The organism is Rhodoferax sp. (assembly GCF_044236835.1).
In the GTDB taxonomy this organism is placed as follows: Bacteria; Pseudomonadota; Gammaproteobacteria; order Burkholderiales; family Burkholderiaceae_C; genus Allorhodoferax.
In genome coordinates this window covers 1-56,585 of sequence record NZ_JBIIGC010000001.1, presented here as the reverse complement: position 1 = coordinate 56,585, position 56,585 = coordinate 1, and the positions used below count along the sequence as shown (strand labels likewise).

The following is a 56,585-nucleotide window of genomic DNA, read 5'->3' as shown; positions in this document are numbered from 1 at the left end:
CCGAAATCGACAACCTGTTTCGCACCATCCGCCAGCTCAAAACCGAGGGCGTAGGCATCGTCTACATCTCCCACAAGATGGACGAAATTGCGCGCATTGCCGACCGCATTACCGTGATGCGCGACGGCCGCACCATCGACACGGTGCCCGCCAGCACCCCCATGGCGCAGGTGATTGCGATGATGGTGGGGCGGCCTCTGGAGGCCACCGAAAAAACCATTCCCGACACCGCAGCCAACCCCGTCGTTTTGCAGGCGCGCAAGCTCTGCCGTGGCCGTGCCATCCGCGATGTGAGCTTCAGCGTGCGCCGGGGCGAGATAGTGGGTTTTGCCGGCCTGATGGGCGCAGGCCGCACCGAGGTGGCGCGGGCCGTCTTTGGCGCAGACCCGATCGACTCCGGCGAGGTGCTGCTGCACGGCAAGCCGCTGCGGCTTCGCTCACCGCAAGACGCGGTGCAAGCCGGCCTGGGCTACCTGTCCGAAGACCGCAAACACTTTGGTTTGGCCACTGGCATGGATGTGGCCGCCAACATCACCCTGCCCAGCCTGCAGCGCTGGTTGCGCTGGGGCCTGGTGCTGAACGAGCCCGCCATCCGTCGGATCTCGCAAGAGATGGTGGACACCTTGCGTATCAAGACCCCTTCTATCCACCAAACCACCAAGCTCCTGTCGGGGGGCAACCAGCAAAAAGTGGTCATCGCCAAGTGGCTGGTGCAAAACTGCGATGTGCTGATCTTTGACGAGCCCACCCGTGGCATCGACGTGGGTGCCAAGGCAGAGATTTACCAGCTACTCAAAGACCTGGCAGCGCAAGGACGCGCCATCGTGGTCATCTCCTCCGAGTTGCCTGAGGTGCTGGCAGTGAGCCACCGCATTGTGGTGATGTGCGAAGGCCGCATCACCGGCGAACTGCGCGCTGACGAGGCCACCCAGGAGACCCTGATGGCCTTGGCCACCCGCCGCGAAGCGGCCCTCAGCGACTCCGCCAGCCCGCCAAGCACTGCCTCGGCGACCCTGCACTAAGTTCACCCCACCACACCCTGCCCTGCCCGCTCAACGCCGCACCACCATGCCCACCACGCCCCCCAAGCCCAGCTGGATGCAACGCCTCACCGGTGCCCAGGCTCGCCAAAAGCTGCTGGCCTTTGCCAGCCTCTTGGTCCTCATCGCTGTGTTCAGCGCGCTCAAGCCAGATGCCTTCATGACGCGCGACAACATCATCGGCATCCTGCAAAGCACCACCGTCATCGGGGTGCTGGCCATTGCCAGTACCTTCATCATCATCACCTCGGGCATCGATCTCTCGGTGGGCGTGTTGATGACCTTCTGTGCGGTGATGGCCGGCGTGTTTCTGGTCAACCTGGGCATGCCGCTGCCGCTGGGCATCGTCTGCGCCCTGGCCATGGGCGCGCTCTCGGGCTGTCTGTCAGGGCTGGCCATCACCCGGCTGGGGGTACCGCCCTTCATTGCCACGCTGGGCATGATGATGTTACTCAAAGGCCTGTCGCTCATCATCACGGATGCCCGTCCGATTTACTTCAGCGACGTCGAAGGCTTTGACCAAATCGCACTGGGTTCGTGGATCGGCGAGATCTTCCCCGCGCTGCCCATTCCCAACGGCGTGCTCATCATGTTTGTGGTGGCCATCGTGTGCGCGCTAGTGCTCAACAAAACCGCGCTGGGCCGCTACACCTTTGCGCTGGGCAGCAACGAAGAGGCGGTGCGGCTCTCGGGGGTGAATGTGGCGCGCTGGAAGGTCATCATCTACAGCTTCAGCGGCGCCATATGCGGTGTGGCGGGGCTCTTGATTGCCTCGCGCCTGAACTCGGCCCAACCGGCCCTGGGCCAAGGCTACGAACTGGATGCCATCGCCGCCGTGGTGATTGGCGGCACCTCGCTCAGCGGCGGGGTCGGCACGATTTTGGGAACGGTGATTGGTGCGTTCATCATGAGCGTGCTGATCAATGGCCTGCGCATCATGTCGGTGGCCCAAGAGTGGCAGATGGTGCTGACCGGGCTGATCATCATCTTGGCGGTCTACACCGACAACCTGCGCCGCAATAAAAAGTAAGGAGTACCGCCAACGACCACCGATGACCACCCACCAGCTTTCCCACCGCGCCGTGTGCGCACCTTCACCGTGTAGCAGCTTCAATTTTTTTCAACAGGAGACAACCATGAACATGAGAAGAAATCTGCTGGCCCTCACCGCCAGCCTCGCCCTGGCTGGTTTTGCCAGCGTCGCAAGCGCCCAGGAAATCTACATCCCGCTGGTATCCAAAGGCTTCCAGCACCAGTTTTGGCAAGCCGTGAAGCAAGGCGCTGACCAGGCTGGCAAGGACTTCAAGGTCAAGGTCACTTTCGAAGGCCCCGAGACCGAGCAACAGGTCGACAAGCAAATCGACATGCTCTCCGCTGCATTGGCCAAAAAGCCGTCCGCCATCGGTTTTGCCGCGCTCGACAGCAAGGCTGCCATTCCATTGCTCAGAAAAGCCCAAGCCGCCAAGATCCCGGTGATCGCCTTTGACTCGGGCGTGGCCAGCGACATCGTGCTGACGACCGCGCAGACCGACAGCAAGGCCGCCGCCGCCCTGGCAGCCGACATGATGGCCAAGCAAATCGGCGGCGAAGGCGAAGTGGCGGTGATCGGGCACGACCAGACCAGCACCACCGGCACCGACCGGCGCGATGGCTTTGTCAACCAGATCAAGGCCAAGTACCCCAAGATCAAGGTGGTGGACATCCAGTACGGCGGTGGCGACCACCTGAAGTCGGCTGAAATTGCCAAGACGCTGATGCAAGCGCACCCCAAGCTCAAAGGCATATTTGGCACCAACGAAGGCTCGGCCATCGGTGCGGGCAAGGGCATGAAGGAAGCCAAGAAAACCGGCGTGGTCATCATCGGCTTTGACTCGGGCAAGGCGCAAAAAGACATGATCAACGACGGCACCATTGCCGGCGCCATCACCCAAAACCCGGTGGGCATTGGCTACAAAACCGTGGAAGCTGCGGTGAAGGCGCTCAAGGGCGAGAAGCTGCCCAAGATCATCGACACCGGCTTTTACTACTACGACAAGAGCAACATGAAGGACCCCAAGATCGCAGCGGTTCTTTACGATTGATGCTCCCTGGGTTCTGCTGTGTGGGCGCGCCGCGCTGGCACAGCAGAACCCTTTTTTTGTCTGCGTTTCACCTGAGGACACCATCTTGAAACTACTACGCTACGGACTGCGCGGCCAGGAACGGCCCGGCGTGCTCGATGCGGCGGGGCGCGTGCGCGACCTCTCTGGCGTCATTGACGATATCGGTGGCTCCGCGCTGCTACCCGAGAGCCTGGCGCGTTTGCGTAGCCTCAACATCGAAGCCCTGCCGCTGGTGGTGGGCACGCCGCAAAAGGACCTGCGCCTGGGCGCCTGCGTGGGCAACATCGGCAAGTTCATCTGCATCGGGCTCAATTACTCCGACCACGCCGCCGAGAGCGGTATGGCGGTGCCACCGGAACCGGTGGTGTTCAACAAATGGACCAGCGCGGTGGTTGGCCCCGACGACGCGGTGGAAATTCCGCGCGGCTCGCAAAAAACCGACTGGGAAGTGGAGCTGGGCGTGGTCATCGGCAAAGGCGGGCGCTACATCGACGAGGTTGATGCGCTCTCGCATGTGGCGGGCTACTGCGTGGTCAACGATGTATCCGAGCGCGAATTCCAAATCGAGCGCAGCGGCACCTGGGACAAGGGCAAGGGCTGCGACACCTTTGGTCCCATCGGCCCCTGGCTGGTCACCGCCGACGAGGTGCCCAACCCGCAGGCCCTGGGCATGTGGCTGGAGGTGGACGGCAAGCGCTACCAGAACGGCAACACCGCCACCATGGTCTACCAGGTCGCCTTCTTGGTGAGCTACCTCAGCCGCTTCATGAGCCTGCAAAGCGGCGATGTCATTTCCACTGGCACGCCACCGGGCGTGGGCATGGGACAAAAGCCGCCGACCTACCTGCGCGCGGGCCAGACTATGCGCCTGGGCATCGACGGCCTGGGCATCCAAACGCAAACCACGGTACAGGCCTGAGCCATGGCAAAAATCACTTCTCTGCGCGTGGTGGACGTGCGCTTTCCGACCTCGCAGCACCTCGACGGCTCGGACGCGATGAACCCCGACCCGGACTACTCCGCCGCCTACGTCATCCTCGGCACCGACGCCCCCGGTCTGGAAGGGCACGGCCTGACCTTCACCATCGGCCGTGGCAACGAAATATGCTGTGCCGCCATCGAAGCCCTGCGCCCGCTGGTGGTGGGCCTGGACATGGATTGGGTGGCCGCCGACATGGGGCGCTTTTGGCGCCACATTACCTCCGACAGCCAGTTGCGCTGGATCGGGCCGGACAAGGGCGCCATCCATTTGGCGACCGGCGCGGTGGTCAATGCGGTGTGGGACCTGTGGGCCAAACAAGAGGGTGTGCCGGTGTGGAAGCTGGTGTCGCGCATGTCGCCCGAGGAAATCGTGCGGCTCATCGACTTCCGCTACATCACCGACTGCATCACCCCCGCGGAAGCACTGGCCCTGCTGCAAAAGCAAGCCGTGGGCAAAGAGGCGCGCTGGGCCACGCTGGAACGCGAAGGTTACCCCTGCTACACCACCTCGGCGGGCTGGTTGGGCTACGGTGACGAGAAGCTGCGCCGCCTGTGCCAAGAGGCGGTGGACGCGGGTTTCAACCACGTCAAGATGAAGGTGGGCCGCGACAAGGCCGACGACATCCGCCGCCTGACCATCGCACGCGAAGTGCTCGGACCACAGCGCCAATTGATGATCGACGCCAACCAGGTCTGGGAGGTGGACCAAGCGGTGCAGTGGGTCAACGACCTGGCATTTTGCAAACCCTGGTTCATCGAAGAACCCACCAGCCCGGACGACATCGAGGGCCACCGCACCATCCGCCAAGGCATTGCGCCAGTGAAGGTGGCCACCGGTGAGATGTGCCAAAACCGCATCATCTTCAAGCAGCTCATCATGCGCGGCGCCATCGACGTGGTGCAGATCGACGCCTGCCGGCTCGGTGGCGTCAACGAGATTCTGGCGGTGATGCTGATGGCCGCCAAGTACGGCTTGCCGGTGTGCCCGCATGCCGGTGGCGTGGGGCTGTGCGAGTATGTGCAGCACCTCTCGATGATCGACTACCTGTGTATCGCGGGCACCCGCGAAGGCCGGGTGATCGAGTACGTGGACCATTTGCACGAGCACTTTGTGGAACCCTGCGTCATTCGCAACGCGGCCTACATGCCGCCGCAAGCGCCTGGCTTTTCGATTGAGATGAAACCGCAATCGCTTGCGGACTACACCTTCCGGCCCCGATGAAAATCGACACCCACCAGCACTACTGGCACTACCAGCGCGCCGACTTCCCCTGGATCAGCGACGCCATGCCGGCGCTGCAGCGCGACTGCCTGCCCGCCGACTGCGCCAGCGCCATGCGGGCTGCGGGCGTCGACGCGGTGGTGGCGGTGCAGGCCCGGTGCACTGGGGATGAGACTGATTTTTTGCTGCGGGTGGCGCAGCAACATCCGACGGTGGTCGGCGTGGTGGGCTGGGCCGACCTGCGCGATGCGCAGTTGCCCGCGCGGCTGGCGCAGTGGCGTACCCATGAGGCCTTCAAAGGCCTGCGCCACATCCTGCAAGACGAGCCCGATGCCGCCGCTTGGGTTGCTGATGCGCAGGTGCAGCGCGGATTGCGCGCGGTACAGCAGCACGGCCTGGTGTACGACGTGCTGGTGTTCGACCACCAGCTCGGCGCTGCGCAGGCGCTGTGTGCACGGCACGACGCGCACTGGCTGGTGTTGGACCATGTGGGCAAGCCCGCGTTGCGCAACTGGGCGCACGACGGCGACGCCGCAACGCGCTGGCGAGCCCAACTCGCTGCGGTGGCCGCCCTGCCCCATGTGGTGTGCAAACTCTCGGGCTTGGTCACCGAAACCGACTGGCCAAACCAGCAATCCGTGTCGACCGGCGATGCACAAAACATCTGGGCTTGCTTTGACCACGCGCTGGCGGTGTTCGGGCCAGAGCGACTGATGTACGGCTCGGACTGGCCAGTGTGCCAACTCGCGGCAGGCTACGACACGGTGCATGGCCTGGCTGCCACCTGGGCACAGCAGTCGCTTTCCGTCCAAGAGCAAGCGGCGTTTTGGAGCGGCAACGCGCAGCGCTACTACGGCCTGACACTGCCCAGCGCCGCTGCCTGAGACGCAACAGGAAACTCCCATGGACCTGCATCTGAACAACAAGGTGATCATCGTGACTGGCGGTGCCAGCGGCATTGGCGCGGCCGTGTCGCTGACCCTGGCGCACGAGGGCGCCATTCCCGTGGTCTTTGGCAAAAGCCCCATGCCGGCCGACTTTGCGGCGCAACTGCAAGCGAAGTTGAATGCGCATGGTCAGCTTCAAGCGCATGGGCTTCCTCAGGCGCAGGCACCAGCGGCGCAGCAACTGTTTGTGCAGATCGAACTCTCCGATGCGCAGGCCTGCCAGACAGCGGTCGCTCAGGTGTTGGCCCAATTCGGTCGCATTGACGGGCTCGTGAACAACGCCGGTATCAACGACGGCGTCGGCCTGGATGCCGGGCGCGATGCCTTTGTGGCGTCGCTGGAGCGCAACCTCATCCACTACTACACCATGGCGCATTTGTGCGTGCCGCACCTCAAGGCCAGCAAGGGCAGCATCGTCAACGTGTCGTCCAAAACGGCGCTCACCGGCCAGGGCAATACCAGTGGCTACTGTGCTTCCAAGGGCGCGCAGCTCTCGCTCACCCGCGAGTGGGCCGCCGCACTGCGCGACGATGGCGTGCGGGTCAACGCGGTCATTCCCGCCGAGGTAATGACGCCGCTGTACGCACGCTGGATCGCGGGCTTTGACCACCCGGAGGAAAAGCTGGCCGCCATCACCGCAAAAATTCCGCTGGGCAAGCGCATGACCAGCGCCGAGGAGATTGCGAACATGTGCGTGTTCTTGCTCTCCGACGCGTCGTCCCACACCACCGGGCAATGGGTGTTTGTGGACGGCGGCTACACCCACCTGGACCGGGCGTTGACCTGAGATGCGCTACGCCCTCGCCCTGGACCTGGTAGACGACGCGCAGCGCATTGCGGACTACGAAAAGGCCCACGAAACCATCTGGCCCGCGGTGCGCGACCACCTGTTTTCCAACGGCGTCATCGCCATGGAAATCTACCGCCTGGGCACCCGCCTGTTCATGGTGATGGACACCGACGACGCCATCTACAGCCCCGAAGCCATGGCCCGGGCAGACGCCACCAACCCTGCCATTGCTGAATGGGAAGCGCTGATGTGGACCTACCAGGTTCCTACGCCGTGGACGCCTGCGGGGACCAAATGGACAGCACTGCGCAAGATTTTTTCGTTGGACTCGCAGCGCTGACAACGGCCGCAACGGCGTGAGCGGCCTGCACCGCTTTGGCAGATCCGGGCCATTCGATGGGTTACTACAGAGTTACACAACAAGTCCGAAGCAGATGCCGTGACAAATGGCACGAAAGTGCAACCGCCCACCTGCATTGTTCAGCTACGTGTAATCTACATTGCCCTTGGCGTTTGCGGTCAGGGCCGTACAACGCTTGCTGACCGAACGTACACCGGCCTTTGGCTTCCAACCCAGGAGTTTCGAAAATGAATAAGTGGTTTGTTTCTCTCTTTGTTTCACTTGCCGCGCTGATGTCCGCCACCACGGCCAGTGCCAATGAATTTGCCACGCTGCGCGCGGACATGACCGCCGCACGTGAGTCCCTGGTGACTATGCTGACCAACAAGGACAAACGTGGTGCGGACCACCAAAAAGTCGTGAAAGACACCGCCGATGCAGCAACAGCACGTCTGTCCAAAATGAAAGCACCTGCAGGCAAGGAAGCCCAGTTCAAAGAGCTGGTGGAAACCTGGGCTGCCTTCAAGAAAACCCGCGAAGACGAACTGGTGCCTGCCATCCTGGCCGGCAAGGATGCAGAAGCCCGAAAAATTGCAGGTGGCATCCAAAAGGACCGATATACCAAATGCCAGGAACTGCTGAGCGCGCTGGGCGGTTGAGTTAGCAGTGCTTCATAAGCACTGCGGCAAACACAGGGAGTGAGTATGTACAAGGGTGGGCGGCTCCAATTGCGGTTTGGGGCCCGCATTGCACTTGCCTTCGGTGCGGTATTGGCCGTCATCGTGGTGTTGGTGGGTGCAACGCAGCTGAGCCTGCGCATGGTGGCCTCCAACACGGACGATATGCGACGGGCCCTCCAGTCACAGGCTCTTGCCTCCGAGGTGCACTTGCTGGCAAAAGACAACGCCATCGCCAGCATGGTGGTGGTGTTGTCTCCCAGCCCCGATCAGCAAAAACGGCTGGCAAAGGAAATCACCGACAGAGACGCGCGCATCGCCGACAGCCTGAAAGTGCTCCAAGATTCCATGCCGGAAGGCAGCGAACACGCCGAACTGATGGCGGAAGTACAAAAACGACGTACCAATGCCGTGTCGGGTGTGCAACGCATCGTGAAGTTGGTGTTGGACGACAAGCAGGCCGAAGCCGCGTTTGCTGCTGACGAAGAAATGATCCCCATGCTCAATCCGTTCCTCGCAGCATTGGGCAAGCTCGATGAAAGCAAAGCCGCTGAAGTGAGTGCGATTGACGCAGCAAATGGTGCCCTCATTGCACGCACGCTTGGGGTGGCGCTTGCCGCCGGGTTGGCGGCGGCATTGCTGGCACTTGTCGCCGGCCTGTGGTTGGCACGTAGCATCACCCGCCCCTTGAAAGATGCAGTGGCGGTCGCGGAACGTGTTGCCAAGGGCGATTTGAGTACCACGATCGCCGCATCGGGCACCGACGAGGTCGCCAGTCTGTTGCAGGCGCTCTCGCGCATGCAAGACAGCCTGGTGCGGGTGGTAGCGCAAGTCAGAAGCGGTGCGGAAAGCGTAGCCGCTTCCAGCGCTGAGATTGCGGCGGGCAACGCCAGCCTGGCACAACGAACCGAGTCCCAGGCCAGCGCAGTGGCCCAAACCGCAGCGTCCATGGACCAGCTCAGTGCGACAGTGCACGCCAGCGAAGAGAACGTGGCCGAGGCCAGCACACTGGCCACCGAGTCGTCCAGCGTGGCCGAGAAAGGCGGGCATGTGGTCAGCCAGGTCGTGGACACCATGCGTGAGATCAACGAATCGAGCAAACGTATTGCGGAAATCACCAGTGTGATCGACAGCATCGCTTTCCAAACCAACATCCTTGCGTTGAATGCCGCGGTGGAAGCTGCACGCGCGGGTGACCAAGGGCGTGGCTTTGCGGTGGTGGCCAGCGAAGTGCGCAGCCTGGCGCAGCGCAGCGCGTCTGCGGCGAACGAAATCCGCACACTGATTGCGGCCAGCGTGAAGCGGGTTGAAGCAGGTAGCGTGTTGGCCGACCGCGCAGGCAAAACCATGCGGGACGTGGTGACCACGAACCAACAGGTTTTTCAGATTGTTGGCGCTATCAGCGTAGCGGCCAAAGAGCAATCCGCAGGGGTCGGCCAAGTCGGCACAGCCATGACCGCGTTGGACGACAGCACCCAGCAAAACGCCGCGCTCGTGGAGCAAATGGCCGCGTCGTCTGAGAACCTCAAACAGCAGGCTGATGAGCTGGTGAACGTGGTGTCGGTTTTCAGGCTGGGCTGAAGCAAGCTACACAGCTGGTAATGCAGTGCAGGTAGTGCAGCTGCAATGGCTCTACTGACGTGACTTAGGTAACGCGTTTCGGCTGCGCAGGGGCGCCCCGCCCCTGTTGACCACCGCGACTGCCAACAGGCGGTCGGTCAACTCCGGCAGTGCCTTGTACTCTTGTGGCTTGACGCGCTGGGCGTCCTCAGGGCTCAGGCTTGGTTGCTGGTCACGACTCGAAACCGCCCTCACCCCACCGTCAACCGCACCCCGCTGGCCTTGTCAAACCAGTTGTTGTGCTTGGCGCTGACCGACAGCCCCACGCTCTGGCCAACCTTCAACTGGGTGTTGGCAGCAGTGCGCACGGTGATGGCGCCCACGCCGGTTTTGACGACGACGTAGGTATCGGCGCCGGTGGGTTCGACCAAGCTGACTTCGCCGCGCCAGGCGGCATCGTCGCTGAAGTGTATGTGTTCGGGGCGCTGGCCGAGGATGGCTTCTGCCACAGCGGGGCCGGGCAGGTCCAGGCTGCCGCCTTCGAATACAAAGCGGCCGGTGTCGCCCTGGCCTTCAATGCGGCCGGGGATGAAGTTCATGGTCGGTGAACCAATGAAGCCTGCCACGTAGGTATTGGCTGGTGTGCGGTAGATTTCATCGGGCGTGCCGATCTGCTGCAGCACACCGTCTTTCATCACCGCAATGCGGCTGCCCAGCGTCATGGCTTCGATCTGGTCGTGCGTCACATACACGCTGGTGATACCGCTGATCTGGTGCAGGCGTTTGATTTCGGCGCGCATCTCCACGCGCAGCTTGGCGTCCAGATTGGACAGCGGCTCGTCAAACAAAAACAGTTGCGGGTCACGCGCTAACGCACGCCCCATGGCGACGCGCTGGCGCTGGCCACCCGAGAGTTGGGCGGGGCGGCGGTCCAGCAAATGCGAAATTTGCAGCATGGCCGCCACTTCCTGGATGCGCTTGGCGCGTGCCTCTTTGGGCACCTTGCGCATCTCCAGCGCAAAGCCGATGTTGTCGGCCACTGACATCGTGGGGTACAGCGCGTAGCTTTGGAACACCATCGCAATATCGCGCTGCGCAGGTGCCACACCCACCACGCTTTTGCCGCCAATGCGCAGGTCGCCTTCAGTGGGGTCTTCCAGGCCGGCAATGATGTTGAGCAGGGTCGATTTGCCGCAGCCCGAAGGCCCCACCAGAATCAGGAACTCGCCGGGCGCAACGTCGATGTCGATGCGCTTCAAGACCTCGACCGTTTTGTCGCCCTTGCCAAATGCTTTGCGGATGCCCGCGATATGCAGTGAAGCTGCCATGGTGTTTATCCTTTCACAGCGCCGGCTGTGAGTCCTTTTACAAAATACTGGCCCGCCAGCACATACACCAGCATGGTGGGCAGGCCGGCGATCACGGCGGCGGCCATGTCGACGTTGTAGTTCTTCACAGTGCTGGAGGTGTTGACCATGTTGTTGAGGCCGACGGTCACAGGCTTGCTTTCGGCGCCGCTGAAGGCAACACCAAACAAGAAGTCATTCCAAATGTTGGTGAACTGCCAAATCAAGGTCACCATCAAAATGGGCGTCGACATGGGCACAACGATGCGCCAGAAAATGCGCCAGAAGCCCGCGCCATCCATGCGCGCGGCGTTGACCAGCTCGGTCGGGATGGCGGTGTAGTAGTTGCGGAAAAACAGTGTGGTACCGGCCAAACCTGCGATGCAGTGCACCAAAATCAGGCCGCCAACCGAGCTGGAGATGCCCAGAAAACCCAGCACCTGGCTCATCGGCAACAGCACCACCTGAAACGGCATGAACACGCCAAAGAGCATGAAGCCAAACAGGATCTCCGAGCCCTTGAACTTCCACATGCTCAGCACGTAGCCATTGATGGCCCCCCAAGCGGTGGAAATCAGTACCGCGGGCACAGCCATCACCACCGAGTTCAAAAAGTAGGGTTGCAGACCACGGCAGTCCACGCCGGTACATGCGGTGGACCAGGCCAGCCGCCAGGCTTCGAAGTTCAGGCTGTGGGGCAGGCTCAGCAAGTTGCCAGAGCGGATTTGCTCTGCGTCCTTGAACGAGGTTGCCAGCATCACATACAGCGGCGCGAGGAAGAAGAAGGCGGCGACCAGCAGCACGCCGTAAATCAGAAAGCGGGAGAGGTTTGGGTTCATGGCAGGCTCGGTGGCAAGGTGCGCAAGGTCGGTTCAGGCTCAGCGCTCATGCGGCTTGGCACGCAACTCGCTGTACAGATAGGGCACCACAATGGCCGCAACGGTGGCCAGCATCATGGTCGCGCTGGCTGCACCCAGGCCGATCTGGCCGCGGGTAAAGCTCATCACATACATGAAGGTGGCCGGCACGTCGGATGCGTAGCCGGGGCCGCCTGCGGTCAACGCCATGACCAGGTCAAAACTTTTGATTGAGAGGTGCGAGAGCACCAAGGTGGTGGAGAACACCACGGGGCGCAAGATCGGCAAAATCACGCGCCAGTAGATGCGCGGCAGCGAGGCGCCGTCCATTTGCGCGGCCTTGATGATGCTGTCGTCAATGCCACGCAAGCCGGCCAGCGACAAGGCCATGGCAAAGCCCGCAGACTGCCAGATGCCGGCAATCACCACGCAGTAAATGGCGGTGTCGGACTGCACCAACCAGTCGAACGAGAAGCTTGCCCAACCCAAGTCGTGCATCAGCTTCTCCAGCCCCAGGCTGGGATTCAAAATCCATTTCCAGGCAGTGCCGGTCACGATGAACGACAAGGCCATGGGGTACAGGTAGACGGTGCGCAAGACGCCTTCGAAGCGGATCTTCTGGTCCAGAAAAATCGCCAGACCCATGCCCAGCACCATGGAGCCACCCACGTACAGCACGCTGAAGATACCGAGGTTTTTGAGAGCGACCCACCAGCGGTCCATGGCCCACAAGGCAGCGTACTGGTCCAGCCCGACGAACTCGTCGTAATTGGGCAGCATGCGTGAGCCGGTCACCGACAGCACGCCATTCCAAATCATGAAGCCGTAGATGAAAGCAAAGCCCAGCACGAAGCCCGGCGCGATCACCAGCTTGGGGATGATTCTTTCCATGGATTGCATACGGGGTGCTCTGGTGTAGCCGAATGCACAACCCCAAGGCACAGGCCTGGGGTGCGTGCCAAAGCGAAGTAAAGGAGAGGACCAAAGGCCGGGGGACCGCAGCGGCGGCACGTCCCCCGAGCCTTTGGCGGCGAACCGAAACGCTTACTTGGTTGCAGCAGCCTTGGCGATGTTGGCCATGCCCGCGGCCACGGTGATCTTGTCATCGTTCCAGAACTGGCTCACAGCGTCCTTGATGGCGCCTTCCGCAGCGGGTTTGATGGCCATGCCGTGGGCCACTGAGGGCACCAGGCCGCCGGACTTGGCGGTGGACACGAAGTCCTTGGCCGAGGTCTTGGCGCAGTCATCAAACTTGGCCATGTCCATGTTCAGGCGCACCGGGATGGAGCCCTTGTTCAGGTTGAACACCTCTTGGAACTCGGTGCCCATGATCGAAGCTGCCAGATCGCTTTGGGCCTTTTGGGCACCAGCGTCTTTGAGCTTGAACATCGCGAACGAGTCCACGTTGAAGGTGTAGGCGTTGGCGGTGCCAGGCGCAGCAGCACAGACGTAGTCCTTGCCAGGCACCTTGCCAGCTGCGGCAAACTCGCCCTTGGCCCAGTCACCCATGAACTGGAAGGCAGCCTTTTCCTGAATCACCATGGCAGTGGCCAGGTTCCAGTCGCGGCCCGGGGCTGCAGGGTCGGTGTAGGACTTGATTTTGCGGAAGGTCTCCAGCGACTTCTTCATGGTGTCGCTGCCCAGCGCCTTGGGGTCCAGCTTGATCAGCGCGTCCGAGTAAAACTTGGCACCACCCACGCCCAACACCACCGACTCAAAGGTGGTGAAGTCTTGCCAGTTTTGGCCACCGTGGGCCACAGGGATCAGGCCGGCTTTCTTGACCTTTTCAGCAGCGGCAAAGAACTCGTCCCAGGTCTTGGGGGTAGAAGTCACACCGGCTTTTTTGAGCACCGCCGAGTTGGCCCACATCCAGTTGACGCGGTGCACATTGACCGGTGCTGCCACGTAGTTGCCCTTGTACTTCATCACATCGGCAACGACCTTGGGCAACAGGTTGTCCCATTGTTCTGCCTTGGCTGTGGCGTCCAGGTTGGCCAGTACGCCTTCAGAGGCCCACTCTTGGATGGCCGGTCCCTTGATTTGGGCAGCTGCGGGCGGGTTGCCCGAGACCACGCGGCTCTTGAGCACCGTCATCGCAGCGTCACCGCCGCCGCCAGCCACTGCGAAGTCTTTCCAGGTGTGGCCCTTGCTCTGCATGATTTTCTTGAGCTCGCCAACTGACTTGGCTTCGCCGCCCGACGTCCACCAGTGCAACACTTCTACCTCGCCAGCTTGGGCCGCGTTCATCGCAGCAGAACCTGCCAGCGCCATTGCCACCACGGTGGCGATCTTTGAGAGCTTCAACATCGTGTCTCCAGTAAGTTTTGTAGGCAGCCACTTGCGGCTGCACCGATACACCCATCCGGACGAACACCATGTTTGCCCGAATTAATTAATTTTTCATTAATTTTCGGGCCAGAGCCATTGGGGATTTCCCTAGACCGGCTCCCAAGCCTGACTGAGCTCGGAGCGAAACAGCGCATCGATCACGCGCATATTGCACACCGCATCGTCCAGGCCATACGGCAGTTGCAGCGCACCACGCACCACCTGCGAGAAGGCGTCGCCCTGCAGCGTGTACTGGTCAGATTCCGCCAGTTCCTCCTGCACCGCCGCGCGCCCACCGAGCACCTTGCCGTTGTCCAGATAGATGCGGGTGCTTTGGCCTTGCGGTGCGTTGAAGGGGATTTCAATCTCCAGCCGCTGCTGCGTGCCCACCAAATGCAGCCGCTGGTAGGGTGTGGTTTGGGTGGCCACTGTGAAGTCCAGTCGGCGACCGCCACCAAAGTCGACCAGGGCGCTGACCAGCCGGTCGGTTTTGAACTCCGGGTCGCGTTCAAACAGGCCCACCACCCGCTGCGGCTCAGCCTCAAAAAAGAAGCGCCCCGCCACGATGGCGTAGCAGCCAATGTCGTACAGCGCGCCACCGCCCGCATCCGGCAGGTTGCGGATGTTGTCAGCCTGCCGGTTGAAGTACGAAAAGAAAGCCTGCACCACCCGCAACTCGCCCAGGGCACCGCTGCGCAGCAGCGCGCGGGCGCGCAGCCACTGCGGGTGAAAGCGCACCATGAACGCTTCCATGATGTGGACTTGGCTGGCCACCTCGCGCAGTGTCAGCGCTTGCGCGGCATCCATGGCAAAGGGCTTTTCGCACAGCACATGCTTGCCCGCGCGGGCGGCAGCCAGCGTCCACTCCATGTGCATGTCGTTGGGCAGCGGGTTGTAGATCGCTTCGATCTCGGGGTCCGCCAACAAGGCTTCGTAGGAGCCATAGGCCTTGGCGATGCCCAACCGGTCAGCCACCGCACGGGCCTGGTCGAGCGAGCGCGAGGCAATGGCCACCACCTCGCTGTGCTGGCCCCGTTGCATGGCCGGGATGACCTTTTCCCAGCCGATCTTGGCGGTGCTCAGCACCCCCCACTTCACTTTGCCTTGCATGGACATGGCATTCACTCCGTCACCAGCGCCAGCGCGGCAAAGTCGCCCACGCGCTCACCTAGACCTGCGGGAACAATCTCCAAACCGTCGGTCAGCGCGGGCAGCTTGCCTGCCACAAATGCGCGCAATCGGGGCAACAAATCATCCTGGTTGTGCCAGAACACACTGCCACCGATGGCAATGCGCTGCAGGTCCAGGGTGGCTGCCATATTGAAGAGCGTGCGGCCCATCACTACGCAAAGCCCGTCTACGACTTCCAGTGCGGCAGGCTGCTGCGCCCGCGCTGCGGCAAAGAGTGCAGCCGAATCCTGAAAACCCAGCGCGCCAAAGCGGCGTGGAATTGCGTTGCCTGCCACCAGCGCCTCCACATCGCCCACCATGCCGCAGCCACACAGTGCGTCGTCGTTGTCGCTCACAAAGGTGTGGCCGGCGTGGCCAGCATTGCCGTTCTTGCCGCGCAGCACACGGCCGTCCACGCACAAGCCCATGCCGATGCCGGTGCTCCAGGTCACGTAGGCGCAGTGGGACTGGCCCTGCAGCGCGCCCCAGCGGCGCTCGGCCTCCAGGGCGCCCACGCCGTCGTTTTCCACCCGCACAATGGGAAAGGCGGCCTTCAAAGGCGCTTCCAAGAGCGCGGTGCGCCAATCGTTGGGCAGGCCGCGCGCCGCACCGGCCAAGCCACCACAGATGTTGGGTGCGGCCAGTTCCACCAATCCATCGCGAAGTACAAACGGCCCGCACGAAGCCACGCCCACGGCAGCGATGTGCTCCAAGCGCACGCCGGCTGCGGCACAGCTGGCGGCCACCATGCGGATAATTTGCGCTGCCAGCGCACCGTTTTCACCTTCTTTGGCGGTGGGCTCGGATACCTTGCCACGAATGCCCTGGGCATCGGCCACACTGACCGCCACTTTGGTGCCGCCAATATCTACACAGGCTACGGGTGCGCTGCCGGGCGGCAAGCGCGCCAACATGTCAAGAGAATCTTCGGTCATACAAAATCACCTATCGAAGGGGATGGTGTCAAGGAGGCGATGTGCCAGGGCTGCCACACGATGCACAAGCGGCGCAATCGGCACACTGGGCTCAACTGCGACCGTAGTCGTCTTGCAGCCGCACGATGTCATCTTCGCCCAGGTAGCTGCCAAACTGCACCTCCACGATTTCCACCACGCCATCGGTCAGGTTGGCCAGCCGGTGCACCTGACCCACGCCAATGTCGCAGTGCTGTCCCACGGCGAGGTCAAATACACGGTCGTCCAAGGTGATGCGGGCGGTGCCTTGGGTCACCACCCAGTGCTCGGCGCGCTGGCTGTGCTTTTGCAGACTGAGCTGCTGGCCCGGTGTCACTTGGATGCGTTTGATCTTGTTGCCAGCGACTTCGGACACCGTCTCGTACCAGCCCCAGGGGCGCTGGGTGCGTTCAATGGTTTCGGTGCGGGTGGAGGTGGGCGAGGTCGTAGGCGAGGTCATAAAACACAAGGTCGGTGTGCGAAAGCGCGATGCTAACCGTCAATCGCGCCCTGGGTTACTGGCACGTTACCGGTCGGCGTGGGCAGCCGCCGGTGTGCCGCCGCTGGTTGCAACCCCACCCTGTGTGCCAGCGGCCACCGGGTGAATCCAGTGCAAGTAGGTAGCAGCAGTCCAAGAAAACTCGGCACCGCCTAGACCGTTTCCGGTGAGCGGGTCGTAGTACTCGTGGAACCCTTGCTGGCGCAACAGCTCGGCGGAATCGAAGCGAATGCGCTCGGCCAAGGCAGTGTGGCCTCGATCGGCCAGGCCGGTGGCGATCAGCATGTTCATGTGTTGCCAAACCGGGCCGCGCCAGTAGCGCTTGGGCTCGAAGCCACCAAAGCTGCTGCGGGTGGACGGCAGTCCGTAGCGGGTTTCCATCAACCAATCGGCGATGGTGCTGGCGCAGTCTTGGTCGAAGCCCGCATAGGCAGCCAGCAGCCCAGCCGACGTGGGCACGTCTTGCAACTGGCCGGTGCGGCTGTCGCGCGAGACGTATTGACCCCAGCGCGCTGACCACAGGGCCTGCACCGCGTGGCGGGTGCGCTGCACGTGCATCTGCATTTCTTGGGCGGGCGCCTCCATGCCGAACTCGGTGCACAGCGCGGCCAGGTCGATGCTGGCGCGCTGCAGGATGCAAATGATGCCAATGTCGTTGACCCGGTACGGGCAACCGTTGAAGATGCGCACCGGATCGAAACCCACCTCGCTATTGAAGTCCATCAGCCGCACCACGCGGTCGTAAAACGCCTTGGGTGGGCGCATCGACGCGTCCACGTGGGTGAGGTCTTTGCGCACGTACGCGCGCTCGGTCGGCGGTACCGCGCGCAGAGGCTCGTCCCACGCGGGCGAGTTATCCATGCCGGTTTCCCAGGGGTGGGTGTTGACCACCAGACCACTGCCCTGCGGGTCGCGGCAGCGGTACCACCAGCGGTGGTGCGCCAGCACCTTGGGCAGCAGTACCGCCAAGCGCTCGCGGGCCATGGCCAGTTGCGGCGCGCAGGCGCTGTCGCGCGCCGCGGCCTGTTGCGCCGCCTGCCACATCCAGCGCAGCATGGTGGCGTGCAGGGGCGGCTGGCTGATGGTGCTGGTGCGCAGTGCCAGGCGGTCGGTGCCCCATTGGTCGGGGCCGGGAAAGTAGGTGTCGCTGTCTTGGTGGAAGGTGATCTGCGCCAGAAAACCATCGTTGGCACCACCAAAGTGGTCAGGCCCCCACTGGCCACGAAACAAGGTGTCGTACTCCTGCCAGGCGCGGTCGGGGTCAAAGGTCATCCAGCCCAGGGCGGTGATGCCAGCGTCCCAGTTCCATTGGAACGGGTACAGGCCATCGGTGGGCAAGGTGTAGCCACCACGGTCGTTGCGGCGCAAGGTGGCTCGGGCGGTGTGGGAGAGTTGTTCGTGGGTTTGCATGGGCTGACTGCGCGACTTAGGCGACGCGCTTTTTGTTGTGGTCGTACCAGCGCTCGGCACCGGGCTTGGCGCGCACCTGCAAGGGCTGCGCGGGCACCACCGTGGGCTGGGCTGCGGTGCTGATGCGCAGCAGTTCGGCGCCCGCCAGGGTGTTGATCTGCTGCGACGCGCCCAGCATCTCCACCACCTTGGCCTGCACCGGCAGTCCGCCCTGCGCCACCAGTTCCACCGATTCGGGCCGCAGGCCCAGGGTTAGGCCAGGCGCGGGCGGTGTGCATCCCAGCGCCTGCTGCACTGCGGCGTCGGTGATGAAGTTCATCGGCGGGTTGCCGATGAAGCCGCCGACAAACTGGTCGGCCGGTGTGTCGTACACCACTGGTGGGGTGTCGTACTGCACGATCTCGCCGCCGTTCATCACCGCGATGCGGTCGGCCAGGCTCATGGCCTCGGTCTGGTCGTGGGTGACGTAAATGGTGGTGGTTTGGATGTGGCGCAGCAAGCCCTTGAGTTCGCTGCGCATTTCCAGGCGCAAGAGCGCGTCCAAGTTACTCAGCGGCTCGTCCATCAGCAGCACATCGGGCTCCACTGCCAAGGCGCGGGCCACCGCCACCCGCTGGCGCTGGCCGCCGGAGAGTTGACCGGCATAACGCCCAAGCAGGTGCTCGATGTGCATCAGGCTGGCGGCGCGCTCGACTTGCTGGCGCACGCGCGCCTCAGGAGCCTTTTTCATGCGCAGGCCAAAGCCGATGTTCTCGCCAATCGTCATGTGCGGGAACACCGCGTAGTTCTGGAACACCATGGCGATGTTGCGCTCGCGCGGCGGCAGGCCGTTCATGCAGCGCTCGCCAATGAAGACGTCACCACTGGTTTGGGTTTCGAGCCCGGCAATGATGCGCATGAGAGTGGTCTTGCCGCAGCCTGAGGGCCCCAGCAGCACACAAAATTCCTGGTCGCGCACTTCGAGGCTGATGGACTTCAAAGCCTGGTGGCCCTTGAACTCCTTGCGGATGGATCGGATGGAGATGGCAGACATAGGTTTCCTCTAGGCCTTCAGCGGTTGCTGATGCCCCACATGGAGAACAGGTACTTGCGCACCACAAAGATGAACAGCATCGACGGCAGAATCAAAAAGAAGCCACCGGCAAAGCGAAAGTGCAGCGGGCTTTCTTCCAGGCTGGCAAACAAGAACGCAGTAAGGGTGCGGTTGTTGAGCGTAAGCACGCTGGCCGAGAACACCTCGTTCCACGAGATCACAAAGCTGAAGACCATGGTCGCCGCCATGCCAGGCAAGGCCAGCGGTAGCACCACTTTCAGGAACGCCTGCACCCGGTTGCAGCCCAGGGTCCAGGCGGCTTCTTCCAGCTCGCGCGGGATGCCCATGAAGAGGCTGGACGACACCAAAATGGAAAACGGCAGCGCCAGCGCGGTGTGCACCAGCGCCACGCCCAAGTGTGTGTCGTACAGGCCCACGCTGATGAAGCGGGTGACCAGGGGCAGCGCCAAAATGGCCAGCGGGAAGGCGCGCGTCATCACAATCAGCAAACGGTAGGCGGTCTGGCCTTTGAAGTCGTAGCGGGCCAGCGCGTAGCCCGCAGGCGCACCCAGCACCACGGCAAACACCATGGTGAGCGCGGCCACCACCACACTATTGAGAACCGACTGCCACACGCCCGCGTAGGTCACGAAAAAGCGCATGGTGTCCAGCGAAAACTCGGAGGGCCACAGGCTCTTGGGCCAGGCGCTCACCGCCTCGCGCGGCATGAAAGCGCTCAGGCCAATCAGCACAATAGGAATGAGCCAGCACACCGACACCAGGAGCGCCGAGGCAGTGACGAAACGGGAGGTGTTGCGCATGCTCAGGCCAGGGTTTCGCGGCGCACGCGCAAGACGCGCAGGTACACCAGGGTAGAGAGAATCGACACGCCCAAAATGAACAGCGCGTAGGCTGAGGCCACATGCGTGTTTTGGTAGGCGCCCTGCCAGTTGTAGGCCTCGCCCACCAGTACCGGCAGGTCGCGCCCGGCCAGCGCATACACCACCGCGAACACCTCAAAGGCCAGCACGGTGCGCAAAATCAAAGCGCTTTGCAGGCTGGGTTTGAGCAGGGGCAGCGTGATCTTGATGAAGCGGGTCCACGGCTTGGCACCGAACACCTCGGCGGCCTCGTTGTACTCCTTGGGGATCAGCTGCACGCCCGCGACCAAGATGACCAGCACGATGGAGGTGGCGCGCCAAATCTCGGCCAGGATCACGCAGACAAACAGCGCCACCGGGTTGTCGTAGCTCAGCCAGGCCACCGGTCCATCGACCAGCCCCAGCGCGTTGAGCACCGAGTTGAAATAGCCCCGGTCGGTGAAGATGGCCAGCCACGCCAGGCCCGCCGCCAAATCGCAGACGCCCAGCGGGATGGTCCAGATGTACAAAAAGCCCATGCGCCCCCACTCCAGCTTTTGCAGCATCATCGCCATGGACAGGGCGACGCAAATCTGCAGCGGCACGATGATGGCCACCAGAATCAGCGTGTTTTTGAGGGCGACCGAGAAGTTCAGGTCGCCCGTCATCTTGCTGAGGTACTGGGTGGTCCAGACGCCGTCGGGCGTGCGAAACGCCATCAACGCCGTCTCGGCCAACGGCCAGACAAACAGCACCAGCAAAAACGCCACGCTGGGCGCAATCAGCAGGTACGGTGTGCGGTTGGAGTCGGAGTGCATGGAGCGCGCTACACCTTAGTCCACAAAGCAGGGGCGGCCGTTGCTGGAGATATCGGGGGCCCAGCAAGGCGCACCGGTTTCCTGCACCAAGTCATTGAGCACCTTGCCCTGCTCGGCCAGCACGGTTTTGATGTCTTCCTTGCGCAGCACGATGCGGGTGAATGTGTCCACATACACCTTGTTGAACTCGCCACCCTTGGCGCCCAGGTGCACCGGCAACTGGCTGGCCACACGGTCCTTGGCAGCAAACACGGCATTCATGCCGTCCGATGCCAGTTGGATGCCGGGCGAAAGCTCACCCAGGTTGGCCTTGACCACCGGGAAGAAGCCGATCTCTTTCATGATCAAGGCCTGGGTGGCGGGCTTGGTCATGTGGTCGATCACACGCTCGGCGGCTGCACGGTCCGGGGCGTTCTTGGGGATGGCCATGCCCACCATCACCGGCATGAAGCCGCGGCCCTTGGCACCGGCAGGCGCGGGGAAGGCCACAAAGTCGGCAGGCTTTTCCATCAAGGTGGGCAGCAAGCGCGCGGTGTGGTCAAACGCCACCCACACTTCGCCGGTCTTGAGCGGCTCTTCCATGAAGCCGTAGCTGGTGGAGCGTGGGTTCACGTAGTTCCACAGCTCGCGCAGGCTGGCCCAACCCTTCTCGGCATCCGCGCCCTTGAAGGTGCGCACAATGCCGCCGGTGTGGCTGGGGTAGAACGAGGCTTGGAAGTAGCGGTGCATCAGCCCTTTGGGTCCGGCCGGAAAGCCAATCTTGGATTCGCCAGTGGCCGCTTTCATGGCCTTGCCCCAGGCGGTGAGCTGGTCGTAAGTCAGGGCATTGACGTTGGCGCCCTTGGGCAGGTACTGCAGCGCCTTTTTGTTGGCCACCATCTGGAAGGTGTTGGTCATCAGCGGGATGAAGCGCTGGTTTTTGCCACCGAACTTGCCCAGTGCCACGGCGGCAGGCGAAAACTCGCGGTTGGCTGAGAGTGTTTTGAGCAGGCCGTCCAGGTCCGACAAACCGCCAATTTGGTTGACTGGTGCCAGTTCGCCATCGAGCGCAATCGTGGCGTGCACCTTGCCCTGGGCGGCACCCAGCTCGGCCTTCATGCGGGTGAAGTAGGTGTTGCCGTCTTCGGGGATGAAGTTGACCGCATCCGGTGCGCCGTTGAGGATGATGGTGCGCACTTTGGCGGCCTCTTCGACGGGGCGCATCTGGGTGGACACGACGTTGGTTTGCGCTTGTGCCCAGCCGGCCAGGGCCAGGCAGCACAGCAGGGTGACAGACTTCAGTTTCATGGTGGTCTCCTCGTGGTAAGTCGGTGGGGTAAACGGTGTGCGCAGGTCAACAACAATCAGGGAGCGGGGCACACAGAAGCCCGCTCAATGAAATGGATGGGTTCGAGCCGGTTGAGGGTGGCAATGTCTTTGCCCGCCATCACGCCCAGCAGCATGTCGGCCAAGTGGCGGCCGTTGTCCACGATGGCGTGCTCGATGGTCGACAGCGGCGGCGACGCGTAGGCGCCAGCCTCGGTGTTGCCGTAGCCGGTCACGGCAATGTCTTTGCCAATCTGCAAACCGCGCGCGCGGCAGGCCGCCATGGCGCCCAGCGCCTGCGCGTCGGTGGCGCAGACCAAGGCCGTGGGTAGTGCAGACAGGGCGCCGCGCTGCAACACCGCCAAAGCCGCTTGCTCGCCCGCACTGGCGGTGACTTCGCAGTGCACATCCACGCAGTCGGACCCGGTGATGCCGGCGTCTAAACAGGCCCGCAAGAAGCCGCGCTTGCGCAAACCGGCGTAAGTCATGAAGTCCGGGCCATTGATCAGCGCCAGGCGCCGGTGGCCCAGCGCAATCAGGCGGCGCGTGGCCTGAAAAAACGCTTCTTCGTTGTCGGTGTCCAGCCAGGCGTGGGGCGCGTTGGACTCGGTGCGGCCATGGGTCACAAAGGGAACCCCGCGCTCTTGCAGCAGGGTCACCCGGGCATCGAAGCTGCGGGTGCGCGCCAAAATCACGCCGTCCACCAAGCGCCCGTCGATCAGCCGCTCCATTTCTTTGATCTCTCCGTCTCCAGCAGGCAGCGCCACCGACATCGCAAAGTAGCCCTGCTCGCGCAGCACCTCGGCCGCACCCGAGAGCAAGGCGGCAAAGGTGGAATCCAGAAAGTTGCCCGCGCGCACCGAGGTCATCAAGGCGATGGCGCCGGTGCGACCGGTGGCCAGGCGGTGCGCTACCGGGTGGGGCTGGTAGTTCATGGCCTTGGCGGCCTGCTCCACCCGCAGCCGGGTTTTGGCGCTGACATCGGCGTAGCCATTGAGCGCACGCGAGACCGTCGAGACCGACAGCCCGAGTGAGTTCGCCAACAACTGTATCGACATGAAAACCGCTCCAAAACCGCTTTTGTTAACGGTGATTGTGGTTACAAAAGCGGTTTTGTAATTCGGTAGTTACCCTGATTGCCGTGCTGAAAAGCGCGGCAAAGAAGGCGGTTTAAAGGCGGTGGCTGCGGTCGCCCTGGGCGAATCCGATGGCGTCAAAGGCCGCGCCCTTGACGAAACCAATCGCTTTGAAGAGTTCGCCCATCTCGTGCTCCATCAGCAGCTTTTGGGCGCACACGCGCTGCGGCAGAGGTGCGGCCTGCATGCGCTCTGCCAAACCGCAATTGATCAAAAAATGGGCTTGGCTGGTGTAGCCCAGCACCTCCAAGCCCGCGTCCTGCCCGGCCAGGGCAATGCCGGTGAAATTGACATGCGCGGTGATGTCTTTGCAGCCCACATCGGCCAAGGCATCGCCATCGGCCTGGTGCGCGCGATGGCACATGACCGTGCCCATATGGCGCTGGGGGTGGTAATACTCAGCCTCGGGAAAACCGTAGTCCAGAAAAAACAGTGCTCCGCGCTGCAGCCGCTCGGCCAGGGTCCGCACAAATGCCTCCGCCTGGGGGTGGATTTCGGTCAGGTAGTCGTGCTCGCCCTCCACCTCCAGCGGCGGGCGCAGCGCAGTGGGCCGGTCGGCCCACACAAAGCCCGGCGCGTGGGGGACCTGTACCACGCCGCGCTCGTGCCAGACGCCCCGCACGCGCGCCAGCAGTTGCACCGGCATCGCATCGAGCACCTCGTTGCCCACTACCACGCCATGCATTTCGGTCGGCAGCTCGGTCGCCCAATGCACCGTGTCTGCATAAGCGGCCAGCGTCTGGCGTTGGCGGTCCTTGAGGGTGCCTGACAAGTCCACGATGGTGTAGCGGTCTAAGCGCTGTCCCATGGCCGCCAAGGCATCGAGCAACTGCAAGGCCAGGGCGCCGGTGCCTGCTCCAAACTCCCATACCTCGCAGGTGTTGGTGGCTTGCAGAGCCTGCGCCACCTGCCGCGCTAGGACCTGGCCAAACAGCGGCGTGATTTCTGGTGCGGTGACAAAGTCGCTGCCCGCACTCTGGACGCTGCCGCTGGCAGCGGGGAGGTCTTGGGGCATGGGACCGATCTGGTTCGCGCCGCGACTGTAATAACCCATAGCCGGGGTGTACAAGGCCAGCGCCATGAAACGATCGAACCCGATCCAGCCACCAGCCTCGTCGATGGTGCGCGCAATGGCGTGCTCCAGCGTCGCGCCATCGCCGCCGTCAACCGCACACTCTGCGCCGTGCGGGGTCTTCGTTAAACTCGGTCGCCTTGCCATGTCGCGCTGGATTGTCCCCCAATGTCTGCCACCCCTTTGGTTCCCCACCCTGCCCCAAAACCGCACGCCCTGCCGCCGCACGGGGTGCCCACGGTGCTGGTCACTGGCGCGGCCAAACGGCTGGGGCGCAAGATCGCGCTCAAGCTGGCAGCCAACGGCTGGCGCGTCGGTGTGCATTACCGCGACTCGGTGGAAGAGGCGCGGCGCACCACGGCGGAGTGCGCGCAACTGACGCCGGGTGCGGCGGCGTTTCGATCCAACCTGGGCAACGAGACGGCGGTGCGCAACCTGGTGCCCACGGTGCTTACGGAGTTTGGTCACCTTGACGCGGTGGTCAACTGCGCCTCGACCTTCGAGCATGACACGGCAGCCACCTTCAGCTTCGAGGCGATGGAAAAACATATGCGCTCCAACGCAGGTGCCGCCATCCTGATCAGCCAGGCCCTGCACACCCACCTTGGCGTGCGTGCCAAGGCCGACCCGGATGTGCGCGGCGTGGTGGTCAATCTGCTGGATCAAAAGGTCTGGAACACCACGCCAGACTTTGTCAGCTACACCCTGTCCAAGGCAGCGCTGGATGCTGCCAACAGCATGTTGGCGCTGGCGCTGCAACCGCTGGTTCGGGTGGTAGGCATTGCACCCGACACCACCCTGACTGCGCCCATGCTCAAGGGCGAAACCTTGGCCCACCTGCAAGGCCGCATGCAAGGCCCACTGCCTGCGGGTGTCACCGCCTCCGCGCTGGATGCCTCAGCGGCGGTGCTGCTGGTGCTGCAAGACCCCAGCATCAGCGGCACCACCCTGCTGGTGCAAGACCCTCCCGGACACGCCGATGCGTAAGCAGGTGCTTGTCACCGGCGGCGCGCAGCGCCTGGGCGCCCTCCTGTGCCGCCAGTTCGCACAGGCTGGGTGGGAGGTTTGGTGCCACTACCAACGCTCTGGCGCGGCGGCGCAGCAACTGGTGCAAAGCCTGCGCGACCAGGGTGCCGTGGCGCACCCAGTGCAGGCTGATCTGGCGGTGGAAGCCGAACGCGCCGCCATGGTGGCGCACATCGTGGCGCAGGCCGGTACCCTGCACTGCCTTATCAACAACGCATCGTCATTTGAAGAGGACCGGGCCGACGCGTTCTCGGTGGAGTTAGTGCGCCAGCAGCTCGAAGTCAATTTGCTGGCACCGCTGGCACTCGCGCAGCACATGGCGCACCACGTGCCGCCCGACAGCCCGTCCGGCGCGTGCAGCGTGTTGCACCTGCTCGACCAAAAGGTGTTCAACCTCAACCCGGATTACTTCTCTTACACCGTCTCCAAACTCGCGCTGGAGCGCGCAGTGGCCCTGCAGGCGCAAGCGCTGGCACCGCGTATTCGGGTTTGCGGTGTGGCCCCCGGCTTGATGTTCTTGAGCGGCCCACAAAGCCAGGACAACTTTGACCGGGCCAGCCGCGTCAACCTGCTGCAAGCCGCCATCGACCCGGCCCAGGTGGCGGCCACCTGCGTCTTCCTGGCCAGCAACCCCTGCATCACCGGTACTACCGTGTCCGTCGACAATGGACAGCACCTGGTCCCACTCGCACGCGATGTGATGTTCGCGGTGGACGGACAGCACAAGGCAACACCATGACCCTCGACCCACTGACCCACCTCGCGTTGGAATGCCGGCGCATTTTTTTGCGGGACCATGTGGTGCTGGTACGCATCGGCGCCCACGACTTTGAGAAAACCCAGGCGCAGCGCGTGGTGTTCAACATAGAGCTGTTTGTGCCCTACGCCGCGTCCACACCGCAAGCTGACAAGCTGGCCGAGGTAGTGGACTACGACTTTGTGCGCACCGTCATCGCCCGGCGCGTGGCCACCGGCCATGTGGAACTGCAAGAGACCTTGTGCGACGACCTGGCAACCCAGCTGCTGGACCACCCACAAGTGCGCGCTGTGCGCCTGTCCAGCTGCAAACCCGATGTGTACCCGGACTGCGCCGGCGTGGGTGTGGAGGTATTTCGAATGAAAGACACGGCATGAACCCCAGCACCGGCAACCAGACCCTGACCCTCACCGGCTTGCGCTTCAACGCCAGCCTGGGCATTTTGGAATCAGAAAAAGTTGAGCCCCAGCCGATACAGGTCGATGCCGAGCTGTGTCTGGGTCGCCAGCCGCTGCTGCCACGGGATGACGAAATCAACCATGTGCTGGACTACCGCAAAGTGCGCCAGATCATCATCGACGAGTGCACCGCAGAGCATGTTAATTTGCTGGAAACCCTGATCGGTAAACTCAGCCACCGCCTGATGCAACTGCCCGGCGTGCTGGGTACGCGGATCAAAATTGCCAAGCTCGAAATTTTTGCGGACTGCGAAGTCGCCATCCGCATGGAAACCGGCCACTGGGGCGCGACCCAAGCGGCCCAAGGAGAGCAGCCATGAGCGCCGTCTGGATAGAAAGCGACAGCACGCCCGCAGCCGCCACCGCAACCCCCATCGCACCCGATGCTGCGCAGGCGGTGCTGCCGGCCAAGATCGAGCGCGAAACCCACAAGCTAGAGAAGCGCCTGTGCCGCCAAGTGGGCCAGGCCATCATGGACTTCAACATGATTGAAGAGGGCGACCGGGTGATGGTCTGCGTCTCGGGCGGCAAGGACAGTTACGGCATGCTCGACATCCTGCTCAAAATGCAGCAGCGCGCACCCATCCGCTTTGAGCTGATCGCGGTCAACCTCGACCAAAAGCAGCCGGGCTTTCCAGACCATGTCCTGCCCGAATACCTCAAGCAAGTGGGCGTGCCGTTTCACATTGAAACCCAAGACACCTACAGCATCGTCAAGAAGGTGATCCCCGAAGGCAAGACCATGTGCAGCCTGTGCAGCCGCTTGCGCCGTGGCATTTTGTACCGGGTGGCCGACGAGCTCAAGGTGACCAAAATCGCACTGGGCCACCACCGAGATGACATGCTGCAAACCTTCTTTTTGAATATGTTTTTCGGCGGCAAGCTCAAGGGCATGCCGCCCAAGCTGGTCAGTGACGACGGCGGCCATATCGTGATTCGCCCGCTGGCCTACGTGGCTGAGAAGGATTTGACGCGCTGGGCTGCCCACCGCGCTTTCCCCATCATTCCCTGCACTTTGTGTGGCAGCCAAGAGAACCTGCAACGCAAGCAGATTGGCAACATGCTGCGCGACTGGGAGAAAAAATACCCCGGTCGCATCGAGAGCATGTTCACCGCCTTGCAAAACGTGGTGCCCTCGCACCTGATGGACACGCAGCACTTTGACTTCAAAAACATCCGCACCACCGGGGTAGCCAACCCCGACGGCGACACCGCCTTCGATACCCCAGAGCTACCCACACCCAGCCTGGCTGGCATGCGGCTGGTGTCCCAGGACGAGTAGGGCGTGGTCAGCACCCGCATCATCGCGGTCCGCCATGGCGAGACCGACTGGAACGTGGCTACACGGCTACAAGGCCATACCGACATTGCACTCAATGCCAACGGCCAGTGGCAGGCGATCCAGGTGGCGCATGCGCTAGCCGACGAGGCAATAGACCGGGTGTACTCCAGCGACCTGTCGCGCGCGCGCAGCACCGCCCAAGCCATTGCCGACCACAACCGCCACCCCAGCGCGCGGGAAGTGCATGTGCACCCCGGTTTGCGCGAACGCGGCTTTGGCGTGTTCGAGGGCCACACCTACGAGGCCATTGCCATGCAGTGGCCCGAAGACTCGCTGCGCTGGAAGCGACGCGAACCCGACTTCGCGCCCAGCGGCGGCGAGAGCCCAGCGCAGCTCATGGCGCGGGTGCAACAGACTCTGGATGCATTGGCCGCGCCGCACCTAGGCGGACAGATTGCGCTGGTGGCGCACGGTGGCGTGCTAGACATGCTCTACCGCATAGCTACGCGCCAAACTGTGAGCGCACCGCGCAGCTGGGAGTTGGGCAATGCCGCGATCAATCGCTTGTTGTGGACGCCCGACGGACTGTCGTTGGTTGGCTGGGGCGATACGCGCCACCTGGAGACTGAAGGCATCCGGCCTGCCTGACGCGGGCCTCGCATCAGGCTTGGCTGACGCGGGCCTCGCGCTCGGCCTGCACCGTGTGTGCGATGTCGGCCTCCGACAAGCCCGCCGCTTGCAACGCAAACGACGAGAGCTGCAAACCCGCCTCCAGTGTTTCGGGAACCACCGCCGTGGCGCCTGCCGCCAACAGGTCGCGGGCATGCTGCTCGTCGCGCGAGCGTGCATAGATCGGCAAGGCGGGATAGGCCTCACGCGCAGCCTTCACCGTGTGCATGGCGGCTGCGGGATGGTCCATGGTGACCACCAGCGCAATGGCAGACTCTGCCCGCAGCTTGTGCAGCAGCTCGGGCCGGGCTGCATTGCCAAAAAGGACGGGGCGCCCCTGGTGCACCCCGTGGGCCACCACGCTGGCGTCGTGGTCCACGGCCACATACGGGATGTGCTGTTGGTGCAGCAGGTCGGCCATCAGCAGGCCCACCCGCCCGTGACCGGCAATGATGACGTGGCCGGCACGGTGGGAAGTGAGCAGCGCATTCCAGGCCGGCGCCGATGGAGAGTGATGCTCTAGGCGCTCGCCCAGGCGCCCACCGAGGTGCGCGCCCAGCTTGGCAAACAAAGGCGTGGCCATCAAGCTGAGGCTGACCACCAGCAGCATGAACTGCGCGACGTCGCCACCGAGCACGCCACTGACGGCAGCGGCGCCCACCACGATGAAGGCGAACTCACCGCCCTGCGCCAGCAGCATGCCGCCCTCCAGTGACTTGCCCCAGGGCAGACCGCCCAGCCGCAAAACCCCGGAGGTCACCGCGGTTTTCACCAGCATCAAACCCAGCACCGAAAGGGCAATCCACACCGGATCGCGCAGCACCTCGCGCGGGTCAATCGACATGCCCACCGACATGAAGAACAGGCCCATTAGCAGGCCCTTGAAGGGCTCGATGGTCAGCTCCACTTCGTGCCGGTACTCGGTTTCCGCCAGCAGCAAGCCCGCCAGAAACCCCCCCAGCGCCAGCGACAGGCCAGCCAACGCAGTGGCCGCCGCTGTGCTGAGCGCAATCAAGAGCGTGAGCGCCATAAACACCTCGGGCTGGTGCTGGCGCGCAAAGGTGCGAAACAGCAGCCGGATGGGTTTGCGCCCCAGAAAAAAGATCAGCAGCACCACACCCACCGACTTCAGCAGCGTCGCCCCGACCACGAAGGCCACGCTGTCGGCCGGGCGGTTGCCCAAGATGTCGACCAGGATCACCAGCGGCACCACCGCCAGATCCTGCAGCATCAGAATCGCAAACGTGGCCTGGCCCAGCGGTTTGGCCAAATTGCGTTGTTGCGTCAGCAGTTGCATCACCACCGCCGTGGACGACAAAGACAAAACCAGCCCCAGCACCAGCGCAACTGACGGCCCGTTGCCAAAGGCATAAGCCAGCGCACCCAGCACCAAGGCACACAGCAGCACCTGCGCCGTGCCGGCGATGAACACCCAGCGGCGCAAGGCCCACATGCGTGGCACCGAGAGCTCCAGCCCAATCAGAAACATCAAGAAAATCACGCCCAACTCGCCCAGCGCGGCCACACCGGGCCCTTTGGGAAACGTGAAGTTCTCCAGCCAAGGCCAGCGGTCCACCCACAGCGCAAAGCCATGCGGGCCGACGAGCACGCCGACCACCAAAAAGCCCAGCACCTGATTGAAGCGCAGCCGCTGCAGAAGCGGAATCAGGATGCCCGCCAGGGCCAGGAACAGCAAGGTTTCGCGCAGGTAAGGAATGGGGGCGTGTTCCACGAGACGCCCTCTAGCGTTGCGCCGTGACCGAGCTGCCAGCAGCCGCCAGCATGGTGCAGCCAATGGCCAGCCATTGCAGCGCGCTCAGATGCTCACCCAACAAGACCAAGCCCAACAAGGCGGCCACTGCAGGCTCCATGCTGATCATGATGCCAAACGCCTCTTTGGGCAGCCGCTTGAGAGCCACCATTTCCAGCGAGATCGGCACCGCGCTTGACACCGCAGCCACTGCCAAGCCAAACAGCAAAGGGTGTGGGTCCCACAGCGCAGTGCCCGCTTCCCACACCCCTATCGGCACCACCACGACCGCAGCCACTGCCAGGCCTAAAGCCACCGATTGGCCGGCGTGCAGGTGGTCCACCCGTTTGCCAAATACGATGTAGGCCGCCCAAAACATGGCAGCCGCCAGGGCGTAGGCCACGCCCACCGGGTCCAGCGCAGCGGCGGATCCGTGGATCGGCAGCAGCAGCCCCAGGCCCAGCACCGCCAACGCAAGCCAGACAAAGTCAATCCGTTTGCGTGAAGACCACAGCGCCACCGTCAGCGGCCCCGAAAACTCGATGGCCACGGCCACCCCGAAGGGGATGGTGCGCAGCGACATGTAGAACAGCAGGTTCATCAGCCCCAACGCGATGCCGTAGCGCACGATGGACAGCGCATCCTTGCGCGACAGCGCCCAGCGCCAAGGCCGCCACAAAGCGAGCAGGATCAGCGCCGAGAACCCCACCCGCAATGAGGTCGTACCCAATGCACCAATCACGGGAAAAAGCTGCTTGGCGTACGAGGTGCCAATGCCCAACGCGGTCACCGAGCCCAACACCGCCAGCAGCGGTACGGCGGTGGCTTGGGGGCTTGCGGCCATCACGCGCCTACAAGCCCAGCAGGTCGGAGCTGGCCTGCGGCGGCGCGACCCCCAGGTGCCGGTAGGCGGCCAGGGTGGCAATGCGCCCGCGCGGGGTACGTTGCAAAAAGCCCTGCTGGATCAGGTAGGGCTCGATCACATCCTCGATGGTTTCACGCTCTTCGCCGATGCTTGCGGCAATGTTGTCCAGCCCCACTGGGCCGCCATCGAAGCGGTGCACCACTGCCTCCAGCAGCTTGCGGTCCATCAGGTCAAAGCCCTGCGGGTCCACATCCAGCATGGCCAGCGCACGGTTGGCGATGTCTTGGGTGATGCTGCCGCTGCCCTTCACGTCGGCGTAATCGCGCACCCGGCGCAGCAGCCGGTTGGCAATGCGCGGCGTGCCGCGCGAGCGCCGTGCAATCTCAAAACCACCGTCCGGATCCATGGGCACCTGCAGCAAACCGGCGCTGCGGGTGACGATGCGCAGCAACTCCTCGGCGCTGTAAAACTCCAGCCGGGCGACGATGCCAAAGCGGTCGCGCAGCGGGTTGGTGAGCATGCCAGCGCGGGTGGTGGCACCGACCAGCGTGAAGGGTTGCAAGTCGAGCTTGATGGAGCGTGCCGCCGGGCCCTCGCCAATCATGATGTCGATCTTGTAGTCCTCCAATGCGGGGTACAGGATTTCTTCGACCACCGGGCTTAGGCGGTGGATTTCATCAATGAAGAGAACGTCGTTCTTTTCCAGGTTGGTCAAGAGCGCCGCGAGGTCTTTGGGCTTTTCCAGCACCGGCCCGCTGGTCTGGCGCAGGTTCACCCCCAGCTCGTGGGCGATGATGTGCGACAGCGTCGTTTTGCCCAAGCCCGGCGGGCCAAACAGCAGCACATGGTCCAGGGCTTCGCTGCGCATGCGCGCTGCGCCAATAAAGATCTCCAACTGCTCGCGCACCTTGGCCTGGCCTACGTATTCGTCCAGCAGCTTGGGGCGCAGTGCGCGCTCAATGGCCTCTTCTTGCGGCGAGTTGGGCACGCCAGACACCACCCGGGCGGGCGGCAAGGCAGAAAGGTCGTCGGTTTGAATGCTCAAGGGAAACAGGGTCCAAACAGGGCGCCGGGCGCGGGTGCCGGGCTCTGCGCACTATAGCGCGCTGCCCACGCGAAACTGCGGCTTGCACGCGGGGCCGAAGTGGGCGCGATAGAGCGGTACGCTCAAGTTGCAGGGCGGCCCAGCCGATACCATAGTGTTCGTCGCGGGGCTTGTGCCGTCCTGCGCGCTGTGCACCACCCCAACGCCGAAATCGCCATGAAGTTGTCCTCCACCTTGCTGCTGGCGCTTGCGCTGTTGGCACCGGCTGCGCATGCCAACGAAGCGGCAGCCAAGGCGCCTGCTGTCAAGGCCTCGGGTGCGTCGGCCACGCCCCAGTCACCTGCCGCCTTGGGCGACCAGGTCCGCGCAGCACTGGCGACCCGGGTGCTACCCAACAAGACCTTGACCTTGTCGGCCCCGAACCAGGGCGGCGCCAGACCCGCCCCATCTGGACCAGCCATTTCCGCACAGGCCACCGCGCCAGCGAGCTCGTCGGCCATTCCAACACCTGCGGTTTCCACGTTTGCCGGCGCCGCCTTCGCAGGCCAACGCAGCGGCAATGAGGGCCCCGCCAACGCAAGGTCCCCCGCGACCATGCGCGCTTCGGGGACCGACCTGTGCACCACAGGCAAGCGCCAGTCGCCGATTGCCATCGCCGATGGCGCGACCTTGCTGGGCCCGGCCGAAGCGTTGCAGTTCAGCTACTTGCCCAGCGCCGGTTCGGTGGTCAACACCGGCCAGACCATCCAGGTTGATGTGGAGGGCAGCAACACCTTGGTGGTACGCGGCTCGCGCTACCAACTGGTGGAGTTCTACTTTCGCACGCCTTCAGAGGCGCAAATCAACGGCAAGCACTACGCCATGTCCGCGCACTTGGTCCACAAAAACGAGGCGGGGCAGTTGGCTGTGGTGGCGGTGCTGCTAGAGCAGGGCGCCAGCAACCCGGTGGTGGACACGGTGTGGACGCACCTTCCCTTGGACACCCAGGACCGGGTGCGGGTACCGCCTGAGCAGCTCAAGCTCAGCGACCTGCTGCCGACCGACCAGCGCTACTACCAATACATCGGCTCGCTGACCACACCGCCGTGCACCGAAGGTGTGTTGTGGCTGGTGCTCAAATCGCCGGTGCAAATCAGTGCCGCGCAGTACACCTTGTTCACCCAACTGTTTCCCAACAACGCACGCCCATTGCAGCCGCGCAACGGTCGCCCGGTGCGCGAGGCTCAGTAAGGGGTACTGTGCAGCCGGCTGGGCCAGGCGCCTTTGGCCCTACTTGGCCAGCGCGCGCAGCGCGAGCTTGATGCCCTCGCTCACGCCCACATCGGTGGGCAGTGCTTTGAGGCTGGCCGCAGCTTCTTTGTCGCTGTAGCCCAGCGCCAGCAGGGCCTGCAAGATGTCGGCCTGCGCCGCGTCGACTGCGCCGGCAGACGCGCCGATGTCGGCGCCGATCTTGCCTTTGAGTTCCAGCAGCAGCCGCTCGGCGGTTTTCTTGCCGATGCCAGGCACCTTCATCAAGCGACCGACCTCTTGCAGCGTGACCGCTTGGGCCAAGTCGGCCACGCCCATGCCAGAGAGCACGGACAATGCAGTGCGCGGCCCCACGCCCGCGATTTTGATTAGCTCGCGAAACGCGGCGCGCTCGGCCGCCGAGCCAAAGCCGTACAGAATTTGAGCGTCCTCACGCACCAAGAAGTGGGTCAGCAACACCACCTTGTGCCCCAGCGCGGGCAGGTTGTAGAAGGTACCCATAGGCACCTGCAGTTCGTAACCCACGCCGCCACAGTCCACGGTGATGGTGGGCGGGTTCTTGTCGCACAGGGTGCCGGTGAGTTGGCCGATCATTTGTTGCCTATCATGGGTGGCTGCACGTTTGCTGTGCCAAAGCCTTGAGGAATTATCCGCGTGATTCTGAGACATCTTTTTTCGCCCCCCAACAACAACCGCCTCGCGCACCTGTGTGGCCCCACCGATGAGCATCTGCGCACCATCGAGCAGGCGCTGGAGGTGCGTATCGCGCACCGCCACGAGCAGTTCAAAGTCGAAGGACCCAAGGCCAAGGCGCAACGGGCGATGGAGCTGCTGCAGGCGCTGTACGAAATCGCCGAGCGCCCCATCAGCCCCTCCACGGTGCAGCTGATGCTGTCGGGCGACGGCTACGCACAAGCCGCCGACGAACCCACGCTGCACACCCGCCGCGCCGACCTCAAGCCGCGCAGCGCCAACCAGGCGGTCTACCTGGACAACATCGCCGAGTTCGACATCACCTTAGGGATCGGCCCCGCCGGTACTGGCAAAACCTACCTGGCAGTGGCGGCGGCAGTGGACGCTCTGCAGCGCAGCGCGGTGCAACGCATCGTGCTCACCCGTCCCGCCGTGGAAGCGGGCGAGCGCCTGGGATTTCTGCCGGGCGACCTCAACCAAAAGGTGGACCCCTACCTGCGTCCTTTGTACGACGCGCTCTACGACCTGATGGGTTACGAGCAGGTGCACAAAGCGTTTGAGCGCCACGCGCTGGAGATCGCGCCGCTGGCGTTCATGCGCGGGCGCACGCTCAACAACGCCTTCGTGATCCTCGACGAGGCCCAGAACACCACGCCCGAGCAAATGAAGATGTTCCTCACCCGCGTGGGCTTGGGCACCAAGACCGTCATCACCGGCGACGTGAGCCAGATCGACTTGCCCAAGGCGCAGGCCAGCGGTCTTGTCGAGGCGGAGCGGGTGTTGCGCCGGGTGCCGGGCATTGCGATCACGCACCTCACCAGCGCCGACATCGTGCGCCACCCGCTGGTGGCGCGCATCGTGGACGCCTACGATGCCGCGCGCCTGTCCGAGCTGGCCGCGCCTGAGCCAGTGGAAGACGCCCCACGCACCGGCCTGCCCAAGACCCGCTCACCCCGCGCCGCACAGCGCAGCGCGCTGTGATGTTGCCCCTCCTTGCGCTCTCACTGCAGTTCGGTGCATTGCAAAGCGCCGCGATCCACCGCGCCGCCCTGCCGCGCCACAAGGTGGCACGGTGGATCCGCCACGCGCTGGCCAGCGACGCCGAGATCACGGTGCGCATCGTCGACGCCGAAGAGGGGCACGGCCTCAACCGCGACTACCGAAAGAAAGACTACGCCACCAACGTGCTGACCTTCGACTACACCCAGCAACCTGTGGTCTGTGCCGACCTGGTGCTGTGCGCGCCGGTAGTGGCGCAAGAGGCCCTGGCCCAGGGCAAGACGCTGCAAGCCCACTACGCCCACTTGATCGTGCACGGCACCCTGCACGCCCAGGGTTGGGACCACGCGCAGGACGGCGAAGCAACGGCGATGGAACAACGCGAGACCGAGATTTTGTTGCGGCTGGGGTTTGGCGCACCGTACTGAGTCGGGGCGTGTGTTCCACACGGGGCGTTTGGGGGTGGTCGTTTGGGGGTCGCTGAACACAATGCGCGACCCATCGCAACCGACCCCTGAAAGTACCCCATGGAAACCACCCTCTCGCACGCCCACCCCGTCGTCTTTGTCCATGGCCTGTGGCTGCACGCCCAGTCCTGGAACCCCTGGATCGAATGCTTTGCGCAACAGGGCTACCAGGCGAGCGCGGCCGCTTGGCCAGGCGACGCCAGCACCACCGAGGAAACGCGCAGTAAACCCGCAGCCCTAGCCGGCTACGGCGTGGCCGATATTGCGGACCATATCGCGCGGCACATCCAGACACTGGACCACCCGCCCATCCTCATCGGGCATTCCTTCGGTGGTTTGATTGTGCAAAACTTGCTGGCGCGCGAACTGGCTGTGGCCGCCATTGCAATCGACCCGGCCCCGATCAAGGGGGTCCAAGAGCTCCCTGGGGCCGCACTGAGGGCAGCGCTCCCGGTGCTGGCAAATCCCTTCAATTTCAAGCGTGCGGTATCGCTCACCGAAGCCCAGTTTCGGTACGGCTTTGCCAACGCGGTCTCGCAGGAAGAAGCCCACGCGCTCTACCAGCGCTACGCCATGCCAGCCCCCGCACGCCCGCTATTCCAGGCCGCCACCGCGATGTTCACGCCCCGCGCTGAAACTGCGGTGCGCGTCGACAACCACCACCGCGGACCACTGCTGCTGATCGCTGGCGGCAAGGACCACACCGTTCCTCCGGTCTTGGTGCACAGCGCAGCGCGCTGCTACCGCAATTCACGGGCCGTGACCGAACTGCACGAGTTTCCAAACCGGGGCCATTCGCTGGTGATTGACAGCGGTTGGAACGAGGTGGCACAGACCTGCTTGGGGTGGCTGAAGTCGCAGGGCATGTAGTCGGCACGCTACGTTGCCGATTTGGGAACGGGTTTACCCGCCGCTTATGCCTGGCGGCGCCACCCGCATCGGAATCGTCACCGGCCCGTCGTTCACCAATTCCACCCCCATGTCGGTGGCGAACTGGCCGGTTTGCACGATGGGATGCGCTTGCCTGGCTTGTGCCACAAAGTGGTCATAGAGCATTCTGCCGTCCTCGGGCAGTGCCGCGCTTTTGAAACTGGGGCGGTTGCCGCCGGACAGATCGGCTGCGAGCGTGAACTGGCTCACCAGCAACAAGCCTCCTTGGGTGCCGGCGCCGTCCATGTCTTGGATGCTGTGGTTCATCTTGCCTTGCGCATCGCCAAACACGCGCAGCTTGAGCAACTTGGCCAGCAGCTTGTCAGCCTCGGCGGTGGTGTCGCCCTGCTCGGCGCAAACCAGCACCAGAAAGCCGCGACCGATTTCCCCGACCACGGCACCATCGACCGTGACGCTGGCGCGCAGCACGCGCTGCACTAACGCTTGCATGCGTGGCCCGTGCTGTGCCTTTGCGCAAGGCGCGATAACAGCACGCTCACGCCAGGGTCACCCGGACAAACTTGCGCTTGCCCACCTGCAGCACGTAGGTGCCCGCGCCCAGTTTGAGGCCCTTGTCGCTCACCACCGTGCTGTCGACTCGCACGCCGCCGCCGTCGATCAGCCGGTTGCCCTCGCCGGTGCTGGCGGCCAAGCCCGTGGACTTGAGCAGCGCACCGATGCCCAGCGCGGTGCCGCCCTCGCCCAAAGACAGCGTGCGTTCGGCAATCTCGTCCGGGATGCCACCTTGGCTGCGGTGGATAAAGTCCTGCTCAGCAGCATCGGCTGCGGCCGCGCTGTGAAAGCGTGCAGTGATTTCCTTGGCCAGCGCCACTTTGGCGTCCTTGGGGTTGCGCCCGGCCGCTACCTCTGCCTTGAGCGCTGCAATGGCGGCCTCGCTTTGGAAACTCAGCAGCATGTACCACTTCCACATCAGCACGTCGGAGATGCTCAGCACCTTGGCAAACATGGTGTTGGGGTCTTCGGAGATGCCGATGTAGTTGTTCTTGCTTTTGGACATCTTCTCGACACCGTCCGTGCCCTCCAACAGCGGCATCGTCAAGATGCACTGAGGCTCCTGGCCGTACTCGGCTTGCAAGGTGCGCCCCATCAGCAGGTTGAACTTTTGGTCGGTGCCGCCCAGCTCCAGGTCGGACGTGAGTGCCACGCTGTCGTAGCCCTGCATCAACGGGTACAAAAACTCGTGCACTGCGATGGGCGTGCCCGCGGCATAGCGTTGGTGAAAGTCGTTGCGCTCCATCATGCGCGCCACCGTATAGCGGCTAGCCAGTGCAATCATGCCGCGCGCGCCCAGCGGATCGCTCCATTCGCTGTTGTAGCGAATTTCGGTTTTGGCGGGGTCCAGCACCAGGCTGGCTTGGCGGTAGTAGGTTTCAGCGTTTTGCTTGATTTGCTCAGGGGTGAGCGGCGGGCGGGTGGAATTGCGGCCACTGGGGTCACCAATCATGCTGGTGAAGTCGCCAATCAAGAAGATGACCGTGTGGCCCAGGTCTTGGAGCTGGCGCATTTTGTTGAGCACCACCGTGTGCCCGAGGTGGATATCGGGCGCCGTCGGGTCCAGACCGAGTTTGATGCGCAGCGGCACGCCCGTGGCCTCCGACTTGGCCAACTTTTTAACCCATTCATCTTGGGGAATCAGTTCCTCGCAACCACGCAGCGTGACTGCCAGCGCCTCCCTGACGTTGTCGCTGACCGCTGTAGTGGGAGTGAGGGCTTGATTCATAAGGGATTTTGGGAGTCCATGGTCGCCGGGCCGCTATACTGCGGCCTCGCTTTTGCAAGGCACAGACAACCCGGCCGGGATTTTAGTCTTGCAACACCCCACTATCGGAGACGCCACCTTGAAGCACATGCGGGTTTTGGCCGCCATGGCAATCGCAGAATCTGCCCAACGGTGGATGCATGCGCACCCGCGCCGGGCGATGGCCTTGGTGGCAGCCTTGCTGCTAAGCGGCAGTGGCTTCACCTTCGCCGTTGCCACCTTGAGCCCCGATGCCGCCGACCTTCCGGTGCAATCCGTGGTCGAAGATGTGCTGCTTCCAGACTTGTCTGCCGCGCCAAGCGCTCTAGAAGCGCAGACCCTCACGCTGTTCCGCTCGGGCCAGACCCGGTCCAGCGACACGGCAGAAACCCTGCTCAAACGCTTGGGCGTATTGGACTCACAGGCTGCTGCGTTTTTGCGAAGCGACGCCAGCGCCCGCCAAGCGCTGCTGGGCCGCAGCGGCCGCAACCTCACGGCCGAAGCCGATGATGCCAACCGGCTGCTGACCCTCACCGCACGCTGGAGCGCCCAAGACGACGGCACATTCAGCCGCCTGACGGTGCAAAGGACCGACGCTGGTTTCACCTCCACGCTGGAAAACCTGCCCCTGACCGCGTCTTCGCGGCTAGCCAGCGGCAGCATCAGCACCTCCTTGTTTGCCAGCACCGACGAAGCCCGCATTCCTGACACGGTGGCGGTCCAGTTGGCCGACATTTTTTCGGGTGACATCGATTTCCACCGGGCCTTGCGCAAGGGTGACCGTTACTCGGTGGTCTACGAGACCCTGGAAGGCGATGGCGAGCCACTGCGCGCCGGTCGGGTGTTGGCGGCAGAGTTCGTCAACAACGGAAAGGTCCACCAAGCCATGTGGTTCCAGGAGGCGCCTGTCGGCGGCGCCGCCAGTGCTGCACCCAGCAACCGAGCCAGGGGCGCTTACTACACCTTGCAAGGCGAAAGCTTGCGCCGCGCCTACCTCGCATCGCCTCTGGAGTTTTCTCGGGTAAGCAGCGGCTTTCAGATGCGCTTTCATCCCATCCTCAAGACATGGCGGGCGCACTTGGGCGTGGACTATGCAGCCGCCACCGGTACTCCGGTGCGCGCCGTGGGTGACGGCGTCGTGGACTTTGCAGGCTGGCAAAACGGCTTTGGCAATGTAGTCATCGTCAAGCACCAGCGCGGCCACCAAACCGTGTACGCCCATCTCAGCAAGATCTCGGTGCGGCGCGGCCAAAGCGTGGCGCAGGGCCAAAACATCGGTGCTGTTGGCGCTACCGGCTGGGCCACCGGCCCCCATTTGCACTTTGAGTTCCGGGTCAACGGTGTCCACGAAGACCCGCAAATCATTGCCCGCCAAAGCGAGTCGGTGCCAGTGAGCGCCGCACTCAGGCCACTCTTCAACCAAGCTGCCCGACAAGTCGGAGCCCAGTTGGCGGCAGCGGCACAGATGCAAGCCAGCCGCGTTGAATAAGGCAAGCGCGGGCCGGCCTGTGTCCCTCAAGCCAGAGCTGTACATCGGTCTCATGTCGGGCACCTCGCTTGACGGCGTGGACGGTGTGTTAGTGGATTTCGCTGGCGACACCATCCAAGTACAGCAGCATGCCACGCTGGCGTTTCCCGAGTCCCTGCGAGCCGAGTTTCTGGCGCTCAACACCGGCACCACCGACGAGTTGCACCGCGCGGCTTTGGCTGGCAACGCGCTCGCGCGCTTGTACGCGCAGGTGGTAGCCGAGTTGCTGGCGCGCAGTGGGAAGGCGACCCACAGCATTGTTGCGGTCGGGGCCCATGGGCAGACGGTGCGCCACCGCCCTCGGGATTTTGACGCCACTGGCTACACCCTGCAGATCAACCAGCCAGCTCTGCTGTCCGAGCTGTGTGGCATGGACGTGGTGGCTGACTTTCGCAGCCGCGACCTCGCTGCTGGTGGCCAGGGAGCGCCGCTGGTTCCACCGTTTCACGCCGCCTTTTTTGGCACACCGGGAGTCAACACAGCGGTGCTCAACATCGGTGGCATCTCCAATCTCACCGTCTTGCGCCCACCTGGCGGTAGCGCGTTGTTGGGTTTTGACTGCGGCCCGGGCAATGCCTTGCTGGACGGTTGGTGCGCCTCCCACACCGGCAAGGCTTACGACGACAACGGCAGCTGGGCGGCCAGCGGACAGGTTCTGCCCGCGCTGCTAGAACGCATGCTTGCCGAGCCATTCTTTGCACTTGCCCCGCCGAAAAGCACGGGGCGCGATCTTTTCAACCGCGAATGGCTGGACCGGCAATTGGCGCAAACCACATCTCCGCAGCGCCCACAAGACGTGCAAGCCACGCTAACCGAGTTGACCGCGCAGGTGTGCGCGGACAGCGTGCTGCGCCACGCGCCAGGGTGCGATACCTTGGTGGTTTGTGGTGGTGGCGCACTCAACGGCTGCCTGATGCAGCGCATCGCGGCACGCTTGGCCCCCAAAGCTGTCATCAGCTCGGAGGCACGTGGGCTGCCCCCCCTGCAAGTGGAAGCCACCGCGTTTGCCTGGCTGGCGCGCCAAGCGGTGCTGCGCAAACCGATTGCACTAGAAAGCGTTACGGGCGCACGAGGCGCCCGTATTCTTGGAGCCATCTACCATGCTTGAGGGCGCTGGCTGTGGCTCAGGTAGAGAACGAAGAGCCACAACCGCAGGTGGTGGTGGCGTTGGGGTTCTTGATCACAAACTGTGCGCCCTGCAGGTCTTCTTTGTAGTCGATCTCCGCGCCCACCAGGTACTGGTAGCTCATGGCGTCAATCAGCAAGGACACACCGTTCTTGGTCATGGTGGTGTCGTCTTCGTTGGTGATTTCATCGAAGGTGAAGCCGTACTGGAAACCCGAACAGCCGCCGCCCTGCACGAACACCCGCAGCTTGAGTTCCGGGTTGCCCTCCTCTGCAATCAGGTCGGCTACTTTGGCCGCGGCACTGTCGGTAAACAGAATGGGGGCCGGCATGTCGGTGTGGATAGCCTCTGCAACTGCGCTCATGGGTGACTCCGGTCAATTTGAATTCGGCAATAGTACAGCAAATCGCTCGGGAATAGATTCAGGGGTTGTTTGCCGCTAGCTTCAGCGTGGGCTTTTCATCGCCCTCGATGGCGGGGCGCAGCTGCCCGCTGATCAAGGCTCCTTGGTGCATCTCCAGCGCGGCGTAATGCACATCCCCTTCAATGCGGGCCTTGGGCTGCAGTTCGAGCATTTGCCGGGCGTGCACCGGTCCCTTGATGCTGCCATTGACGATGATGTGGTCGGCACTGACTTCGCCGACGATCTTGGCCGACTCGGACACGACCAGGATGCTGGGCTGATCTTCCGAGGCACGCACGTTTCCGTTGACCTCACCGTCCACCCGCAAACCTGCGGAGAACGCGATGTGGCCGTTGATGTGGCTACCTTGGGCGATCAGACTTCGGATGGGCGGCTGCTTTTTCTTGTTGAACATGGTGCACCTTCGGTTGACTTACAGCTTGATGGTTTGGGTGGACTTCGGCACGTTACCTTGCAGCACCTTGGCAGAAACACTCTTCAGTACAACTTGGGGCGGCAGCTCAAACACCCCCTCAAGACGACCGTATTGCTTGAGCGTGATCGCTTGCGGGCCGCCAGGCAAGGCCGATGACCAAGGCTTGCCATTTTGCAGACCGACAAAGGTGATGTCCAGCGTCCCGCTGAACTCAAGCGCGTTGCGGTTGGCTTGAATCACCAGCACCTGCCAGCGCACCGCACTGCCGCCTTGCAGCTCGGCCTGCAGGCCGCGAATGGCCACACTACCGGTGCCGGTCGAGGGAATCAGCTTTTCAAAAAAGCCCAGGTCGTCGCGCAAGCGCCGGTTCTCTGCCTCGGTTTGCTTGACCTGCAACAGGAGTTGCTCCTTGGAGGCCTTCTCGGCAGTCACCAAGGTGTCTGCGGTGTTGGCGATGGACTGCGCTTGGTCACGCTGCTCCTGGGTTTTGCTCAGTTCGGATTGCAGCGCCTGCACCTGGGCTTGGAGCTGCAACACCTGTTCGCGGCTGCCACCTTCCAACCCGGCAATGTCCTTGCCAAACTCGAAGGCCCACAAACCAATGGCCGCACAAAACCCAAACACGATCGCCACCACCGCCCAGCGAAACGGCCAGGGCAATGCGCTGCGCACCGCCATGCTGGGGGCGCTGATCGTGAGGCGGCGGCGAAGCAGTCGAAGTCGCATGGGGGACGGAGTCTAGCAGTACCAAAAAACAAAAAGTCCGCCGGAGTGAGCACCCGGGCGGACTGTGCAGTTGCCAGCAACTGCGGCGGACGTTAGCGCTTGGAGAACTGCTTGCGACGGCGGGCGCCGTGGAAGCCGACCTTCTTGCGCTCAACTTCGCGGGCGTCACGTGTGACAAAACCTGCTTGGCTCAACACTGGCTTGAGGCTGGCGTCGTAGTCGATCAGAGCACGGGTGATACCGTGGCGGGTTGCGCCGGCTTGGCCGGATTCACCACCACCTGCCACATTGACCATGATGTCGAAGCTCTCAGCATGGTTGGTCAGCAGCAGGGGCTGCTTGCAAATCATGATGGAAGTTGCACGGCCAAAGAAGTTCTCTATGGGCTTGCCGTTGACCACGATCTGGCCAGAGCCTTTTTTCAGAAACACACGGGCGACGCTGGATTTGCGACGGCCGGTGCCATTGTTCCATTCACCGATCATTTGGCAGACTCCCGTTGAACTGCGCTTGCCGAGATGCCCGCAATGTTCAGGACTTTGGGCTGTTGGGCGGTGTGGGGATGCTCTGCACCGCTGTACACCTTGAGCTTCTTGATCATGGCGTAACCCAAGGGGCCTTTGGGCAGCATGCCCTTGACGGCTTTTTCCAGGGCACGGCCTGGGAACTTGGACTGCATGTCGCGGAAGTTGATGGCGGAGATGCCACCGGGGTAGCCGGAGTGGCTGTAGTAGACCTTGTCGATCGGCTTGGCACCGGTGACACGCAGGCGAGCTGCGTTGATGACAACGATGAAATCACCGGTGTCGACGTGAGGCGTGTAAATGGCCTTGTGTTTGCCGCGCAAACGGAGAGCAACTTCACTGGCTACTCGTCCGAGGACCTTGTCGGTCGCGTCAATCACAAACCATTCGTGCACGACCTCAGCGGGTTTTGCGCTGAAAGTGGACATGAATTTCTCTTTAACTGAGTTGGTTTGGTGGGCTCTTTTCCACGGTCGGCACTCCTCTGCTGGGAATCTCTTAGGTGGGGTGGGTGCTGGCACATGGCGCAAGGCCGGTGCCAGCACTGCTTCGCCGCGGAACCACACAATCGCTGCGAAGCCCACGAGTATACAAACGAAAGTGGCGCCTGGGGTGCCTTTTTAGTGGACGCGGTACCATGCCCCCCATGTTCAGTTACCGCCACGCCTTTCACGCCGGCAACCATGCCGACGTCCTCAAACACACGGTGGTGCTGGCCGTTCTTCGCCACATGGTGCAAAAAGACACCGCGCTGACCGTGTTCGACACCCATGCCGGCGCCGGCCTGTACCGGCTCGACGGCGACTATGCCCGCACCAGCGCGGAGGCGGCTGAGGGTTTCTTAAAGCTCGTGGCCAGTGCGCCACTGGACACGCTGACCCCGGTGCTGCGCGACTACGTGGACATGGTGGCCCGCTTCAACGCCACACCCGGACAGTGGATGGTGTACCCAGGTTCGCCGTTCATCCTGCAACACCTGTTGCGAGACCGCGACAAGCTCAAGCTCTGCGAGTTGCATCCCACCGATTCCAAGACGCTTGCCGCCAACATCGCACAGCTGGACGCGGGTCGCCAGGTGGCAGTCTTGCGCGAGGATGGTTTTGAGGCCCTGAAGAAGTTTTTGCCGCCACCCTCGCGCCGCGCGCTGGTGCTGTGCGACCCGAGCTATGAAGTGAAGAACGACTACGCCCGCGTGCAGACCATGGTGGCCGACGCAATGCAACGCTTTGCCACCGGCACCTACGTGGTGTGGTACCCCATCATTCCCAGGCCCGAGGCGCACGACGTGCCGAAAAAACTCAAGACATTGGCCACCAAACTGGGTAAACCCTGGCTGAGCGCCACGCTCACCGTCAAGTCCAGCAAGCTAACCCAAGACAGCAACGGCGAGGAAGTGCGCCCCGGCCTGCCTGCCAGCGGCATGTTCATCATCAACCCGCCGCACACGCTCAAGGCCGCACTGCAAGTGGCCCTGCCCCAACTCGCCAAATTGCTCGGGCAAGACCAGCACGCAAGCTCTACGCTCGAAGCCGCAGGCTAGGCTCGGTGCGCGGGATGGAGAGGCCCAGGCGATCGCACAGGGCCAACACCGGCGCACTCTGGTTCATGGTGTAGAAATGCAACGCTGGTACGCCCACCGATAGCAACTGGTCGCACAGGTCGCTCACCACGTCCAGGCCAAAGGACTTGATCGACTCGATGTCGTCACCGTAGCCCTCCAGGCGCAGGCGAATCCAGCGGGGAATCTCGGCACCGCAGGCGTCCGAAAACCGCATGAGTTGCGTGCAGTTGGTAATCGGCATGATGCCGGGAACGATGGGCACATCCACACCCAGCGCCTGCACATCGTCGACGAACCGGAAGTACGCGTCGGAGTTGAAGAAGTACTGGGTGATGGCCGAGTTCGCACCGGCTTTCACCTTGGTGGCGAATGCCTGCAAATCTGCGCCTGATGTGGCGGATTGCGGGTGGATCTCGGGATAGGCCGCCACCTCAACCGAGAAGTAGTCCCCGGTTTCCGCACGGATGAAGGCAACCAAATCGCTGGCATACCGAAACTCACCCGCCGGGCCATAGCCCGTGGGCAAGTCGCCGCGCAGCGCCACGATGCGCTTGACCCCCATGGTTTGGAGCTGGCCCAGTTGGGAACGCACGGTGGCGCGGGTGGCGCCTATGCAAGAGAAGTGCGATGCGGCCTGGGCTCCTTCCGACAGCATTTCGCGCAAGGTGGCGAAGGTGCCCTCTTGCGTGCTGCCGCCAGCGCCATAGGTCACGGAGCAAAAGGCCGGTTGCAGCGGGTACAGGTTGTGGCGCACCGCGCGCAACTTGGCCGCGGACTCAGGAGTTTTTGCCGGAAAAAATTCCAAGCTTATAGGTGTACGGTAACCCGACATGGTCGTTGCACCTTGTTGATAAAAAGCGGCACAGCGCATAGGCTGCGCCGCAGATTCAGCCAGCGTGTGTGGCACACATCAAAAACTCGCGGTTTCCGTCTCCGCCCGCAATGGGCGAATCCAACCACGCGGTCACGTCCAGCCCCAGATCGGCGCAAGCGTTTCGCAAGCGCGTCTCCACGGTGGCGTACAGGGCGGCGTCTTTGACGATGCCGCCTTTGCCCACTTGGGGGGGCTGCAATTCAAACTGCGGTTTGACCAAGGTCAGCAGCGTGCCGCCGGGCTTGAGCAAAGGGACCACTGCGGGCAGCACCAAGGTCTGCGAGATGAACGACAGGTCGGCCACGATCAAGTCAAAGGCCGGCGTGAAGTCGGCACGGCCTGCGCTGGCCTCCACCAGATCCTCGGCGGTCAGTGCGCGGGCGTTGATCCCCTCCACGCACAGCACCCGCGGATGGCTGCGCAGGCTGGGATGCAACTGCGCGCTACCCACATCCACACCGACCACCAAGGCAGCGCCGCTTTGCAGCAGGCAGTCGGTAAAGCCACCGGTCGATTGCCCCACGTCCAAACACGTCCAACCCTGCACCGACAAACCTAGCGCCCGCAGCGCGGCCTCCAGCTTGAGGCCACCGCGCGACACGTAACGCGCCTCGGAGTCATCCAGCAGCCGAACCTGAGCGTCCTCAGGCACCTCGTCGCCGTTTTTGGCAACCCGGCGCCACTGCGCGTTGTGCTGCCACTCGACGCCGTCAGCGATCAGGCGCTGGGCCTGCGAGCGCGTACTGGCCAGCCCCCGCTGCACCAGCAATTGGTCTATCCGCATGCGCGGCTTAGTAGCGGTAGGTGTTGGCCTTGTAGGGGCCAGCCTTGCTCACGCCAATGTAGGCGGCCTGCTCGTCGGACAGCTCGGTCAGCATCGCGCCCACTTTTTTGAGGTGCAGACGCGCCACTTTTTCGTCCAGGTGTTTGGGCAGGGTGTAGACCTTGCCCGGCTTGTATTCCTTGGCTTTGGTGAACAACTCGATCTGCGCAATCGTCTGGTTGGCAAAGCTGGACGACATCACAAAACTGGGGTGACCGGTGCCGCAACCCAGGTTCACCAAGCGGCCCTTGGCCAATAGGATGATGCGCTTCTCGGGCTTGGCGCCCTTGCCCTTGGTGGCCGGGAAAATCACATGGTCCACCTGGGGCTTGATTTCTTCCCACTTGAGCTTCTCCAGCGACGCCACATCGATCTCGTTGTCAAAGTGGCCGATGTTACAAACGATGGCCTGGTCCTTCATCGCCTGCATGTGCTTGAAAGTGATGACGTTCTTGTTGCCCGTGGCCGACACAAAAATGTCGGCCTTGTCGGCGGCGTAGTCCATGGTCACCACTTTGTAGCCTTCCATCGCCGCTTGCAGCGCGTTGATGGGATCGATCTCGGTCACCCACACTTGGGCAGACAGCGCACGCAGCGCCTGGGCCGAGCCCTTGCCCACGTCGCCGTAACCGGCGACCACGGCCACCTTGCCGGCAATCATCACGTCGGTGGCGCGCTTGATGGCGTCCACCAAGGATTCGCGGCAGCCGTAGAGGTTGTCGAACTTGCTCTTGGTCACCGAGTCATTCACATTGATAGCCCGAAACGCGAGCGTGCCCTTGGCCGACATTTCGTTGAGGCGCAGCACGCCGGTGGTGGTTTCCTCGGTCACGCCGATGATGGCCTTGAGGCGGCGGCTGTACCAGGTGGGGTCAATCTTGAGCTTGGCGCGGATGGAGTTGAACAAGCAAATCTCTTCTTCACTGCCCGGCTTGGCCAGCACCTTGATGTCCTTCTCGGCGCGCGCGCCCAGGTGCATCAGCAAGGTAGCGTCGCCGCCGTCATCCAGAATCATGTTGGGGCCCTCGGTCTTGCTGCCCTTGGGTCCGAACTCAAAAATGCGGTGGGTGAACTCCCAGTAGTCCACCAGGCTCTCGCCCTTGTAGGCAAACACCGGCGTGCCCTGCGCCACCAGCGCTGCAGCCGCGTGGTCTTGGGTCGAGAAGATGTTGCATGAGGCCCAGCGCACCTCGGCGCCCAAGGCCTGCAAGGTCTCCACCAGCACGCCGGTCTGGATGGTCATGTGCAGCGAGCCGGTGATGCGCGCGCCCTTCAAAGGCTGCGCCTTGGCGAACTCCTCGCGAATGGCCATCAGGCCCGGCATTTCCGTCTCGGCAATGGTCAGCTCTTTGCGGCCCCACTGCGCCAAGCTCAGGTCGGCAATTTTGTAATCTTCGGTTTTGGCAAATTTCAGTACGCCCATGCTTCACTCCACAAATGATTTTGAGAGCCACTGCGTACGGAAGAGCCTGCAAAAAAAGGGCTCACCCGACTGTGCAGTGGGTGAGCGCCGTTGGTGCGGTGGCTCTGGAAGAACCACCGGGTCCGAGCCTCATTCACTTTGCGTGAACTGCAACGCTCCTCGGATGAGGCGGATTATAGGGGGGGCCTCTAAAATCACTGCTTTCCCCCACGCATCCCCTCCATGTCCTTCCTCGCCGAGACGCGTCGCCGTCGTACCTTTGCCATCATTTCTCACCCCGACGCCGGCAAAACCACGCTGACCGAAAAGCTGCTGCTGTTCTCCGGCGCGATCCAGATTGCGGGCTCGGTCAAGGCGCGCAAAGCCAGCCGCCACGCCACCTCGGACTGGATGGAGATCGAAAAGCAGCGCGGTATTTCGGTGGCATCCAGCGTGATGCAAATGCTGTACCGCGACCACGTCATCAACCTGCTCGACACCCCCGGCCACAAAGACTTTTCCGAAGACACCTACCGCGTGCTCACTGCCGTGGACTCGGCGCTGATGGTGATTGATGCGGCCAATGGTGTGGAGGCGCAGACGCGGCGCTTGATCGAGGTCTGCCGCCAGCGCAACACGCCCATCATCACCTTTGTGAACAAGATGGACCGCGAGGTGCGCGAGCCGCTGGACATCCTTGACGAGATCGAGCGCGAACTGGGCATGCCCTGCGTGCCCATGACCTGGCCGGTGGGCCAGGGCAAGCTGTTTGGCGGCATCATCAATTTGCGCACCCAGGCGATGACGGTGTTCGAGTCCGGCAGCGAGCGCCGCCCGCAAGACTTTGACACCGTGCCGCTCAACGATGCGGCCTCGCTGCAAACCCGCTTTGGCCACGAGTGGACCACCGCCACCGAGAGCATGGAACTGGCCACGGGCGCATCCCCGGCTTGGGATTTGCAGGCCTTTTTGGCGGGCAAGCAAACCCCGGTGTTCTTTGGCTCAGGCGTGAATAACTTTGGTGTGATGGAGGTGCTGGACGCCCTGGTCGACCTGGCCCCGCCGCCACAAAGCCGCACCAGCACCACACTCGTCAACCGCCAGCCAGTGGTCAAAGAGGTACAGCCTGCCGACGACGCCTTCAGCGGCGTGGTATTCAAGGTGCAGGCCAATATGGACGCCAACCACCGCGACCGCATTGCCTTTGTGCGCATGGCCAGCGGCAAGTACACGCCGGGCATGAAACTCAAGGTCATGCGCACCGCCAAAGAGCTGCGCCCCACCAGCGTGGTCACCTTCATGAGCCAGCGGCGCGAGGCGGTGGAAGAAGCCTACGCTGGCGACATCGTGGGCTTCACCACCCACGGCGGCGTGCAGCTGGGCGACACCATCACCGACGGCTCGGTGAACCTGATGTACACCGGCCTGCCCTTTTTTGCGCCGGAGATGTTCATGACCGTGGTGCTGAAAAACCCGCTGCGCACCAAGCAACTTCAGCAAGGTCTGGCGCAGCTCGGCGAAGAAGGCGCCATCCAGGTCTTCAAGCCCGAGATGGGCGGCAACATGCTGCTGGGTGCGGTGGGCCAGTTGCAGTTTGAAGTGGTGCAGCACCGCCTCAAAGGCGAGTACGACGCCGACATCCGCCTAGAAGGCAGCCAGTACACCGGCGCGCGCTGGATCACCGCCGACACGCCCAAAGAACTGCAAGAGTTTGTCAACGCCTACCCGCAACGCATGGCGCGTGACGCCGCCGACACTTTGGCCTATTTGTGCACCAGCCCGTATGACGTGCGGCTGGCGCAGGAGCGCTTTCCCAAGATTCACTTTCACCCGCTGCGTGAGCATGCGGGCTTGGCGCTGCAAAGCGCAGGCTAAGCCACACCGCCCCAACCCAGCCACCACGCCGGGCAACCGTGGCCAGCCGCGACTAGTGCGCAAGGCGAACACCCTGGGCCCAAGGGGGCCGCAGGTGCTCGCCATGCCTGACGTTTAGAAGGTGCTCACCACCAGACGGCCTTCTTCCAGCAAACGTGTCAAGAACACCGTGTTGTCTTCCACCGCAGGGTACTGGTCGGGCAGGTTGGTTGATCCGTCGGCGATCGTCACCAACTGGCCATACAAGCTGCCGCCACCGCCTTCGCTGGCACCGTCCCGGTCCACCCAGATCTGCAAGTCCTGCTTGCCGGTCTGGAAGTTGGTGACCTTGCGCACATCAATAAAGCCGCCGCTGATGAGTCTTGCGGCATCCACTGCCGCATCGCCAGTGGCCCTGAAGTTGGTTTCGAACAGCAGGGACAAGTCAATGCGGTCGTTGTTGGCCTGGTTAGTGTGGTTGAAGGTAAAGTCGGTGATCACATCGCCCGAGGTACCACCCAGTGAACCTGCCGCGCCGGAACCTGTGATCTCATTGCGGTACAGGAAGGTATCTGAGCCCAATCCGCCGGTCAGAATATCGCCACCCAGGCCGCCAATGATCAGGTCAGCACCGCTGGTTCCAGTAATGAAGTCCACGCCAGTGCCACCCATGAAGGTCACGCCCCGGGCTTGCTCAGCGGCGCTCAGGGTAGCGCCATTGAGTGTGTCACCGCCGTTGGTGCCCAAGAGCCAGGTGTTGTGCCTGAAACCGCGTCCGGCCTCGTCGGAGACGTCACCGTTGTAGGTGATCTTGGCTGCCACGTTCAACGGACCGGTCAGGGTCAAGGCCACACCCTGGCGCAGGTTCACCGACGTGGCCGACAGCACCACCAGCTGCGAGGACGGGAACGTCTGGATCGAGAAGTTGCCGCCCAACATCGAGCCACCCGTCATCGCGTGGTCAAAGGTGATCTGCACCTGGTTGAGCGCTGCCACCGTCTTGAATGACACCGCCTCGGGCATGCGGTCGCCACCGTTGGTGTAGAGGTCATAGGCCTGGTTATCGATGGACTGGCTGAACTTGCGGTCGTACCAGCTATCGTTGTACTTGTACACACCCTCGACACCAAAATTGTCGGCAAAGCCGGTAGCCCGCACCACATCTTCCTTGCCCAGGCGCATTTCCAGCACATTGGTTTCCGAGAGGGCACGCACATCGTTGGCCGCAACCGTCACCACCTGGCGGCGGTTATCGGTTTCGCCGTGTTGCACCAGGTCGATTTTCTCGATGCCCAGCAGCCGGTGGTAGCCCGCATCATTGACGCGGTTGTTGTCCGCGGTGATACCCGACATGCCGCGGTAGTTGCTGGCAAAGTCAGCCAAGGTCACCACGCTGCGGCCGGCAAAGCCCGGCGCCAACTTCAGCGTGTCGTTGCCCAGGCCGCCGTCGATGTGGCGGAACGCCCAATCCTTGATGTTCACCACATCGTTGCCCGAGCCGGTGTTGACATAGTCGGCACCTCCGGTTGTCACCGTGTCGTCACTTACCCTGCCCACCATGATCAGACTCTGGTCAATCAAGGTGCCAGGCACGTTACTCACCGCGAGGTCGTACACGTTGTTATTGGCGGTGGCAGCGCGCTGTGCCACCACCGAACCGGTGCTTTGGTACTTGGCACCCAGGTAGGCACCCACCTCTTGCTGGTAGGCCCAACCAGTGGACACGGTGATGTTGATCTGGTCACCCACAATGCCCGGACCGCCACCAATACGGAAGCGGCGCCTTCCATCGTCTATCGAAAAACTCTCATAGTTCACGCCGGCCAAGGGGACCCAGGCGTTCGGTATGAAATCGCTGCCACCTTGGGTGATGTTGAAGCGCATCTGGTTGTAGCCATTCAGGCGGTAGTTTGTCACCGCCGCAGTGGCCATTTGCCAGGCACCCACCGAGACCACGTTGGTCATGTCGCCCCACCAGTTCCAGTGGTTCCACATGCGCGTGGTGCTGCTGCCACCGCCGAAGAAGTTCTGCATGTTGGTGCCGCCCATCCAGCGCGTATACGGTGCGATGGTGGTGACCGGGCCGCCGACCACGTTGCCTGCCACATAGGACACCGGTGTGGAGTTGGTGGTGAACCGGTATATCGGCACCTCCATCATGGTCTGGGTGCTCTGTGTCGTGGGCTTGAACATCGAGAAGTTGGTGTAGCCCGCCCCCGCAATGCTGGTGTCGGTGGCAAACCGCGCCATGGTGGCCGGTTGGTACAGGTAGGCGCCGTTGACCTTGGTCTCATAGAACCCGTTGCCGTTGCCCGTCACCAAGTAGGCGTGCCCGGTGAGCACATCCACGATCTTGGTGTTGCCTGTTTCCCCGGTCGACACGGTAAGCCCACCCGCGCTGGCCTTCCAGGTTTGCACCATGGTGCCATCAGCTTGCACGATGGCGTCGGGGTCAAACCAGTGGATCTTGCCGGCGTACTTGGCCTCTTGCGACCAGTGGCTGGTGTCGACGGCCACATAGACACTGCGTGGCGCAGAGGTAACAGTCACACCGCCACGGGTGATGGTGGTGCTCAGTGTGCGCTCACCATCGGCACCCCACTGGCTGCCGTTCACGTCGAAAGTGATGTTGGCCTGGCCGTTGGTGGCCACCGTTTGGGTGCCCACCTTGATGCCGTCCACAAACAACTCCACCACATCGCCGGACACCGCCTTGGTGAGGTTGACCTTGACCGGGGTAGCCGCAGTGGTGCTGGTGATGACGTTGTCGTCACTGACGTTGTCGATGATGGGCCTGCGAGCCTCGGTCATCAGGTTGGCAGGCACGGTGCCCACCGTCGGCGTGGCCTGGCCGCTGCCGTTGTCGTTACCGGCTTGGTCGAAGACCTTGCGGGCCTCCATGGTGAACGGTTGGCCGGGGGTGATGGTGGCACCGGTGCCCAAGCGCACATTCCACACCTGCGCAAAGCCATTTTCCGAGCCCACCGGCGTCACCAGCGGGTTGGTACCAAACGAGGCTGGCAGTGCACTGAAGGTGAATGCCACGTTCTCGGTGAAGCGAATCTGCACGGTGTCGCCGGCATTGAGGATGCCGTCGTTGTTGGCATCGGACAGCAGGGACACATCCCGAACGTCACCCACCTTCACATCCAGGCGAAGCTGCTTGGGCGCGGAGAACACCGAGCTCAGGCTGCCGTCGGCCGTGGTGGTTTGCGCAGTCATTTGCTTCAGGCCTTCGGTCTCACCGGCCCAAGCAGAGGCTGGCAGGTCCACCCACTGGCTGGTCGAGATCCACCAATTGGATATCACCTCGTTGGGGAAGTTCTGCGAAATCGAGTTGGCCTTGTACACCACGTTGGCCACGGTCGTGGGATCGATCGGCAAACCCGTAGCTGCGTTCACAAATGCGCCGGTGAACACCAAGGTCGAAGGATTGGGCGTTGCGTCACCGGTGGCGGTCAACAGCACCTCCACCGGGGGCGGAGTCACACCCGCTACGGCCTTGAAGGTCACCGTCAGCCGTGCCGTCACCTTGGCACCAGCCTGCAGGCTATGGCCAGATCCCCACCCCGAATTCCCACCGAACTGGTTCTCCCAATTCACTTGGTGGAACAGGGTGATCTCGCTGATGCCCATGGTGGTGGGCGTGCCGGCCGGTTTGCCATCGACAAACAGCTGCAGCTTGCGCCCGGCAGCACTCAGCGCATCGGCCAAGCTCTGGGTGTAGAGCACCCGGTTGGGGTTGCTGCGGCTGTACTGCACCGTGTCCTCGGTGCCGGCAATCGGGTTGAGGTTTTGGTCAAGCAAGCGGGTGGTCATGACCGAGCCATCGACAAAGGTGTCTGCCTTGACCACCACACTGGTGTCGAACTGGGTGGTGATGACCGGGGCGTTCGGGCCCGTGGTAAGCACAGTAATGGCTGGGTCCAGCGTCAGGTTGGACGGAACCGTGTCCCAGAAGAAGTTGTTGCCAGAGCTCATCGGCCGGTTGGTGGTGACGGTATAGGTCATCCGGGTGAACCCGGTGGACGCTGTATCTGCCGTGCCCACCGTGGACAAAGCGCTAACGTCCTCCCAACGGTAGAGGTCGGTAAAGTAAACCCTTACCGTCGCACCCGACCGCGCGCCGCTGGCCAAGCGCACCGTGTTAGGAAAGTCCAGGGTCAAGTTGACCGTGGTCTGCAATGTGTTGTTGGCTGGCGTCGCGCTGTAAGTGCCGGTGCTCGTGATCTTGAGGCCCGAGCTGGTCAGGCCCGACGGGTCCAAGGTCTGCGGCACCATAAAGGCGGCCAGGTTCATGTCGTTGTTGTAGGTCACCGACACCACGTTGCTCAAGTCGGTGATCTCTTTGCTGGTGAACTTGTAGCGGTTGGTCGCAGTGGCCTGGGTATCCGGGGTGCCGGTCGACCACACCGTGATGTTGCGCGCGCTTCCGTCCAGGAAAGTTACGCGCACCGACGCTGAAACCGCTTGGCCCTGCAACAGTTTCGCCTCTTTGTTCAGCGTCAAATCCAAGGTCAGGAAATTGGCACGCGGCAAGGTTTCGTCCGCCACCACGCCGTTGACCAGGGTTTGCAGCAGTCCACCTTTCGCAGCATTGAGCTGGCTTGCGGTATTGGTGTCGGTGAAGCTCAACCGGGAGACGTTGCTGGCCTCCTCCAAGTTGATGCGGTTGTCCGACATGATGTCCACCGGCGGCGTGGGCAGACCCGGCACCGAAATGCTCGGGATGGTCAACACCTGGTTGATCGTTGCCTGGTTACCACCCGCGTCCACAATGCTGCTGCGGCTGATGGTGATGGTGTTGCCCTGCACCATGGTGCTGTCGGAGTCCAGGAACAGCCGGAACTTGGTGGCGTAAAACTGGCCATTGATGGACGTACTGTCCACCGCCTCGATGCGGAAGTCCGTCCCCAGGCTCCTGCCAGAGGTGGGCGTGTACGCAGCCCGGTTGGTCAACAAATTGACCGCCACCGGCTCGGCAAAGGTGACCAGCAGGCCGTCGTTGTTGGCGCCATCGCCGTTGCCATCGAACAGCGTGAGCGCTGGCAAGGCGTCGATCTTCTCGTAGGCGGTGACCGTCGCACCCTGCTCCAGCTGGGCACCCCACAGGAACACCGAGGGCTTGAGTCCGTCGCCTGTGATGTTGGAAATCGAACCGCTAGTTGGGACCGAGAGCGCCCAGAAGGTATTGGTGGTGGTGCTACTTGCGGTGAAAGTCAGACTTACTCGCCACCAGTCGGTGCCCTCCACCTGCGACTTGCTGGCCGACAGGAACTCCGATTCGCCGCTGCGTGGCGTAGTCACCAAGTTACCGTCGGTGGTCCTAAACCATGCCCGGCGTGTCGCGTCGCCGCCGACAGTCAGCTCCACCCAAGGGTCGCTCTGGTTCAGGGTGCCGTTGCGCAAATACACCGAATAGGTGTAGGTTTGGCCGGTCGTCACTGCAGACGTCTGATTGACAAACGGCCGAACCGAGCCGGAGTTTGGCACCAAGGCCTCGGCGGTTTGGCTGCCATCCGGTGCGGTGCCCACGTTGGCTTGTACCGCAGTAGCACCTTTGCCCCAATAAGCGTTGTCAAAGCCTTGCGAGTAGGCAAACAGGTTCTTGGCTGTCAGGAAGGATGGCGGCAAACGGTCAACATAAAACTCCAAGTCGGCCACGCCGGACTCGGAGCCGTCGTCCGTTTGGGTCGCCAGAATTTGCACCGTACCCTGGCCCTTTTTGGACAGGTTGGCCAGGTCCGCGGGGCTCAGCGTCACCGACCAGAAGCCATTGGCGGCCACAGCTGTAACGGTTTTCTCTGCGATCTCGGGGGTGGTTTTGTACAGGCCGTTATCGCCACGCACATAAAAGTTCAACTTCACCGAGGCCCCAGGCACGCCCAGGCCTTGGTAGGTGATGCTTCCAGTCGCCTCTTGCGCGCTCACCACGTTGTCTTCGGTCACGTTGAGCAAGGTCGGCAAGGGCGTAGACAGGCGCAAGTCGAAGCTGCCCACGGTGTCGATCGAGGTGTTCAGGGCGATGTCGGTCTGCACCACCCGGTAGCTCACCAGGCCATCGCCCAGAGTGGCCATGTCGTTAGGCTGCAAAGTGACCTTGAAGAGCCCACCCGGCTGGCCCGTGGTGGTGGACAGCAAGGTCGAGCCCAGCACACCGGTGAAGTACACCGACACCTGGGCGCCGGACTCCACGCCACTGCCAAAAAAGTCGACCGGGTTCTTGGCTTGGTTTTTACTGACGCCCTTGGCCGCGCCCTGGGTCATGTCGACCTCGGGGGACTTGATGTTGGTATCGAGGTTGACGTTAAAGGCATCCGATTCGGGCGACACGTTGCCACCCCGGTCCACGATGCGCGCTTTGATAGAACGGGACAAGCTTGGGAGGGCGTCCGGGTCGTCTTGCAATACCGCCGACGCTGGCAGCACCACGTTGGCAAAACCGGCAGCAATCTCGCCGGAGGTCAGCGTGTGGATGTGATCATTGATGAATCCACCGATCACCACCGAGTCACCTGCCACCGCATTGGTGTTGAGCAAAGACACCACCACCGTCACACCCACGGTTTGCGCATCGCGCAGGTTGACCCAACCATCGGTGCTGGCCGGAATCGCCGTAACAACGGGTTTGTTGGGCACGCTGCGGTCAATGAAGTACTCGCCCGTGGTGCTGAGTCCAACGTTGCCTGCAGCGTCGGTCTGGAACAGGGTCACGGTAAAGCTGCCATCGCCCAGGCTGTTGACCCGGTTGCGCATGTCTTGCGAGGACACCAACCAGGTACCTGGGGTGGGCCCAGGGACGGTGGTGAGGTTGAAACTACTTGCGCCTTGGGTCAGGACCGCAGAGATGGTGGCGCCCGATTCAAGCGCCGCACCACGCAGCGCCATATTCAGGCCACTGTTGTCCGCCTCCAGCTTGTTGACCTTGTTGTCA

At 62.8% G+C, this 56,585-nt stretch carries 53 protein-coding genes and 1 riboswitch (1 of these 54 running past the window's edge); of the genes, 24 read left to right on the top strand and 29 right to left on the bottom strand.

Annotated features, from left to right (window positions below; genetic code table 11):
* The 10 genes from ACILRC_RS00265 to ACILRC_RS00220 form a co-directional block, all read left to right on the top strand.
* Positions 1-1,022, top strand: partial view of a sugar ABC transporter ATP-binding protein gene (locus tag ACILRC_RS00265; RefSeq protein ID WP_395667322.1) — the 3' portion only. The gene continues 526 nt to the left of window position 1, outside the view; the window shows 1,022 of its 1,548 coding nt (coding positions 527-1,548); its start codon lies beyond the left edge, outside the window; it ends in the stop codon at positions 1,020-1,022.
* 46 nt (positions 1,023-1,068) lie between these two features.
* Complete coding sequence (locus ACILRC_RS00260; RefSeq protein ID WP_395667321.1) at positions 1,069-2,070, top strand: ABC transporter permease; 1,002 nt, start codon at positions 1,069-1,071, stop codon at positions 2,068-2,070.
* Positions 2,071-2,182: 112 nt separating this feature from the next.
* Positions 2,183-3,121 (top strand): ABC transporter substrate-binding protein, encoded by a 939-nt coding sequence (locus ACILRC_RS00255; RefSeq protein WP_395667565.1) that lies wholly within the window; start codon positions 2,183-2,185, stop codon positions 3,119-3,121.
* An 85-nt stretch (positions 3,122-3,206) separates the two neighbouring features.
* Positions 3,207-4,061, top strand: a complete 855-nt coding sequence (locus ACILRC_RS00250; protein WP_395667320.1) for a fumarylacetoacetate hydrolase family protein — start codon at positions 3,207-3,209, stop codon at positions 4,059-4,061.
* Positions 4,062-4,064: 3 nt separating this feature from the next.
* Positions 4,065-5,345, top strand: coding sequence for an L-fuconate dehydratase (locus tag ACILRC_RS00245; protein WP_395667319.1), 1,281 nt, complete (start codon positions 4,065-4,067; stop codon positions 5,343-5,345).
* Positions 5,342-6,229 carry an amidohydrolase family protein gene (locus tag ACILRC_RS00240; RefSeq protein ID WP_395667318.1) on the top strand — a complete coding sequence of 296 codons (888 nt, stop codon included), beginning with the start codon at positions 5,342-5,344 and terminating at the stop codon, positions 6,227-6,229. The genes ACILRC_RS00245 and ACILRC_RS00240 overlap by 4 nt, the downstream gene beginning before the upstream one ends.
* 19 nt (positions 6,230-6,248) lie before the next feature.
* A complete protein-coding gene (locus ACILRC_RS00235; protein ID WP_395667317.1) occupies positions 6,249-7,079 on the top strand; it encodes an SDR family oxidoreductase in 831 nt (276 codons plus the stop codon).
* Between the two features lies 1 nt (position 7,080).
* Entirely contained in the window at positions 7,081-7,422 is a 342-nt protein-coding gene (locus tag ACILRC_RS00230) for an L-rhamnose mutarotase (RefSeq protein WP_395667316.1), read from the top strand.
* Positions 7,423-7,670: 248 nt separating this feature from the next.
* Entirely contained in the window at positions 7,671-8,081 is a 411-nt protein-coding gene (locus ACILRC_RS00225) for a hypothetical protein (RefSeq protein WP_395667315.1), read from the top strand.
* A gap of 45 nt (positions 8,082-8,126) precedes the next feature.
* Positions 8,127-9,680 (top strand): methyl-accepting chemotaxis protein, encoded by a 1,554-nt coding sequence (locus ACILRC_RS00220; protein WP_395667314.1) that lies wholly within the window; start codon positions 8,127-8,129, stop codon positions 9,678-9,680.
* A 230-nt stretch (positions 9,681-9,910) separates the two neighbouring features.
* On the opposite strand, the gene ACILRC_RS00215 is transcribed toward ACILRC_RS00220, so the two are convergent.
* The 14 genes from ACILRC_RS00215 to ACILRC_RS00150 all read right to left on the bottom strand — a co-directional run bounded on the left by ACILRC_RS00215 (position 9,911) and on the right by ACILRC_RS00150 (position 24,593).
* Entirely contained in the window at positions 9,911-10,987 is a 1,077-nt protein-coding gene (locus ACILRC_RS00215; protein WP_395667313.1) for an ABC transporter ATP-binding protein, read from the bottom strand.
* Between the two features lie 5 nt (positions 10,988-10,992).
* Entirely contained in the window at positions 10,993-11,844 is an 852-nt protein-coding gene (locus tag ACILRC_RS00210) for a carbohydrate ABC transporter permease (protein ID WP_395667312.1), read from the bottom strand.
* A 39-nt stretch (positions 11,845-11,883) separates the two neighbouring features.
* A complete protein-coding gene (locus ACILRC_RS00205) occupies positions 11,884-12,753 on the bottom strand; it encodes a carbohydrate ABC transporter permease (RefSeq protein WP_395667311.1) in 870 nt (289 codons plus the stop codon).
* A 153-nt stretch (positions 12,754-12,906) separates the two neighbouring features.
* On the bottom strand, positions 12,907-14,169 hold the full coding sequence (locus ACILRC_RS00200; RefSeq protein ID WP_395667310.1) for an ABC transporter substrate-binding protein: 1,263 nt from the start codon (positions 14,167-14,169) through the stop codon (positions 12,907-12,909).
* Positions 14,170-14,298: 129 nt separating this feature from the next.
* Positions 14,299-15,306 (bottom strand): Gfo/Idh/MocA family protein, encoded by a 1,008-nt coding sequence (locus ACILRC_RS00195; RefSeq protein ID WP_395667309.1) that lies wholly within the window; start codon positions 15,304-15,306, stop codon positions 14,299-14,301.
* A 5-nt stretch (positions 15,307-15,311) separates the two neighbouring features.
* Positions 15,312-16,295 (bottom strand): ROK family protein, encoded by a 984-nt coding sequence (locus ACILRC_RS00190; protein WP_395667308.1) that lies wholly within the window; start codon positions 16,293-16,295, stop codon positions 15,312-15,314.
* Positions 16,296-16,386: 91 nt separating this feature from the next.
* Positions 16,387-16,773, bottom strand: a complete 387-nt coding sequence (locus ACILRC_RS00185) for a phosphomannose isomerase type II C-terminal cupin domain (RefSeq protein WP_395667307.1) — start codon at positions 16,771-16,773, stop codon at positions 16,387-16,389.
* A 66-nt stretch (positions 16,774-16,839) separates the two neighbouring features.
* Positions 16,840-18,222: an MGH1-like glycoside hydrolase domain-containing protein gene (locus ACILRC_RS00180; RefSeq protein ID WP_395667306.1), complete on the bottom strand. Its 1,383-nt coding sequence runs from the start codon at positions 18,220-18,222 to the stop codon at positions 16,840-16,842.
* A 16-nt stretch (positions 18,223-18,238) separates the two neighbouring features.
* Positions 18,239-19,255, bottom strand: coding sequence for an ABC transporter ATP-binding protein (locus ACILRC_RS00175; protein WP_395667305.1), 1,017 nt, complete (start codon positions 19,253-19,255; stop codon positions 18,239-18,241).
* A gap of 17 nt (positions 19,256-19,272) precedes the next feature.
* The gene (locus ACILRC_RS00170) at positions 19,273-20,076 is read right to left on the bottom strand and encodes a carbohydrate ABC transporter permease (RefSeq protein WP_395667304.1); all 804 of its coding nucleotides are present in this window, start codon (positions 20,074-20,076) and stop codon (positions 19,273-19,275) included.
* A 2-nt stretch (positions 20,077-20,078) separates the two neighbouring features.
* Entirely contained in the window at positions 20,079-20,933 is an 855-nt protein-coding gene (locus ACILRC_RS00165; RefSeq protein ID WP_395667303.1) for a carbohydrate ABC transporter permease, read from the bottom strand.
* Positions 20,934-20,948: 15 nt separating this feature from the next.
* A complete protein-coding gene (locus ACILRC_RS00160; RefSeq protein WP_395667302.1) occupies positions 20,949-22,220 on the bottom strand; it encodes an ABC transporter substrate-binding protein in 1,272 nt (423 codons plus the stop codon).
* Between the two features lie 56 nt (positions 22,221-22,276).
* Positions 22,277-23,296: a LacI family DNA-binding transcriptional regulator gene (locus ACILRC_RS00155; protein ID WP_395667301.1), complete on the bottom strand. Its 1,020-nt coding sequence runs from the start codon at positions 23,294-23,296 to the stop codon at positions 22,277-22,279.
* Between the two features lie 112 nt (positions 23,297-23,408).
* On the bottom strand, positions 23,409-24,593 hold the full coding sequence (locus tag ACILRC_RS00150) for a class I SAM-dependent methyltransferase (protein WP_395667300.1): 1,185 nt from the start codon (positions 24,591-24,593) through the stop codon (positions 23,409-23,411).
* 21 nt (positions 24,594-24,614) lie between these two features.
* Here ACILRC_RS00150 and ACILRC_RS00145 point away from each other — a divergent pair, with 21 nt between their 5' ends.
* The 6 genes from ACILRC_RS00145 to ACILRC_RS00120 are packed head-to-tail and all read left to right on the top strand — an operon-like array spanning position 24,615 to position 28,617.
* Positions 24,615-25,433, top strand: a complete 819-nt coding sequence (locus ACILRC_RS00145) for an SDR family NAD(P)-dependent oxidoreductase (protein ID WP_395667299.1) — start codon at positions 24,615-24,617, stop codon at positions 25,431-25,433.
* Positions 25,426-26,211, top strand: a complete 786-nt coding sequence (locus tag ACILRC_RS00140) for an SDR family oxidoreductase (RefSeq protein WP_395667298.1) — start codon at positions 25,426-25,428, stop codon at positions 26,209-26,211. The genes ACILRC_RS00145 and ACILRC_RS00140 overlap by 8 nt, the downstream gene beginning before the upstream one ends.
* Positions 26,208-26,606, top strand: coding sequence for a dihydroneopterin aldolase (locus tag ACILRC_RS00135; RefSeq protein ID WP_395667297.1), 399 nt, complete (start codon positions 26,208-26,210; stop codon positions 26,604-26,606). Before ACILRC_RS00140 ends, ACILRC_RS00135 begins: the two co-directional genes overlap by 4 nt.
* Entirely contained in the window at positions 26,603-27,007 is a 405-nt protein-coding gene (locus ACILRC_RS00130) for a dihydroneopterin aldolase (RefSeq protein ID WP_395667296.1), read from the top strand. Before ACILRC_RS00135 ends, ACILRC_RS00130 begins: the two co-directional genes overlap by 4 nt.
* A complete protein-coding gene (gene ttcA / locus ACILRC_RS00125; RefSeq protein WP_395667295.1) occupies positions 27,004-27,969 on the top strand; it encodes a tRNA 2-thiocytidine(32) synthetase TtcA in 966 nt (321 codons plus the stop codon). The genes ACILRC_RS00130 and ttcA overlap by 4 nt, the downstream gene beginning before the upstream one ends.
* A 3-nt stretch (positions 27,970-27,972) precedes the next feature.
* The gene (locus tag ACILRC_RS00120; protein WP_395667294.1) at positions 27,973-28,617 is read left to right on the top strand and encodes a histidine phosphatase family protein; all 645 of its coding nucleotides are present in this window, start codon (positions 27,973-27,975) and stop codon (positions 28,615-28,617) included.
* Between the two features lie 13 nt (positions 28,618-28,630).
* On the opposite strand, the gene ACILRC_RS00115 is transcribed toward ACILRC_RS00120, so the two are convergent.
* Genes ACILRC_RS00115 through ruvB form a run of 3 tightly spaced genes read right to left on the bottom strand, consistent with a single transcriptional unit; the run spans position 28,631 to position 32,298 of the window.
* Complete coding sequence (locus ACILRC_RS00115; RefSeq protein WP_395667293.1) at positions 28,631-30,370, bottom strand: cation:proton antiporter; 1,740 nt, start codon at positions 30,368-30,370, stop codon at positions 28,631-28,633.
* Between the two features lie 10 nt (positions 30,371-30,380).
* Positions 30,381-31,232 carry an EamA family transporter gene (locus ACILRC_RS00110; protein ID WP_395667292.1) on the bottom strand — a complete coding sequence of 284 codons (852 nt, stop codon included), beginning with the start codon at positions 31,230-31,232 and terminating at the stop codon, positions 30,381-30,383.
* Between the two features lie 7 nt (positions 31,233-31,239).
* On the bottom strand, positions 31,240-32,298 hold the full coding sequence (gene ruvB, locus ACILRC_RS00105; RefSeq protein WP_395667291.1) for a Holliday junction branch migration DNA helicase RuvB: 1,059 nt from the start codon (positions 32,296-32,298) through the stop codon (positions 31,240-31,242).
* A 216-nt stretch (positions 32,299-32,514) separates the two neighbouring features.
* Between ruvB and ACILRC_RS00100 the strand changes: the two genes are divergently transcribed.
* On the top strand, positions 32,515-33,528 hold the full coding sequence (locus ACILRC_RS00100; RefSeq protein ID WP_395667290.1) for a carbonic anhydrase: 1,014 nt from the start codon (positions 32,515-32,517) through the stop codon (positions 33,526-33,528).
* A 39-nt stretch (positions 33,529-33,567) separates the two neighbouring features.
* Here the strand turns inward: ACILRC_RS00100 and ruvA are convergent, their stop codons facing one another.
* A complete protein-coding gene (gene ruvA / locus ACILRC_RS00095; protein WP_395667289.1) occupies positions 33,568-34,140 on the bottom strand; it encodes a Holliday junction branch migration protein RuvA in 573 nt (190 codons plus the stop codon).
* A gap of 60 nt (positions 34,141-34,200) precedes the next feature.
* Between ruvA and ACILRC_RS00090 the strand changes: the two genes are divergently transcribed.
* The 3 genes from ACILRC_RS00090 to ACILRC_RS00080 all read left to right on the top strand — a co-directional run bounded on the left by ACILRC_RS00090 (position 34,201) and on the right by ACILRC_RS00080 (position 36,575).
* Positions 34,201-35,220, top strand: a complete 1,020-nt coding sequence (locus ACILRC_RS00090) for a PhoH family protein (protein ID WP_395667288.1) — start codon at positions 34,201-34,203, stop codon at positions 35,218-35,220.
* Positions 35,220-35,666 carry an rRNA maturation RNase YbeY gene (gene ybeY, locus ACILRC_RS00085; protein ID WP_395667564.1) on the top strand — a complete coding sequence of 149 codons (447 nt, stop codon included), beginning with the start codon at positions 35,220-35,222 and terminating at the stop codon, positions 35,664-35,666. The genes ACILRC_RS00090 and ybeY overlap by 1 nt, the downstream gene beginning before the upstream one ends.
* Positions 35,667-35,765: 99 nt before the next feature.
* Positions 35,766-36,575, top strand: a complete 810-nt coding sequence (locus tag ACILRC_RS00080) for an alpha/beta hydrolase (RefSeq protein ID WP_395667287.1) — start codon at positions 35,766-35,768, stop codon at positions 36,573-36,575.
* A gap of 33 nt (positions 36,576-36,608) precedes the next feature.
* On the opposite strand, the gene dtd is transcribed toward ACILRC_RS00080, so the two are convergent.
* Both dtd and tyrS read right to left on the bottom strand, forming a co-directional pair.
* Positions 36,609-37,085, bottom strand: a complete 477-nt coding sequence (gene dtd / locus ACILRC_RS00075; protein ID WP_395667286.1) for a D-aminoacyl-tRNA deacylase — start codon at positions 37,083-37,085, stop codon at positions 36,609-36,611.
* A 46-nt stretch (positions 37,086-37,131) separates the two neighbouring features.
* Entirely contained in the window at positions 37,132-38,376 is a 1,245-nt protein-coding gene (gene tyrS / locus ACILRC_RS00070; protein ID WP_395667285.1) for a tyrosine--tRNA ligase, read from the bottom strand.
* 145 nt (positions 38,377-38,521) lie between these two features.
* Between tyrS and ACILRC_RS00065 the strand changes: the two genes are divergently transcribed.
* Together ACILRC_RS00065 and ACILRC_RS00060 are read left to right on the top strand one after the other, a co-directional pair.
* Positions 38,522-39,883, top strand: coding sequence for a peptidoglycan DD-metalloendopeptidase family protein (locus ACILRC_RS00065; RefSeq protein ID WP_395667284.1), 1,362 nt, complete (start codon positions 38,522-38,524; stop codon positions 39,881-39,883).
* Positions 39,884-39,902: 19 nt separating this feature from the next.
* Positions 39,903-41,030: an anhydro-N-acetylmuramic acid kinase gene (locus ACILRC_RS00060; protein ID WP_395667283.1), complete on the top strand. Its 1,128-nt coding sequence runs from the start codon at positions 39,903-39,905 to the stop codon at positions 41,028-41,030.
* 16 nt (positions 41,031-41,046) lie between these two features.
* Here ACILRC_RS00060 and erpA read toward each other — a convergent pair whose 3' ends face one another.
* From erpA to rplM, 5 genes are all read right to left on the bottom strand, one after another.
* Positions 41,047-41,412, bottom strand: a complete 366-nt coding sequence (erpA, locus tag ACILRC_RS00055; RefSeq protein WP_395667282.1) for an iron-sulfur cluster insertion protein ErpA — start codon at positions 41,410-41,412, stop codon at positions 41,047-41,049.
* A gap of 58 nt (positions 41,413-41,470) precedes the next feature.
* Positions 41,471-41,866 carry a polymer-forming cytoskeletal protein gene (locus tag ACILRC_RS00050; protein WP_395667281.1) on the bottom strand — a complete coding sequence of 132 codons (396 nt, stop codon included), beginning with the start codon at positions 41,864-41,866 and terminating at the stop codon, positions 41,471-41,473.
* An 18-nt stretch (positions 41,867-41,884) separates the two neighbouring features.
* Positions 41,885-42,613, bottom strand: a complete 729-nt coding sequence (locus ACILRC_RS00045; protein ID WP_395667280.1) for a DUF6776 family protein — start codon at positions 42,611-42,613, stop codon at positions 41,885-41,887.
* Positions 42,614-42,705: 92 nt separating this feature from the next.
* A complete protein-coding gene (rpsI, locus tag ACILRC_RS00040; protein ID WP_395667279.1) occupies positions 42,706-43,098 on the bottom strand; it encodes a 30S ribosomal protein S9 in 393 nt (130 codons plus the stop codon).
* Positions 43,095-43,565 carry a 50S ribosomal protein L13 gene (rplM, locus tag ACILRC_RS00035; protein WP_395667278.1) on the bottom strand — a complete coding sequence of 157 codons (471 nt, stop codon included), beginning with the start codon at positions 43,563-43,565 and terminating at the stop codon, positions 43,095-43,097. Before rplM ends, rpsI begins: the two co-directional genes overlap by 4 nt.
* A gap of 218 nt (positions 43,566-43,783) precedes the next feature.
* On the opposite strand from rplM, the gene ACILRC_RS00030 reads away from it, so the two are divergent.
* Complete coding sequence (locus ACILRC_RS00030) at positions 43,784-44,677, top strand: 23S rRNA (adenine(2030)-N(6))-methyltransferase RlmJ (protein WP_395667563.1); 894 nt, start codon at positions 43,784-43,786, stop codon at positions 44,675-44,677.
* Here ACILRC_RS00030 and metF read toward each other — a convergent pair.
* Genes metF through ahcY form a run of 3 tightly spaced genes read right to left on the bottom strand, consistent with a single transcriptional unit; the run spans position 44,655 to position 47,818 of the window.
* A complete protein-coding gene (metF, locus tag ACILRC_RS00025; protein ID WP_395667277.1) occupies positions 44,655-45,530 on the bottom strand; it encodes a methylenetetrahydrofolate reductase [NAD(P)H] in 876 nt (291 codons plus the stop codon). The genes ACILRC_RS00030 and metF overlap by 23 nt on opposite strands.
* Positions 45,531-45,585: 55 nt before the next feature.
* Complete coding sequence (locus ACILRC_RS00020; protein WP_395667276.1) at positions 45,586-46,356, bottom strand: TlyA family RNA methyltransferase; 771 nt, start codon at positions 46,354-46,356, stop codon at positions 45,586-45,588.
* A gap of 7 nt (positions 46,357-46,363) precedes the next feature.
* A complete protein-coding gene (ahcY, locus tag ACILRC_RS00015) occupies positions 46,364-47,818 on the bottom strand; it encodes an adenosylhomocysteinase (RefSeq protein WP_395667275.1) in 1,455 nt (484 codons plus the stop codon).
* Positions 47,819-47,893: 75 nt separating this feature from the next.
* Positions 47,894-47,985: riboswitch (S-adenosyl-L-homocysteine riboswitch) on the bottom strand.
* 55 nt (positions 47,986-48,040) lie between these two features.
* On the opposite strand from ahcY, the gene ACILRC_RS00010 reads away from it, so the two are divergent.
* Complete coding sequence (locus tag ACILRC_RS00010) at positions 48,041-49,672, top strand: peptide chain release factor 3 (protein WP_395667274.1); 1,632 nt, start codon at positions 48,041-48,043, stop codon at positions 49,670-49,672.
* Between the two features lie 114 nt (positions 49,673-49,786).
* Here the strand turns inward: ACILRC_RS00010 and ACILRC_RS00005 are convergent, their stop codons facing one another.
* Positions 49,787-56,539 (bottom strand): hypothetical protein, encoded by a 6,753-nt coding sequence (locus tag ACILRC_RS00005; RefSeq protein ID WP_395667273.1) that lies wholly within the window; start codon positions 56,537-56,539, stop codon positions 49,787-49,789.
* Between the last annotated feature and the right edge of the window lie 46 nt (positions 56,540-56,585).

Excerpts from the sequence above, each read along its gene's own strand:
- ACILRC_RS00135 (WP_395667297.1), top strand. The coding sequence starts at position 26,208 with ATGACCCTCGACCCACTGACCCACCTCGCGTTGGAATGCCGGCGCATT.
- ACILRC_RS00245 (WP_395667319.1), top strand. The coding sequence starts at position 4,065 with ATGGCAAAAATCACTTCTCTGCGCGTGGTGGACGTGCGCTTTCCGACC.
- ACILRC_RS00145 (WP_395667299.1), top strand. The coding sequence starts at position 24,615 with ATGTCTGCCACCCCTTTGGTTCCCCACCCTGCCCCAAAACCGCACGCC.
- ACILRC_RS00190 (WP_395667308.1), bottom strand. The coding sequence starts at position 16,295 with ATGACCGAAGATTCTCTTGACATGTTGGCGCGCTTGCCGCCCGGCAGC.
- ACILRC_RS00020 (WP_395667276.1), bottom strand. The coding sequence starts at position 46,356 with ATGCGGATAGACCAATTGCTGGTGCAGCGGGGGCTGGCCAGTACGCGC.
- ACILRC_RS00005 (WP_395667273.1), bottom strand. The coding sequence starts at position 56,539 with ATGGCGCTGCGTGGTGCGGCGCTTGAATCGGGCGCCACCATCTCTGCG.
- ACILRC_RS00165 (WP_395667303.1), bottom strand. The coding sequence starts at position 20,933 with ATGCACTCCGACTCCAACCGCACACCGTACCTGCTGATTGCGCCCAGC.
- rplM (WP_395667278.1), bottom strand. The coding sequence starts at position 43,565 with ATGTCCACTTTCAGCGCAAAACCCGCTGAGGTCGTGCACGAATGGTTT.
- ACILRC_RS00180 (WP_395667306.1), bottom strand. The coding sequence starts at position 18,222 with ATGCAAACCCACGAACAACTCTCCCACACCGCCCGAGCCACCTTGCGC.
- ACILRC_RS00185 (WP_395667307.1), bottom strand. The coding sequence starts at position 16,773 with ATGACCTCGCCTACGACCTCGCCCACCTCCACCCGCACCGAAACCATT.
- tyrS (WP_395667285.1), bottom strand. The coding sequence starts at position 38,376 with ATGAATCAAGCCCTCACTCCCACTACAGCGGTCAGCGACAACGTCAGG.
- ACILRC_RS00215 (WP_395667313.1), bottom strand. The coding sequence starts at position 10,987 with ATGGCAGCTTCACTGCATATCGCGGGCATCCGCAAAGCATTTGGCAAG.
- ACILRC_RS00240 (WP_395667318.1), top strand. The coding sequence starts at position 5,342 with ATGAAAATCGACACCCACCAGCACTACTGGCACTACCAGCGCGCCGAC.
- ACILRC_RS00030 (WP_395667563.1), top strand. The coding sequence starts at position 43,784 with ATGTTCAGTTACCGCCACGCCTTTCACGCCGGCAACCATGCCGACGTC.
- ACILRC_RS00140 (WP_395667298.1), top strand. The coding sequence starts at position 25,426 with ATGCGTAAGCAGGTGCTTGTCACCGGCGGCGCGCAGCGCCTGGGCGCC.
- ACILRC_RS00065 (WP_395667284.1), top strand. The coding sequence starts at position 38,522 with ATGGCAATCGCAGAATCTGCCCAACGGTGGATGCATGCGCACCCGCGC.
- ttcA (WP_395667295.1), top strand. The coding sequence starts at position 27,004 with ATGAGCGCCGTCTGGATAGAAAGCGACAGCACGCCCGCAGCCGCCACC.
- ACILRC_RS00155 (WP_395667301.1), bottom strand. The coding sequence starts at position 23,296 with ATGTCGATACAGTTGTTGGCGAACTCACTCGGGCTGTCGGTCTCGACG.
- rpsI (WP_395667279.1), bottom strand. The coding sequence starts at position 43,098 with ATGATCGGTGAATGGAACAATGGCACCGGCCGTCGCAAATCCAGCGTC.
- ACILRC_RS00175 (WP_395667305.1), bottom strand. The coding sequence starts at position 19,255 with ATGTCTGCCATCTCCATCCGATCCATCCGCAAGGAGTTCAAGGGCCAC.
- ACILRC_RS00050 (WP_395667281.1), bottom strand. The coding sequence starts at position 41,866 with ATGTTCAACAAGAAAAAGCAGCCGCCCATCCGAAGTCTGATCGCCCAA.
- ACILRC_RS00205 (WP_395667311.1), bottom strand. The coding sequence starts at position 12,753 with ATGGAAAGAATCATCCCCAAGCTGGTGATCGCGCCGGGCTTCGTGCTG.
- ACILRC_RS00200 (WP_395667310.1), bottom strand. The coding sequence starts at position 14,169 with ATGTTGAAGCTCTCAAAGATCGCCACCGTGGTGGCAATGGCGCTGGCA.
- metF (WP_395667277.1), bottom strand. The coding sequence starts at position 45,530 with ATGTCGGGTTACCGTACACCTATAAGCTTGGAATTTTTTCCGGCAAAA.
- ACILRC_RS00080 (WP_395667287.1), top strand. The coding sequence starts at position 35,766 with ATGGAAACCACCCTCTCGCACGCCCACCCCGTCGTCTTTGTCCATGGC.
- ACILRC_RS00130 (WP_395667296.1), top strand. The coding sequence starts at position 26,603 with ATGAACCCCAGCACCGGCAACCAGACCCTGACCCTCACCGGCTTGCGC.
- ACILRC_RS00210 (WP_395667312.1), bottom strand. The coding sequence starts at position 11,844 with ATGAACCCAAACCTCTCCCGCTTTCTGATTTACGGCGTGCTGCTGGTC.
- ACILRC_RS00235 (WP_395667317.1), top strand. The coding sequence starts at position 6,249 with ATGGACCTGCATCTGAACAACAAGGTGATCATCGTGACTGGCGGTGCC.
- ruvA (WP_395667289.1), bottom strand. The coding sequence starts at position 34,140 with ATGATCGGCCAACTCACCGGCACCCTGTGCGACAAGAACCCGCCCACC.
- ACILRC_RS00225 (WP_395667315.1), top strand. The coding sequence starts at position 7,671 with ATGAATAAGTGGTTTGTTTCTCTCTTTGTTTCACTTGCCGCGCTGATG.
- ACILRC_RS00255 (WP_395667565.1), top strand. The coding sequence starts at position 2,183 with ATGAGAAGAAATCTGCTGGCCCTCACCGCCAGCCTCGCCCTGGCTGGT.
- ACILRC_RS00170 (WP_395667304.1), bottom strand. The coding sequence starts at position 20,076 with ATGCGCAACACCTCCCGTTTCGTCACTGCCTCGGCGCTCCTGGTGTCG.
- ACILRC_RS00230 (WP_395667316.1), top strand. The coding sequence starts at position 7,081 with ATGCGCTACGCCCTCGCCCTGGACCTGGTAGACGACGCGCAGCGCATT.
- ACILRC_RS00160 (WP_395667302.1), bottom strand. The coding sequence starts at position 22,220 with ATGAAACTGAAGTCTGTCACCCTGCTGTGCTGCCTGGCCCTGGCCGGC.
- ybeY (WP_395667564.1), top strand. The coding sequence starts at position 35,220 with ATGTTGCCCCTCCTTGCGCTCTCACTGCAGTTCGGTGCATTGCAAAGC.
- dtd (WP_395667286.1), bottom strand. The coding sequence starts at position 37,085 with ATGCAAGCGTTAGTGCAGCGCGTGCTGCGCGCCAGCGTCACGGTCGAT.
- ACILRC_RS00110 (WP_395667292.1), bottom strand. The coding sequence starts at position 31,232 with ATGGCCGCAAGCCCCCAAGCCACCGCCGTACCGCTGCTGGCGGTGTTG.
- ACILRC_RS00260 (WP_395667321.1), top strand. The coding sequence starts at position 1,069 with ATGCCCACCACGCCCCCCAAGCCCAGCTGGATGCAACGCCTCACCGGT.
- ACILRC_RS00195 (WP_395667309.1), bottom strand. The coding sequence starts at position 15,306 with ATGTCCATGCAAGGCAAAGTGAAGTGGGGGGTGCTGAGCACCGCCAAG.
- ahcY (WP_395667275.1), bottom strand. The coding sequence starts at position 47,818 with ATGGGCGTACTGAAATTTGCCAAAACCGAAGATTACAAAATTGCCGAC.
- ACILRC_RS00220 (WP_395667314.1), top strand. The coding sequence starts at position 8,127 with ATGTACAAGGGTGGGCGGCTCCAATTGCGGTTTGGGGCCCGCATTGCA.
- ACILRC_RS00100 (WP_395667290.1), top strand. The coding sequence starts at position 32,515 with ATGAAGTTGTCCTCCACCTTGCTGCTGGCGCTTGCGCTGTTGGCACCG.
- erpA (WP_395667282.1), bottom strand. The coding sequence starts at position 41,412 with ATGAGCGCAGTTGCAGAGGCTATCCACACCGACATGCCGGCCCCCATT.
- ACILRC_RS00150 (WP_395667300.1), bottom strand. The coding sequence starts at position 24,593 with ATGGCAAGGCGACCGAGTTTAACGAAGACCCCGCACGGCGCAGAGTGT.
- ACILRC_RS00045 (WP_395667280.1), bottom strand. The coding sequence starts at position 42,613 with ATGCGACTTCGACTGCTTCGCCGCCGCCTCACGATCAGCGCCCCCAGC.
- ACILRC_RS00010 (WP_395667274.1), top strand. The coding sequence starts at position 48,041 with ATGTCCTTCCTCGCCGAGACGCGTCGCCGTCGTACCTTTGCCATCATT.